Genomic DNA, 57,671 nt, shown 5'->3' with positions numbered 1-57,671 from the left:
GGGAATTATTAAAGACAAATTCAAAGCGAAATCAGAGATTGTTGCTGCGGAAATTAAAGACCTGCTGAAAGAGCATGGCAATAAAAAGATTGGCGAAGTTACATTGAGCCAGATTTACCAGGGCATGCGTGGCATGACCGGCCTTGTAACTGAAACATCTTTATTGGATGCACAGGAAGGTATTCGCTTTCGTGGTTACACTATACCCGAACTGCAACAGAAACTGCCTAAAGCACCAAAAGGTTCAGAGCCTTTGCCGGAAGGATTGTTTCATTTAATGCTGGTGGGGGAATTGCCATCTGAAGAAGATGTGCAGCATATTACCAATGTATGGCAACGCCGCAGCCATGTGCCTAATCATGTGTTTGACACCATTGAAGCATTACCCGTATCTACTCACCCGATGACACAGTTTGTGGTAGCTATTATGGCTTTGCAAACTGAAAGCCAGTTTAGCAAGAACTATGCAGCAGGCATGAACAAGAAAGATTACTGGGATGCCGTGTTTGATGATTCAATGGATCTGATAGCACGACTGCCAAGAGTTGCAGCTTATATCTATCGCAGAAAATATAAAAACGGAGAACATATTCAGCCTAATGGCTTGTTAGATTGGTCCGGTAATTTTGCTCACATGATGGGTTATGATGACGAATCCTTTAAAGAGCTGATGCGTTTATATATGACTATTCATGCTGATCATGAAGGCGGTAATGTATCTGCTCATACCACACACCTTGTAGGTTCTGCATTAAGCGACCCCTATTTAAGTTTTGCTGCAGGTATGAATGGCCTGGCTGGCCCATTGCATGGTTTGGCCAACCAGGAAGTGATCAAGTGGATCTATGAATTGAGAGAAGAAATCGGGAGTGACCTTCCTTCAAAAACACAGATAGAAGAATATGTAAAAAAGACTTTAACCGAAGGAAAAGTTGTACCAGGATACGGCCATGCAGTATTACGCAAAACAGATCCCCGCTTTACTGCTCAAATGGAATTTGGCAAAAAACACATGCCGGATGATGCCTTGGTACAAACCGTTTGGAATATCTATGATGCGGTGCCACCAATCTTACAATCTTTAGGTAAGATAAAAAACCCATGGCCGAATGTAGATGCACATAGCGGCGCCCTGTTAGTGCACTATGGTATGGTGGAATATGAATTTTATACCGTGTTATTTGGTGTTTCAAGAGCACTGGGTGTATTAGCCAGCTTAATTTGGGACAGGGCATTAGCCTTCCCATTAGAAAGGCCAAAATCTGTAACTACCGACCTGGTGAAAAAATGGCTGGATGGTAAGGACGAGATTTGGGGAGATTAAAAAACTTAATTTTTTATAGTAAAGCCCGGCATAATAAAATGCCGGGCTTTTATTTTTGGACACAACTGATAGCCACTATATATTTGCAATCCATTTGGGGGGTTAGCTCAGTTGGCTAGAGCGCTTGCATGGCATGCAAGAGGTCGTCGGTTCGACCCCGATACTCTCCACGAAAAATCATATCCCACTTCGGTGGGATTTTTTGTGCACTATGTTTTTATTTAAATTGAAATATTTGTAACTGAATATTTAGTATTCTCAGACTTTGTGAATTCTAAAAAAAGAAATTAGATATTTATATTAAGGAGATCAATATTACTATGTTGTAAGACAGCTAAAAAAGATGTATTACTGTTTCAAGAACCTTTATAATAATCACATTTGTTCCTCACTCCGCTACCTTCTTAATCCTTGCAAAATAGTAGTAAATTTGTTTTAAACAGAACATCATGATTAAGATTGATTTAAATGAATTGATAGTAAAACATAAAGGCTGGGCTTTTTTTATTGCTGCTGTCATCGTTGCTATTATTGCACTAGAAGTTTATAAGGTTTATAAACCGGTATCAGACAGTAAAGAAAATCAAAATTCTAGCTTGACACCCGACACCAGTAGCACAAAATCATCAATCATTCAAGTTCATTCGGGGAATGGAGATAATGTTGGTGGAAATAAAACCACTAATAAAGAAAAATGAGATATTTATCTTTACTTATTTTATTTGCATTTAATTCTGTTTCTGCACAAAAAACAGTTCAGGTTCATAATGGGAAAGGTGATAATGTTGCAGGCAACAAGAATATTAAAAATGTCAAGAATATCTATAAAACATATCAATCTAAAGGGGACGAAAAGAATGTATTAAATTTTTCAAAGTATATAGATGTTGGTAGGGAAATTAGAATTGTATTTGGTACGAATTCAACAACTGTTGATTATAAATATTTAATTCTGGGCTTTGATTTGGGAGAGTTTCTTGATTTTATAAGCAAGGGTGAGTTTAAATTGAGAGTGAGCGAAAAGAAATTGTATGTGAATGCAAAAATATTTGCTTTTGATGAAAAATATATAGCTGTTATAAAGGACAATGAATTAATTTCTCCTGAAAAATATCACATAACTAAGACAGATAGTTCAATTCAAATATTTGATGAATATTATTATCCCACATTTCAACTTCAATTCTTCAAAAAGTATAATTGTATTTACATTGGAGGGATATTTAATACTTCAAGAGGATATACTATGTTTTCTCCAAAAGGCACTTTTGGAATGACAGGATACAATAAATTGCTCTTAAGCCAAGCTTCAAGAGATAGTATTTTATTGGAATACAAAAAGGATGCTGAAAATATTAAACCTTTAGATGAAATTCAAGAAGAATTAAATAAAGAGTTTAGTAAATTTGGTAATGCACCTCTTAAAAAACAAAATATACTAAATAACATTTCATCGCAGTTATGTAACTGTATTATGAGGTCAAAAGATACTCTTAAAACAAGAGATGATTTTTTTAAATCAATTAAGAATTGTTACAAAGGGATTAGTCCAGAAAATCTTAATAAACTATTTAAAGAACAAGAACTAGACATAAATTCAAACGATGATAATGGTCGGATGAAAGATTTGTTATTATCCAAGCTTCATATAAACTGTGAAGGCTATGAAAAATTATTGTCAAAGCTTAAAAATTGATTTTTTGTTGGTAATATTTTTTTTGATAATGTTTTATTCTTGTTCATGTATATTGACACAATGGTATAAAATTCTGTATTCCCTTCTTTATTATTTTTGTTATCAATAAAAACAACTTTCTATGTTAAACAAAACAGCAATCGTAACAGGCGCCTCAGGCAATATGGGCCAGGCGGTAGTAAAAAAATTTTTAGCAGAAGGATACAATGTGGTGGGAACGATCGTACCCAATGATCCTGCACCATTTGATATTGCAGATGATAAATTGGAGAAAGTAGTGGTTGATCTGATGAGCGAAGACGATGCAGAAAAATTTGTACATAATGTAGTGACTAAGTATGGTACAGTGGATGCAGTAGTGGCAACTGTAGGTGGCTTTGCAATGGGTACTGTTGCCAACACAAAAACATCCGACATTTATAAACAATACAAATTGAATTTTGAAACGGCTTATAATGTTGCCCGACCGGCTTTTGTACAAATGCTGGAACAGAAAAGCGGCAGAATTTTTTTAATTGGTTCCAAACCCGGATTAAGTGCAGTGAATGGTAAAGGAATGATTGCTTATGGTTTGGGTAAATCATTAATTTTTCGTTTGGCAGAATTAATGAATGCAGAAGCAAAAGGAACCGGTGTGGTTACCAGCGTGGTGGTACCCAGTACAATTGATACACCGCAAAACCGCAAAGCCATGCCCGATGCAGATGTAAGTGCCTGGGTAAAACCCGAAGCTATCGCAGCAGCAATTTATTTTTATTGTACTCCTGATGCGGCAGTGTTAAGAGAGCCGGTGATAAAAGTTTATAATAACGGGTAAATCTTCTTCTGCAGAAAAAAATAATTGTGACAGGTTGCCGGATTTTTATCCGGCAATTTATTTTAACTGCTATTGTAATACACTAATAAAAAGAATGACCCTCCTCATATTGCCAACTGATAACTATCACTAAAACCAGCGCTGCCATAACTATCATAAAACTGAAACTTGTTGCATTTTTGTACAGTAAATAAAAATATTGTACTGATGAAAGTTGAACAAATTTATACCGCCTGTATTGCTCATGCTGCATATTATGTGGAGAGTAAAGGCGAGGCTGCCATATTTGATCCCTTAAGAGAAGTGCAACCTTATATTGACAGGGCCGCTAAAGACAATGCCCTGATAAAATATGTTTTTGAAACGCATTTTCATGCAGATTTTGTAAGCGGCCACTTAGACCTGGTGAAAAAGACCGGGGCAAAAATTGTTTTTGGTCCTACAGCAAAGCCGGCTTACGAAGCCATAGTTGCTGAAGATAACCAGGTATTTAAAGTGGGGGATATAAGTATTAAAGTATTGCATACACCGGGCCATACCATGGAGAGCAGTACTTATTTACTCATTGATGAAAATGGAAAAGAACATGGCATCATCACCGGTGATACTTTATTTATTGGAGATGTTGGGAGGCCCGATCTGGCACAACATGTAATTGCAGAATTAACCGAAGAAAAATTAGCAGGTTATTTATTTGATTCTTTGCGAAATAAAATAATGCCTTTGAGTGATGAACTTATTGTTTATCCTAACCACGGAGCAGGTAGTGCCTGCGGTAAAATGATGAGTAAAGAAACCACAGATACATTAGGGCATCAGAAGAAAGTAAATTATGCACTAGATCCTACTTTAACTAAAGAAGAATTTATTAAAGTATTACTTAACGGGTTAACAACACCACCGGTTTATTTTCCACAAAATGTATTGTTGAATATTAAAGGATATGAAAGCCTGGATACTATCATGGAAAGAGGAAAACAGCCTATGAGTGTAACTGGATTTGAAATAGCAGCCGATGAAACCGATACAATAATTCTTGATACAAGAACCGCTGCCGAATTTGCCCGGGGATTTATTCCCGGTAGTATCAACATTGGTATTGATGGTAATTTTGCACAGTGGGTGGGAGAAATGATAAACAATGTGCAACAAAAAATACTTTTAGTTACTGAACCTGGCACAGAAGAAGAATGTATTATACGTTTGGCAAGAGTTGGTAATGATAATACACTGGGATATTTGAAAAATGGTTTTGCCGCATGGAAAAATGCCGGCAAACAATATGAAACCATCAACAGGTTAACAGCTGCGGAATTTGAAAAAAAATATACAGCAGAACAATTGCTGGTATTTGATATAAGAAAGAAAAGTGAATTTGATACACAGCATGTGGTTGACGCTATTAACATACCGCTTAACCAGGTTGAAAAACGTTTGGCAGCATTTCCTGCCAATAAATCGTTTGTTTTATACTGTGCAGGTGGTTACAGAAGTATGATAGCCGCATCAATACTCAAGCTGGCAGGATGGAATGATTTTGCAGATGTAACAGGAGGCTTTGCCGAAATTGTAAAAACAGGTGTGCCTAAAACAGAGTATGTATGCCCCACTACTTTATTATAGAGATCAATATTTTTTATAACAAACAGCCCTGAATTTCCGGGCTGTTTTGGTAAGGTAAGTGGAAGTAAATTTTTTATGCAGCAAGAATTTCTTTTTGTTTTGCTTCCTGCCCGAGGTTAGTAAGCAGTGTTTTTATTTTAGTCATCAGTAATGGCATTGCCTTTTCTATATCGCTTGTTAAAGTTATTCCTTGTTGCTGCAAGCTTTCAATACTCATAACAAATAAATGTATTACCGGCATTTTCCCCATAAACTGCAATGCGCTCACCATATCTTTTAAACCAATATCGTGGGTGCTCATTGCTTTTGGAAAGTCCTGTGCAAAGCGTGGCTTTATTAACCGGATAGTTCCGTTAGGATTATTATCTAATGTGGCATCAATTAAAATAATTGTTTCATAACCTTCAAAATAACCTAGCAAGTGAAAGCCACCGGTGCCACCATCTACAACATCAACATAAGATGGTAAGTTTTCTTGTTGCAATCTTTCAGCTGCATGTACACCTACGCCTTCATCACCCATTAAGTAATTGCCAATACCTAATATCAAAATTTTATTTTGCTGCGGCATCTTTATCTTTTGAAGTTTTCTTTTCGGGGTTTGGTGTTTGATGATGGTTTCTTTCAAAGGTTTCTTCTTCAATAAATTTCCATCCACCGCCCATACTGCTCATTTCTCCACGGCCTTCTACATAATCATGATAGAATACGAGGTACACATGTATTATTACAAACAGAATAAAGAACCACATACTCCAGTGATGAATTTGCCGGGTTAAAATATCGCCGCCAAACATGGCAGGCACCCAGGCAAATAATTTAGGAAACCACCAGGTGCTCATGGCTGCATATAGTCCAAAACCAGTAAGACATTGTATTAAAAATGCGATGAACGTCAAAAAATAAATAAATCCGGCCATTGCATTGTGCCCGATGCTCATGTGTTCTTTTCCTTTCAGCATTAAAATATCCATGCGGAAAACATACCACATCTCTTTAAAAAATTTTTTTGAGATGGGAAGGAATTGGCGCCAGCTGGCATATTTATTTCCTACAAAGCCCCAATAGATGCGAAATAAAAAATTAAAGAAGAATATATAAGCGGCTGCAAAATGAACATAACGTACCCAACCCATGGTGTAGGTATTGGTAGCATCTTTATGGCTTTGCAATGCTAATGGGTTGGCCATATAAAAACCGGTGGCTATCAATACAAGCAAAACCAGTGCATTTAACCAATGATAAATCCTTACCGGTTGTTCCCATACATATACCCTGCGAAGCCGGTGTACCCGTAAATGTTTTTGTAACATAAAAAATATTTTAGCAATTAATCTCCCAAAATACTGATGCGGCTGATGTGTTTACCATCTTCATCATAGATGTGAACGCTGCAGGCCATGCAGGGGTCAAAACTGTGAATGGTTCTGATAATTTCCAGTGGCTGATTTTCATCTGCAACAGGTGTTCCTATCAAAGAAGATTCATAAGCAGACATCTGCCCTTTATTATCTCTTGGTGATGCATTCCATGTGGTAGGTACCACTAACTGATAATTAGCTATCTTTTCATCTGCTATGTTTATCCAGTGTGCCAATGCGCCACGTGGTGCTTCTGTATGCCCTACACCTTTTGCAGTTTTAGGCCAGGTGGCAGGATCAAATTTGCCCATCTCTGCCATACGGGTATCGCCATTTTTAATATTGGTGATCAGCTGATCAAAGAATTCTAATCCCCATTGTGCGGTCAACACACTTTCTAATCCACGGGCTGCTGTTCTTCCTAAGGTAGAGAACAGGGCTGCTATCGGAACATCAAGATCTTTCAAAGCCTTATCTACAACTTCTTTAAAATCTTCTCTTCCTCTTGCATAACCCACAAGCATACGTGCTAATGGGCCTACTTCCATTGCATTACCTTTCCATCTTGGTGTTTTAAGGTAACTGTAATCTTTACTGGTATCTAAATTTTCAAATGGTGGCTTGGGACCGGTATATTTTATTTTACTTTCACCCTCCCATGGATGCAGGCCTTTATCCTTTCCTTCTTTGTATTCGTACCAGCTATGTGTAATAAATTCCTGCACTTCTTCTTCCTTACGCAGGTCAACATCATATACTTTACTTACGTCTTTATTTAAAATGGCTCCACCCGGGAATTTATAAGAGGCAGGATCTCTGTATCCATTTGTTGGCAGATCGCCATACACCAGGTAATTTCCTAAACCTCCACCAATAGCGCCCCAGTCTTTGTAAAAAGAAGCAATGGCCATCAGGTCGGGGATATATACTTGTTCAATAAATTCTTTTCCTTGTTGCAATAACTGTCCCACATAGGCCAAACGTTCTGCATTAATACCACTTACATCATCCATACTGATAGCACAAGCCATTCCTCCAACCAGGTAATTCGGGTGCGGATTTTTTCCACCAAATATGGCATGTATTTTTACAATTTCTTTTTGCCATTCTAATGCTTCAAGGTAATGTGCAAGGCCAATAAGATTTACTTCTGCAGGTAATTTGTAAGCAGGGTGCCCCCAATAACCATTGGCAAAAATGCCCAGCTGCCCGCTCTCTACAAATTTCTTTACCCTTGTTTGAATATCACTGAAATAACCCGGAGAACTTTTTGGCCATTTGGAAATGCTTTGTGCAAGCTCTGATGTTTTTTTAGGATCTGCTTTTAATGCATTCACCACATCCACCCAATCCATAGCATGCAGATGATAAAAATGCACCACATGGTCATGCATGTATTGAGAACAGAACATAATGTTTCTTACCAATTCTGCGTTGGGAGGAATAACAATATCCAGTGCATCTTCTACACAACGCACAGAAGTTAAAGAATGAATAGAAGTACATACACCACAAACCCTTCCTACAAATGCCCAGGCATCTCTGGGGTCCCTGCCCCTTAAAATTTCTTCCAGTAAACGTACCATTGTTCCACTACTGTAAGCATCGGTTATTTTACCGCTTTCAATATCGGCTTCTATTCTTAAGTGACCTTCAATCCTGGTTATGGGGTCAACTACTATTCTTTTACTCATATAGCAATTTTATTTTTTATGAATCAAGATTTTAATTCCTGTTCGCTTTGCTTTCCTTCTTTTTCAAGATTGAAAATGAGGTTGTGCTTACGTACATTAGTGGCAATAGCATGAGCAGCGATAGCAACACCGGTACCTACCAGTGCAACTTTACCTAATGTGTCTGCATTAGCTTCTATACCAAATCCGGCAAAGGCAGATGCTCTCTCATATAGCCTGCCATTATCCCAGTAATTTTCTTCACTGCATCCGATACAAGGATGGCCGGATTGAATCGGGTAGCTGGTGCCGTTATTCCATTTCATTACACCACATGCATTATAAGTTGATGGCCCTTTGCAGCCCACTTTATATAAGCAATAGCCTTTTTTGGCACTATCATCATCAAAGGTTTCTACAAATAAACCGGCATCGTAGAATGGCCTGCGGTAGCAACTGTCGTGGACCCGTTTGCTGTAAAAAGCTTTTGGCCTTCCCAGCCTGTCCAGTTCGGGAATTTTTCCAAAAGTTACCAGGTGTACAATTACACCGGCCATTACTTCACCTATCGGAGGACAACCAGGTACTTTAATTAATGGCACATTACCTTTTAATAATTTATGGATTGGTGTTGCCTTTGTAGGATTTGGTTTTGCAGATTGTACACAACCATTGCTGGCGCAACTGCCCCAGGCAATAATAGCTTTAGCACCAGCTGCAGCTTCTTCCAGGATCTGCATCGATGTTTTACCACCGATCATACAATACACGCCATCTGCACCAGTTGGTACACTACCTTCCACACAAAGAATATATTCGCCTTTATATTTTTCCATGGTGTTTTTCATAGCAGCTTCTGCCTGAAAGCCCGACGCTGCCATCAGCGTTTCGGTATAATCCAATGAAATTTTGTCTAATAAAATATCTGCTACAATAGGATGCGAAGAGCGGATAAAACTTTCGCTGCAACAGGTACATTCCTGGAAGTGTAACCAGATCACCGGTATACGTGGTTTGGTTTCCATTGCTTTTATAACCTGACCGATAGCGGATTGCTCTAAGCCCATAAAGGCTGCCATCATTGTAACAAAGCCAAGAAAGTCACGACGTGTATAACCTTTCCTTTCCACCTCCTGGTAATAAGTGGGTTGTGTTTTTACAGAAGCATTGTTAGTCATGAAGAATATTTTAATGGTGAGAGAGAATCGTTAATAGGTAGTAAAGCTATTTTTCTGCACTTCTAAATTTTATGACTTTTTTCATTTTTAAATATGACATTGGTCATCGCTGTAATTCAGGCTGCTTGTTACTTTTAGTCCATTATCTAAAAATTGCAGTATGAAAAAAATGATTGTTGCTTTAGTGCTTATTGTTTTGTGTATGCCTTTGGTAAGCCTTGCACATCCCGGCCATGGAGAAACTGGCGGATTTACTATTACCCATTATTTTACTGAACCGGTACATGTGATCGTTTCTTTAGTTGCATTGGCCGGCGTGATCCTTTATACCCGTTATTTAAATAAAGCTGAACAGCGCAATAAATAAACTTGCTATGCATGAACTTTCTATTGTGCTGAGCATTGTGGGCATTGCTCAGCAGCAGGCTGCTGCTGCAAATGCAAGAACCATTGAAGAAATTGAAATAGATATCGGTTGCTTGAGTACTATAGAAATGAATGCTTTTGAATTTGCATGGCAACAGGGAGTAAAGCAAACCATATTGGAACAAGCTGCTAAAAAGATCAACCGTATTAAAGGCAAAGCAATATGCCCGGATTGTGATGCGGTTTTTGCAATAGAAAATGTATATGATGCCTGCCCGGTTTGTAGCGGGCATTTAATTAATATCATCGAAGGAAAGGAACTAAGGGTGAGATCTTTAGTAGTTGCAGAAGAATAATTATAAAAAATAAACAGATACTATATGTGTGCAACATGCGGATGCGACAGTAATGGAAATGTAACCATCCACGAACCTGGTCATCAACATCATCACGATGACCATACCCATACTCATCAGAAAAAAGTGGTAGATGTGGAGCAGGATATTTTGCATGAAAATAATTTACTGGCACAAAGGAACAGGGGGTATTTTGATGCAAAGAATATTTTAGCACTAAACTTAGTCAGTTCTCCCGGATCCGGCAAAACATCTTTGTTAGAAAGAACCTTAACTGATTGTAAGGGCCAATTAGAATTTGCTGTGATTGAAGGCGATCAGCAAACGACCAATGATGCCGACCGTATTCATGCTACCGGAACAAAAGTAGTACAAATAAATACCGGCAAAGGTTGCCACCTTGATGCACACATGGTAATGCATGCAGTGCAGGGTATGAAGCCCAAAGAAAATAGTGTGTTGTTTATTGAAAATGTAGGTAACCTTGTTTGCCCTGCTATGTTCGACCTTGGTGAAAAAGAACGTGTGGTGATCATCAGTGTAACAGAAGGGGATGATAAACCGTTGAAGTATCCTGATATGTTTCACTCTTCTACCTTATGCATCATTAATAAAACAGACCTGCTTCCTTATGTGCCATTTGACATTGAGAAAGTAAAGGCCAATGCAAAAAAAGTAAATCATCATTTAGAAATTATTGAATTGAGTTGTACAAGTGGAGAGGGGTTGCAGCTTTGGTATGATTGGTTGAAAACAAAAATATTAATACCCGAAACCATTTAATATACTATGCACACTTACCACATTCATATAAAAGGTATAGTACAAGGCGTCGGTTTTCGGCCCTATGTATGCAGGGTAGCTGAAAAATTTCATATCAATGGTTTTGTAAGTAATGCCAGTGATGGTGTACATGTAGAATGCAATGCTTTGCCCGAAGTGGTTAAAGTGTTTTATCAGCAGATCATCAACGATCCTCCTTCTAACGCAGTAATAACATCTCATCATCTTGAAGAAATACCGGTAAAAATATTTTGTTCATTTGGTATCAGGCAGAGTGTGCATGATACCAAGCCTGATCTGTTGCTGACACCTGATATTGCCTTGTGTGATAATTGCAGGCACGAATTATTAACTGCAGATAATAAAAGATTTCAATATGCCTTTACTACTTGTTTAAATTGCGGTCCACGTTATTCTATTACTACAGCTTTACCTTACGACAGGGAGCATACTACCATGAATGAACTGGTGATGTGCCCTTCTTGCACTACAGAATATAACGATATACACGATCAAAGGCATTACAGCCAAACGAATTCCTGTAAGGATTGTGCAGTGCCGATGCATTGGTACAGCTCTTCTAAAATATGTTTAAGTAGTGATGCAAATACCATACAAGAACATGTGATGGAAGAATTGGGAAAGGGCCGCATTGTTGCCGTTAAAGGAATTGGAGGCTATTTATTATTGTGTGATGCTACTAATGAAACTGCAGTACATTCTTTAAGAACAAGAAAACAAAGGCCTGCAAAACCTTTTGCATTGTTGTATTCCAATATTGAAATGGCTGATGGGGATGTGTGTTTACATTCATTTGAAATAAATGCATTGCATGATAAATCTGCACCAATAGTTTTATGCAGTATGAAAGCAGTTTCAGCTAACCATATTTGCAAAGAAATGATTGCACCGGGTTTGGATAAAATCGGCCTGATGTTACCCTGCTCTCCATTGCTTTTATTAATTGCAACAGCTTTTGGAAAACCGTTAATTGCTACAAGTGGCAATATAAGCGGCTCCCCCATTATTTATAAAGACAAAGATGCTTTACTGAATTTATTTGAAGTAGCAGATTTTGTATTGACCTACGAAAGAGATATTGTAGCACCACAAGATGATAGTGTGATTCAGTTTACTAAAAGCGGGCAAAAAATAGTATTGCGCAGAAGCAGGGGTTTAGCACCTGATTATTTTCCTAACCCATTTGCAGTTAGTGAAAGTGTATTATTAGCCATGGGTAGTGAATTAAAAAGTGCTTTCTCCATTGCAGATCAGAATAATTTATACATCAGCCAATACCTTGGCGACCAGGGTTCGCTGGAATCGCAAATGTCTTATAAAAAAACATTGCAACATTTCACATCATTGATCCAGGCAGCGCCACAACATATTCTTATTGATAAACACCCCGGATATTTTGTTTCGCAATTAGGTAAAGAAATGGCGCACACAAAAAATATTCCATTGACAACAATACAACATCATAAAGCACATTTTGGAGCTGTACTTGCAGAGAATAATTTATTGCAAACTAATGCGCCGGTATTGGGTTTTGTATGGGATGGTACCGGTTACGGAGATGATGGACAGATATGGGGAGGAGAAATATTTATGTATGAAGATGGTGAAATGGAACGTGTGGCACAACTCGATTATTTTCCGCAATTACTGGGCGATAAAATGAGCAAAGAGCCGAGATTATCGGCATTAAGTGTATTAAAAAATCTGCAACATAAACAAGCTGTTATTCAAAAATATTTTTCGGTACAGGAATGGAAATATTACCAGCAACTGATACAACAACATGATTCTTTATTAACCAGTAGCATGGGAAGGTTTTTAGATGGTATCGCTTCAATATTGGGTATCTGTCAACATAATACTTACGAAGGAGAAGCTGCAATGAAATTAGAAGTATTGGCAGCAAGTTGCCTGGAAAAATCAACTTCAGATTATTACCCGGTGCTGTTGCAGAAAAATCGCCTGGACTGGAATCCCTTTTTAACCGCATTGCTTAGCGACCAGGAGCAAGGAAAAGATATCGCTGCCATAGCATGGAAAGTATTTTTCTCTTTGTATAAAATGATTGAACAGGTGATTCATTATTTTGGTGTAGATAATGTCGCATTTAGTGGCGGCGTTTTTCAAAATGCATTGCTGGTACATTTATTAACTGAAAATATTTCTCCTGCAATAAAATTATATTTCCACCGGCAGCTTAGTCCTAATGACGAATGCATAGGCTTTGGACAGATAGCTTGTTTTGAAATGGAAAATAAAAATGAAAAGTCAAAAGTGAAAGCTTCTGAAAAAAATAAAATAGTAGCCAACCAATTTCAGCTCACCGATTAAATCAACGATATGTGCTTAGCTATTCCCGGTAAAATATTGTCCATCACTAATCAACTGGATGAAACATTTCGTTTTGGAAAAGTTTCTTTTGGCGGAATTACTAAAGAAGTGAATTTATGTATGGTGCCGGATGCAAAGATTGATGATTATGTATTGGTGCATGTTGGCGTTGCTATAAGTGTAGTAGATAAGGAAGAAGCGCATAAAGTGTTTAGCTACCTGAAAGAAATGGGAGAGGTGGAAGAGCTTGAACAGGACCGATTGTAAACTTTAATGTATCACTAATGAAATATTTATCAGAATACCGTGATCCTGAATTGGCCGAAGAATTTATAAAAGAAATTCACCGCATCACTACAAAGCCATGGACACTGATGGAAATTTGTGGAGGCCAGACACATAGTTTGGTTAAGAATGGTATTTTAGACATGCTACCCGATAAGATCACCATGGTACATGGCCCTGGTTGCCCGGTTTGTGTTACCAGTGTTAGTGTAATTGATGAAGCTGTTTATTTGGCGCAACAACCCAATGTAATTGTATGTTCTTTTGGTGATATGTTGCGTGTGCCCGGCAGCCATAAAAATTTATTGGAAGTAAAAGCTGAAGGCGCAGATGTGCGTATTTTATATTCTCCTTTAGAAGCTGTTGTAGTAGCAAAAGAAAATCCGGAAAAAGAAATTGTTTTTTTTGCAGTGGGTTTTGAAACCACAGCTCCTGCCAATGCATTAAGTGTGGTGCAGGCAAACAAAATGGGCATTGAAAATTATAGCATTTTAGCATCGCATGTTTTAGTACCACCTGCAATGGAAGCCATCTTAAGTGATGCTGAAAATAAGATTGATGCATTTTTAGCAGCAGGTCATGTGTGTACTATTATGGGTATGGAAGAATACTATCCTGTAGCAGCAAAATATAAAACACCAATTGTTGTAACGGGCTTTGAACCTGTTGATTTATTGCAGGGTATTTTAATGGCAGTACAACAGTTAGAAAAGGGTGAATACAAAGTAGAGAACCAGTATGCCAGGTATGTGCTGCGTGAGGGTAATAAGATGGCGCAGGATACCATTAATGAAGTATTTACTATTAGCGACAGGATATGGCGTGGTATTGGCCCCATTGCACAAAGTGGTTACGAAGTAAATGAACAATATAAAAAATTTAATGCCAGGCTAAAATTCAATATTGATCTGCCTGTAGCATTAGAAAATAAAGAATGCATCAGCGGTGCTATTATGAAAGGATTAAAGAAACCAAAGCAATGCCCCAACTTTGGTACCAGGTGCAAACCCGAACATCCTTTGGGTGCGCCGATGGTAAGCAGTGAAGGCGCCTGCGCTGCATATTATCATTATGCACAGGAAGATGAATTGGTAATGGCAGCTGATAAACAAATACAAGGGGGTTATCTCTAAAAATTATTAATTATTTATTACTCAATTATCCATTATGAATCTCGCCTGCCCCATGCCTAAATTTGATTTTGATGTGATTACATTAGGCCATGGCAGCGGAGGATTATTGACGCACCGCCTATTACAAAGTGGTGTGTTTGATATTTTTAAAAATGAGCTGCTGGATCAGCAACACGATGGCGCTAGTTTTTATTTAGAAGGAAATATTGCATTCAGCACTGATAGTTATGTGATAGCACCCATATTTTTTCCGGGTGGCAATATCGGCGACCTGGCTATTAATGGTACAGTAAACGATTTAGCGATGTGTGGTGCCAAAGCAAAATATTTATCCTTGGCATTTATTATTGAAGAAGGATTTACAATGCAGGAGTTTTGGAAAGTGCTGGTTAGTATTAAAGAGGCTGCCACTAAAGCCAATATACAAATTGTAACAGGCGATACTAAAGTAGTGGAGAAAGGAAAGGGAGATAAAATTTTTATCAACACTTCTGGTATTGGTGTCATTCATCCCAAAGCAAAAATTCATCACAACAATATTGAAGAAGGCGATGTAATAATTGTGAGTGGCAATATTGCTTCGCATGGAATTGCCATTATGAGTTTGCGTAAAGGATTGGAATTTGAAACCACCATTGAAAGTGATACCATTAATCTGAATCATACCATTATTGCACTCATAGAAAAATTTGGAAGCGATATTAAATTTCTCCGTGACCCCACACGTGGTGGCATTGCTTCGGTATTGAATGAGATTGCCGAAATAACAAAACTTGGTTTTTACATTGAACAGAAATTAATTCCCATTGATGAGCAGGTAGATGGTGCCTGTGAAATGCTGGGGCTGGATCCCTTGTATGTTGCCAATGAGGGTTTATTTATTGCAGTTGTAAAAAAAGAAATAGCCAAAGATTTTCTGCAGCAACTGAAACAAGAAAATACAGGAATTAACGCCGCAATCATCGGATCAGTTACAACCGGTTACCCCGGCAAGGTGATTTTAAAAAGCCGTATTGGCGGAACACGTGTAGTAAATTATTTAACCGGGGAGCAGTTACCCAGGATTTGTTAAATAATGTGTTTTGTTACATCTTTTCCTTCTTACATTTCGCAATTATGAAGTAAACTTGTAGATGCTAAAACAAGTTGCACTTTTAAATACCCAAAAGCGAACTTTCAAACTCTAAATCTTACCCACAATAAACTAAATGTGGAAATTACTGTAATTTTTGCGTAAAAATACTTTGCTATTTCAGTATATATACTATATTTGATTATAAATCAAATTCATATATGGTGGATTTAGAGCTTACCGAAATCACTATGGCAGGAGTACAACATTTAGAAAATTGGTTAAAGGAAAATGGATACAGCAGCACCATTGATATCTGGCAGCCCGGAACTGCTGATATTAAGGCAGATGGGAAGGGAGAGAATATCCTTATCCAGGCCAAAACGGTGTTGCATCCAAATGAACAAATACCGTTAAACGGAACCGATAAGTTTGCTTTAAAGGAAATGGCAGCCAGGCTGGATCGTATTCCTTATATTGCTTATGTAGTAATAGATGATGAAAAGAACCTTGTAGGCGAAATTATCTGGGAAAGACTGAATTAGTAGTAATGACAGGATTTATTTAAAACCGAAGGTTGTAAAACAAACGGTCATTATGCAACCTTCGCCGGGCTTAGACAGAATGCTTACTTTACCATTGTTTACCTCTGATCTGCTTATTATATTTTTCAATCCTACCCCATTTCTTTTTTTAGACGTATCGAAGCCGATGCCGTCATCTTCTATACAAACACAGAGTTGTTCTTCTTTTTGTGTTATGTTGATAATGGCATGAGTGGCATGTGCATGTTTAATGATATTGTTTAATTGCTCCTGCACAATTCTGAAAATAGTGAGTTTCAGTTTTTTATTTAATGAGTTTTCATCAAACTCAATCCAGTTGTTTTTTATATGGAGTGTATTTACAGAACGGATATGTTGTACAAGGTCATTTATTGCTTCCTGTAAACCAATTTCTTCCAGCGATGGGGGTAGGAGTGAATTAGATAGCTTTCTTATTTCATACATTGCTTTTTCGGTAAGCATTTTACTTTCCCCGATTAATTTTGCGCTGAATTTTTTTTGTACCTGCGCACACTCCAGGTATAATTTTGCAGTGGCCAGTATCTGGTTGATATTATCGTGTAATTCCTGTCCTATTTCAACACGTTCTTTTTCCTGCCCTGTTATTACTGCATCTGTTATTTGCTTTTGCCTTATTTTTCTTTCTTCAAGTAAACTATTTTCCAGCTGCACTTTTTCAGTAACATTATTACCTAATGCCAGTACCGCTTTTTTTTCATTGTAGATAATGTCGTGAGAAGATACTTCTATTATTATTTTGGTACCTGCTTTTGTAACATGATGCCACCGCATTGATTTTTTTAACAGGTTGTTATTCCTGGCCTGGCTTACTACTTCTGCAAATATGCTTTGTTCTGCTTCAGGATAAATATCCAGGATGGTCAACTGCAAAAACTCTTCTCTTTGATAACCATATAATGCAATAGCAGTATCATTTACTTCAATGATTTTTAAATAGGTAGTATCCCAGATAATAATACTGGAAGGGTTGTTATTAAAAAGATAGCGGTAACTTTCAACTGAATTTTGTAATAGTACTTCGGCCATTTTATGCTCCAGAATTACTGCTAAAATATTTCTTGCCCTTTCTATAGTTTTTTCTTCGTCTGCTGTTGGGGTTTTTATTGTAGTATAATAAATGGCAAATGTGCCCATTACTTCTTTTTTTGAATTGAAGATGGGAAACGACCAGCAGGAGCGTAAGCCTTCCTGCAAAGCATAATTTTTATAATCAACCCACCTGCTATCATTTTCAATATCGGTAACAATCACTTTTTCTTTTTTAAAGGCAGCTGTTCCGCAAGAGCCCGCCGAAGCTCCAATAGATACGCCTTCAATTACGGCACAATATTTTTCAGGTAAAGATGGCGATGCCCAGTTATATAGTTTATTATCTTTTAGTTTAAGTACCGAACATATCATACCCGTATGTATTTGTTCAATAGCTTTAAGATAGTAGCTTAAGTTAGTCTCCAGGTTACTGTTAGTACGGGTATTACTTTCTAAAAATTCTTTTTCTATTCTTTCCAACTCTCTCAGGCGGCGGGTTTCGGTGATGTTTTTAAAGAAAATGGATATGCCGGATGCATGTGGACAGATCGTTATTTCCAGCCAGATATTTTCTTTGGCATAATATTCTTCAAAATTTATGGGTGTTTTTTTACGGAGTGTTTTCTTATACTTGGAGTAAATATTTTTTTTATTGGGACTATTATAAAAAAGCCAGAAATTTTTTCCGATAATGGTCTCATTCGGGATACCTGTTATCTTTTCCAATTGGCTGTTCCAGCATTTTACGGTCCAGTTATTATCAACAGTAAAAAAACCATCGGTAATACTATCCAGCACTTGTTGCAGATCTTTTTCAATTTTCTTTTGCTCAGTTAAGTTATTTACAATGGTGCTTGTTCTTACCTGGCCCAAAGCATTAGTAAAAAATGCAGAAAAGACTGAAACCGGAAAACGGTCTCCATTTTTTTTAATTCCGGTTGCTTCTACACGGGCAAAGCCATTTTTTTCTCTTTGCTTTAAAGCCATTAAAAAACCCGGGTCGCTATGATCGATCAGATCTCTCCTGGTGATTGTTTTAAATTCTTCCGTGCTATACCCAAACATTGTAGTGGCTGCTTCATTAGTTTCTAAGATTGTACCATCAGGAATAGTAAGAAAGAAAGCACTCAAAGATTGCTCAATCAGTACCTCGTATTTATGCCCGGCAGCATTCATTGCAAATAAACTACCTGCAGCGTCAGGGTAACCAGAGTATAAATTTTTCATAATTAGATACACGCCAGGTGTTGCCGGGCTGATTAAGGTTTATGGTATGCTATACCATCAGCTAAAAAATTTACTGTGCTTGTTTGGATTTAAAACAATATTTCTATTGGCAATTACTTACTCTTTTAAAAGCAAACAATCAATGATTTGTAAGTTATATAGATAAAAATTAGTTTTTTGTAGAAATAATTCTATCTTTATAATAACCTTATCACCCTTAAATCCTACTTGACTTGAAAAAATTCCTGATAGTAGACGACCATGTAATTGTTCGTTCCGGAATAAAATTCCTCTTAGCAGAAATTTATCAACTTGCCGAAATACATGAAGCATCTGATGGCGATAGTGCTACAGAAAAATTAAAAGAACACCAGTTTGATCTGATAATGCTTGATATTCAGATGCCTAAGACAGATTCTTTTGGTTTAATGGAATATATACATATAAAGTATCCTCAGGCAAGGGTGTTGGTTTTTTCGGTAAGTGCCGAAAATACCTATGCCAGAAGGTTTATGAAGGCCGGTGCCTATGGCTTTGTATCTAAAGAAGCGCCACTGGAAGAAATCATAAAGGCAATTAACCTGGTACTTAACGATAGAAAATACATCAGCGAATCACTGGCTTATAAAATTGCAGAAGATTCATTTGCAGGAAGGTCCGATAATCCGTTTAATAAACTCTCTCCAAGAGAATTTGAAATAGTATCATTATTACTAAGTGGCCAAACAGTAAGCGATATATCCCAGTCGCTCAATATTCAAACTTCTACCGTAGGTACGCACAAAGCAAGGTTGTTTGAAAAATTAAGTATCACCAACATACTCGAACTTAAAGAGCTGGCTACAGCGTATAATTTGTAATAAAAACAGAGCGGCTTTCATTGTTTCTTTTCAATACTTTCTGCAAAAGCAGGCCCCGTCATGCTATACACTATAGCAATAATAGAATTCTTTCTACAGCAGAATAGCAATTCACGCTACATTTTATTTTTTTTTATTTGATGTATTTTACAATTGCATATTACGGGGTTTATCCAATAGTCCTGTAACAACAATATCCTAACATAAAAAACCAATTATGAGTAAGTCCAAGACTCGTAAGATCTCTATTTATCTGAAGATAGATGAGAACAGCATAGAAGAATACTTCAATCCTCACGACCCTGCCCGGTTAGACCGGAGGCAATTAAGCAATGAGTTTCAGGAATACCTTACTGCATCTGTAGCATGCGCCGGACGGCATACCGCTATTGATTATAAAGTTTTTTGCAGCGAATCAGGTGGCATGCGTTTTATGGTTGAGCCACTGATGAGGACTATCCGCCGCCATTTTCAAATTCAGAAATTATTAAAGGAAACAGAATTCAAAAAATTCAAAAGGAAGAATTATATCCTTTTGATGTTCAGCATTCTTATTGTAATGTTTTGCCAGGGTGTTGTACCCAACTTGTTTGGGCAAGACCACAGGATACATTCCATGTTCAGCAATGCGATAGATGTTTTTAGCTGGGTGGTATTATGGAAGCCGATTGAGAGACTGATCTTTTACTGGAATCCTTATTTAAAAGAGATACTGTTGTTTGACAAGATGCAGAATGGTAAAGTAAATATTATTGAAAGTGAAGAAGAACTTATTAATCATCACCTGGAGCATGTTGATGCAGCTTAATGCAACAGCACAATCTAAAAGTGGTATTGAGAATTATAATTTTCTCAGTAGTAAGGAAGCGTATGTATGGATGCCATTGGTACATCATGTAAGTAAAAAAGGTATTTATACAGAGATGCGGTATAATTACGAGGCAGTTGGAGCAGCATCATTGTACCTGGGAAAGAGCTTTACTAAAAAGGGTACAATTAATTATACGCTTACGCCAATGCTGGGATTAGTGATGGGCCGCTATAACGGTGGTTCGATGGCTTTAAATATGGAACTGGAGCATAAAAAAACTTTTGCGTCGATGCAAACACAATATACAGTGAGTAGTGATGCAGTAAAAGATAATTTCTTTTTTAACTGGACGGAAATAGGGTACCAACCTTTAAAATGGTTGTTTACCGGAGTAAGTACGCAACAAACAATACAATATGGAGGTGATGTGCAGTCGGAATATGGAATACTAACCGGGTTTGTAGTAAAAAAAATTACTATTCCGGTATATGTATTTAACCCTTTAAATAAAAACAGAAATTTTATCATCGGGATCAATACAGAATGGTAATAAAATATTTTTCATCACGCAGGAAGTAAAAAATAACCGCTGCCTGTATATTAATAACTATTGAATCAACCAAATCCAAATCCATAAATCCAGTTTATGAAAAAACCAATCATCACCATCATGGCATTATTATATGCCGCAATCTCTTTCGCCCAGGTTGGCGTTGGAACCATTACACCTAATTCAACGCTAGATGTCCGTGGTTCAATGTCTACCAATTACAGGGCATTTACCGCAAGTACTACTGCGGCTTCCACCGATAACCTTTTGGTGTTTACCGGTACCAGCGCTGCTACAGTAACATTACCTACAGCAGTAGGTTGCGATGGAAGAAGTTACATGATAAAAAATGCAAGCACTACCGGCCCTACACCGGTACTTACCATTGCTACTACTTCGGCGCAAACCATTGACGGTGCTGCTTCGTGGACGCTCACTTCGGCCAACGAAAGTATAACACTGATTAGTAATGGCGCTAACTGGCATATTACTACACAAAGAACGCCAGGTACAGTATCAAACGATTGGACACAAGACGGTAATAGTCTTAGTGCAGTAAAATCATTAGGTACTACCAGTAATCATTCACTGCCGTTTATTACTAATAATACTGAAAAAATGCGTCTTACCAATACCGGTAGTCTTGGTATTGCTACAGCAACGCCTAATTCAACATTTGATGTCAGAGGGTCGGTGTCTACCAATTACAGGGCTTTTACTGCAAATACTGCAGCAGCTGCAACGGATAACCTTTTGGTGTTTACCGGTACCAGCGCTGCTACAGTAACATTGCCCACAGCAGTGGGTTGCGATGGCAGAAGTTATGTGATAAAAAATGCAAGTACAACAGGCCCAACGCCGGTACTTACTATTGCAACCACTTCGGCACAAACTATTGATGGAGCTGCTTCATGGACGCTTACTGCAGCAAATAAAAGTGTTACTATAATCAGTAACGGGAGTAACTGGCATGTTACAACAGAAAGTACACCCGGTGCTGCAAGTACGCAATGGACACAAGATGGAGATAATGTCAGCTCAGTAAAATCACTGGGTACTACCAGTAATTATTCGCTGCCGTTCATTACTAATAATACAGAAAAAATGCGTCTTACCAATGCAGGTAGCCTGGGTATATCTACTGCCACTCCTAATTCAACATTTGATGTTAGAGGATCGGTGTCTACCAATTACAGGGCTTTTACTGCAAATACTGCAGCAGCTTCCACCGATAACCTTTTGGTGTTTACCGGTACCAGCGCTGCTACAGTAACATTGCCCACAGCAGTAGGTTGCGACGGACGTAGTTATATGATAAAGAATGCCAGTGCTACCGGCCCCACGCCGGTGCTTAGCATTGCCACTACCTCGGCAGAAACTATTGATGGTGCTGCTTCATGGTCATTGACTTCGGTTAATGAAACCGTAACACTGATCAGCAATGGTGCAAACTGGATGGTATCGGCACAAAGCCTGCCCGGTGGTTCAGGAACCAACTGGTCGCAAAATGGTAACTCAGTAGCTTCTTTAAAATCCATTGGTACCATCAGTAACTATTCTCTGCCTTTTATAACTAATAATACAGAAAAAATGCGGCTTACCAATACCGGTAGTCTTGGTGTGGGTACATCAACTTTTAACGCAACTAACCCCGAAAAATTATTGGTAGATGCTGGTACTACTACTTCGGTAAATGCCATAGTAGGTAAAGGGTCAATAGACAGTTATTTGCAATTGAATATTCAGAATAATTCTGCCGGCACAAGTTCATCATCAGATGTGGTAGCAACAGCTAACAATGGAGATGAAACCACTAACTATGTTGATATGGGGATTAATGGTGGCAATAATGCCAGTGGTGTAATGGGAGCAGCTAACGATGCGTATTTATATAATATGGGTCAGAACATGTTGATAGGAACAGGAACAGCATCAAAATCATTAGCGTTTTTAACAGGAGGAACCTCTCAATCAGCTAATGAAAGAATGCGTATTGACGGAACAGGTAAAGTAGGTATTGGTACCAACGCTATTCCCAAAGCAGCAATTGGTGCAGCTAAATTTGCCATTGAAGGAACCGGTTCGTCATTAAGTGGCCCGCATTTACAATTCACTACTTCGGCAGATAACTATCCTTTATCACAATATTTACATTGGTCACACGATGCCGTTTACCATACTTATGATGCTTATTTTGATGGCGCCTGGAAAAGCTCTACTACAACAGGTGGTAATTTTGTAGAGGGAAAAGAGAATGGAAGGTATTACTGGCAATATGCAAATACCAACACTCAAGGTGGTGCAATTACATGGAACAATGGTATTGCTTTAACTAACACCGGCACTGTTGGAATTGGAACAGCTACCTTCAACGCCACTAATCCTGAAAAATTAGTAGTTGATGCCGGCACCACTACTTCTGTAAATGCTATTGTAGGTAAAGGAAGTATCAACAACTACCTGCAATTGAATATTCAAAATCAATCAGCTGGTACTGCTTCTTCATCAGATGTTGTGGCCACAGCCAATAATGGTGATGAAACGACTAATTATATCGACATGGGTATAAATGGTAGTGGTAATACCAGTGGTGTGATGGGTAATGCTAATGATGGTTATTTATACAATGTGGGGCAGAACCTTTTAATGGGAACTGCAACTCCATCAAAATCGCTGGTATTTATGACTGGTGGTACTACACAATCCACTAATGAAAGAATGCGTATTGATGGGAACGGAAATGTGGGTATCGGAAATACAAGCCCTGCTTATAAATTACAGGTAACTGCAGCAAGCAACCCATTGTATTTAGGCGGTGTGCAAACAGGCGCAGGTACTGATAGTGTGGTAACTATCAACAATGGTGTTATCAGAAAAATTAGCGCTGCCGCAGCTGCGGCTAATGCCTGGTCTTTAACAGGTAATGCAGGTACAACTCCGGGCACAAACTTTATAGGAACAACAGATGCCCAATCTTTAATTCTAAAAGAAAATGCCACACAGGTAGGAAAATTTGATGCCAACTCCATTGCTTTTGGTAATGGTGCAACAATTAATAACGCTACTAACTCATATGTATTTGGTACTTCAGCCAATGTAGGATTTAATAAAAATCATGCGTATGCTATTGGTAGCAGTGCCACAGTAACTGCCGACAGCTCTTTTGCAATTGGTATTGGTGCAGCCGCCAACGGAGGTAACTCATTGGCAATAGGTAATGGTGCTGCGGCAAACAATACTAATTCGGTAGCGCTTGGTAAAAGTGCAATAACTGCATATAGTATAACCGATGCGTTGGCTCTTGGTACTAATGCCACTGCAAACAATTCCAATTCAATTGCAATAGGCGGAAACAGTACATTGGCAAATAAAACTGTAACAAATGCTACCAGTGCTATTGCTATCGGAACGGGTGCTGTTGCTAACAGTACAAATGCTATTGCTTTCGGTACAGGTTCATCAACCGGTTTTAGTCTTACCAATCCGGTAGCTATTGGTGTTAACAGTTTGGTTAATGGCAGTAATGGAGTGGCTGTTGGTAATGGTGCTTCTATTGGCAATATTGCTAATGCTACGGCATTAGGTGCCGGTGCATCAGTATCCAGCACCGGAACAAACTCTACAGCTATTGGTTACAACGCTTCTGCAACTTTGGCTAATGAAGTAATCATTGGCGACCGTGGTAACAGCAGCTTATCTGTAGGCATTGGTACAGAAACTTTTTCAGGTACCAACCGTGAAAAATTATTGGTAGACGCTGGAACAACTACATCAGTAAATGCAATTGTAGGTAAAGGTTCTATTGATAGTTACCTGCAATTGAATATTCAGAATAATTCTGCCGGTACCAGTGCATCATCTGATGTAGTGGCCACAGCTAATAATGGTAACGAAACAAGCAACTATATTGATATGGGTATTAATGGAGGTAGTTATACAGGTGGTGTAATGGGTGCTGCTAATGACGGCTACCTGTACACTATGGGAAATAATTTTCTGCTTGGTACTGCTAATGCATCAAAATCACTGGTGTTTATGACTGGCGGTACTACTCAATCCACTAATGAAAGGATGCGTATAGATGGTAGTGGTAACGTTGGTATTGGTACTAATACACCCACAGCTAATTTTCATGTAGCCACTACTGCAACAACTTCAAGTACAATTGCACAGTTTTTGGCGCCTGGCTTAACCACTAGCAATGCTACTTATTTAAAATTGGGTAAGTCACTTTCTACCGGCGATCAGGCAGATATTGTTTACAATTGGACGGGTGCCAACAGTAACTCCAATTACCTGGGTTTTGGTTTTTACAGTAAACCTATTTCAATGGCTGTAACCAATGGAGGAAATGTTGGTGTAGGAACTACCACACCAGCTTCTACTTTAGAAGTTAATGGCAGCCTTGCATTGGCAATTACTACTAAAACGGCTACTTATACAGCCACTGCCAGCGATCATACTATAATATGTAATAACACCGGGGCTGCTATCACTATCAACCTTCCTGCAGCAGCAGGTTGTTCAGGAAGGGTATATGTGGTTAAGAAAATTTCAGGAATGTTGCTTAACGTAACTATTGATCCCAATGCTTCAGAAACTGTTGATGGGGTTACTACGAGAGTATTAACAACGCAGTACGAAAGTGTAATGATACAATCGGACGGAGCTAACTGGTTTATATTATCAAAAAACTAAACTGGTATTTATTACTTCACTACTATTTAGTAAAAAAATATAAATACTATGAAAATAATTATAAGAACAGCCTCCGTTTTTGTTTTGCTGTTTGTTATCAATAGCTGTTTAACAGCCCAGGTAACAGTGCAGAACAATGGTATTCTTGGGGTTCCTGCATCGGGTATATTTTATATCAACGGGCCTTTAATAAATGCATCAGGGGCAGCACTTACCAATAACGGCAGCCTTTATGTACAACAGGATATTACCAATAACCAGGTTAGTATGTCAGCAGGTACCGGCACTTTATATTTAAACGGTACCAGCATGCAATCCATTTCAGGATCGCAAATGTTTAAAACCTATAACCTGGTTACCAATAACAGCGCAGGCATTACTATAAACAATAACCTTAGTGTAAGTGGTGTGCATACATACACTGCCGGTTTAATTACCACATCGGCTACACCTAACTATATGGTGTACGAGGCGGGCTCATCCTATACCGGTGACGATGATACCAGGCACGTAGATGGCTGGGTGAAGAAATTTGGGAATACCGATTTCATTTTTCCTGTGGGCAATGCTACTTACGAACGCACTATTGCGTTAACCAATCTTACAGCCAGCAGTGAGTTTAATGTAAAACATTTTGATAACCCAACACCCAACCGTATCAATCTTTTTTCTCCCATTGTATTAATTGATACCAATGAATACTGGAAGATCAATAAGATAAGCGGTGCCAATGCCAAAGTGGTAATGAATTGGGATAATACAAAAATACCTATACCGCAGGTATTGATTACCGGTATAAGGGCAGGGTATTATAATGGAACCTTCTGGACAAATATCGGTGGCACAGGTGTTGGGGCTGTTGCAACAACAGGTACAGTTACGTCGAACAGCGTGTCGGCATTCAATAATAATTTTACCATTGCCAGTACCAGTTGGGTATTGCCTTTGGATATTATCAGTTTTACAGGAGTGCGTAACGGCAATTATAACCGGCTTAACTGGACCATCGGTAATGAAGTAAACGTATTGCATTACGAATTGCAACGCAGTAACGATGCCGTTAGCTTTAATACCATCAATATTCAGCAACCTAAAAATAGCAGCAGTACGGAACAGTACACTTATGATGATGTGGCTGCCATGCTGGGTAAAGTGTACTATCGTTTAAAATGTATTGATGATAACGGGCAGATAAAATATTCTGGTATTGTAATTATTACTGCAACACAGGACGGTCGTAAAGATTTTTATGTATTGAGAAACCCTGTAAGCGACAGGATAGATATTTATGCCAGCGATATCGTTAAAGGCACTTACAATTATACTATTGCCAATACCGCAGGGCAAGTGGTACAAACGGGAATACTGGATATTAAGAACCAGGGTGTGTACACCATCAATTTACAAGCTTATTTATCTAAAGGAATGTATATGCTGATAGTGCGTAATGCCAATAATACTTTGCAAAAAAGTATTTTGAAAGAGTAAACAGGGTGTTGTGATGATACGCTGTGGTTTTTGGTTATAATGGATATATGCAAACGGCGGGGATTTTATAATCCCTGCTTTTTTATTGTATAAACTTATTGCAGCGCTGCCAGCCTTACAAAGGTTGGCAGCGCTTTTTCACTCCCATCTTTGCATGAAAAATCCGTTAAAAAAACTATCTTCATAAAAAATAATATTATGGAATTGCAAGCACAATTTGAAAAAGCAGCAGCTGATAGTAAAAACCTTTCTTCAAAACCAGATAATGAAACCTTACTGCAATTGTATTCCTTATACAAACAAGGTACCGAAGGTGATGTCAATACAGAAGCACCATCAAACCCTTTTGATTTTGTAAGCAAAGCAAAGTACGAAGCCTGGTTAGCTTTAAAAGGTAAGGCAAAAGCAACAGCAATGGAAGAATATGTAGCACTGGTAGAAAAGTTGAAGGCGTAGAATAAAGGTTTATCAATTCATAAAGGTTTTACATGCTGCATAAAGTATGTTTACGCAGGAAAAGTAGAAATAAAAATCTGGTCATAACCGTAAGTATGAAATACATCGTTTTATTCTTAATCCTGATTAATGTACAACAATCAGCACTGGCACAGGATATCCTGATACCCTACAGAAAAGATACGCTTTGGGGTTATGCAGATGAAACTGGTAAGGTAGTGGTAAAACCTCAGTTTTACCGAACTGAATTCTTTGGACGAGGGAAATATAATTTTCCGTTGAAAATGATGGATAACGGAAAGCGTCTGACAGCCATTGTGAAAAATAACGGCACTATTATAAGCGATGCAAAGTTTTATTATGTAAACTACTTAACCAGTTTAAGCGGATACAGTTTTGAAGATACCAAAAGAAACGATGCTGGTTATAAGGCCTATGCAAATGCGTTGCAATACAGGGGCATGCTGGCTGATAATTATTTCCTGGTAAACCCGGGTATGGAGTTAAAGGACCTTCAATTGATAGATAGCAATGCCAACGTGATTTTTGAAGATATGGAATCTATCAGCATTGCAAATTATTATGACGAAGGGTATTTTAATTTTTATTTCAGGCGTAATAAAAAAGATGGCCTGGCCAATTATAAAGGACAGGTTTTAATTGCACCGTTATACGATCATTTAAACTTTCTTGTAAGAAAGAATAAGAAGGATTATGTGGTAGCCTCTAAAAATGGAACACAGGGTCTTATTAATCTGCAGGGCAAAACAATTATTCCCTTTGGTAAGTATCAAATAAAGGAATACGAATTAAAAGAATACCAATCATCTCCTGTTACAATCAACCAGGCATTGTTCAGCGTATGGGCTGGTGATAAACAAGCAATTTACAATGAAAGCGGAAAGAAAATAGTAGACTTTACCGATAAGGATATATATGTTGAAGCAGTACAAAAGAATGGTAAAGAACAATTAAATTTTTCCAGTACAGAAAGACGGACAATTCCCATTGACCAGGCAAAGGCTGTAGAAGACAAATTTACACAGGAGGTAGAAAAAGAAACAAGGGTTTACGCACCGGCTGAAGACAGGTCTTATGCTCCTGTGCAAACTACAAGTAAAACGGATGGCCGGTTGTTTACTATTTTTAAAAAAGGAAAATTCTTTGGCCTGATGGCGAATACGGATTCTGCAATAACCATAAAACCAGTTTATGATAGTTTGTATTGGGTAAACAGTGTCTATGACAGACGTAATAGTGTTTTGTATGCTGTAAAAGATAAACAGGTAGGCGTTGTTACTACCGATAATATTATCACTATTCCTGTCAGGTATAAAAGCCTTCTGGCACTAGCCGGCAGTTCTTATAAATATCCCATGAGAGAATATTTTATGGCAAAGAATAAGAACGATGTTGCTGGTTTGATATCACTGCAAAATGATATCGTCATTCCTTTTAATTATGCATTCATTTATTTTGAAAATAATGGTGCCGATGATTCTACATTGAATTTTATGGTAAAGAATATCAATGGCGGTATGGGCATTGTAAACAATTATAATCAAACCATACTGCCGGAAAAGTACAGCAGTTTATCACTGGTTAATGGCATGTTGTATGATGAAGGAAAAGAAGAAAAGAAAGTACATTATTTAGCAAAACTGCTCGATGGCAATTATGGTATTATATCTCAGGACAACAAAGTGTGGCTGTCTTTTTTATACGATTCCATTTGCGCCATCAGGATATTGAATAATAAAAAGGACTACAACTGGCAATCTTTTTTTACGATAAAAACACAGGGAAAATATGGGATTGTTAATAAAAAAGGGGAGTATATTTTTAAACCTGTTTTTGATCAGGCAATATTCCTCATCAACAGCAAGCTGACTGATAAGGAATATTTTGCCCAGTCAGCTGTTGGAAAAAAAGGTAGTAGCCTGGTATCTAACTTAAAAGGTTTAATAGTGGATGCGGATAAGGGATACAGCTTCAGAGAAAAAGCATCTAATAATGATTATGATAATGGGGTGCTTTTTTTTACAGATAATGCTACTCATCTTTATGGCGCCATATTATTGAATAAAAACAATGAGATCATAAAGCCGGTTTACGTTTCGGTAAATAACCGTACTTTTCTCAATGAGACTCCAAAAGCAAAACAAACCCATACTGTTTATTATATGATGGTGCAGGATAAAGATCGTATCCAGGATATTTTTACTAATACCGGGATAAAGTTTTTTGAGGATTAGAAACTCTACAGAATAAATTTTGTTTAGAACCGGCAATATTTTACCGGTATCGATACTTTAAAATAAAACAAAAGTCAGGATAGTTTTTAGTTGTCCGGCTTTTTACTGTATCAACGCCACATTTCCCTTAAGCGTCAGCACACTGCTGTTATCACAAAGAATATCTATCGTATACACAAATACATCAGGATTCTGTTTCATACCCCTTACTGTTCCATTCCATCCTGCATTGGCGTCATTGGGCATAAAGCCATTTTTCTCATACACCACTTCGCCCCAGCGGTTGAAGATGCGTAAGGTTTTAATGGAGAACAAGCCGGTACCTCTTGGATAAAAAATATCATTTACCCCATCGCCGTTAGGAGAAAAAGTATTGGGTATAAAAACATTGGCACCATTACAAATAACAAATACGGTTACACGATCACGGGTTTTGCAGCCACCTGCATTCCTGGCTTCAACTACGTACTCAGTAGTTTCTCTTGGTTTAACAGTTACGCCGGGATAATGATTTTGTACAATGCTTTGTGTAGGAGTCCATGTTACCGCACTTACATCTGCAGAGATAGTTGGCATCAGGTCAACACTTTGGCCTACATTAATGGTTTTATCATTGCCTGCTTCTACAGTAGGTATAGGATAAACTTTTACTGTAACAAAACCGGTATCTCTGAAACATGCTTTATCATCTGTGCCAATTACTTTATAGGTGGTGGTGTTTTGAGGAGTTGCTAAAGGAGTGGCACTGGTTGTACTGCTTAATCCCGTTGAGGGGCTCCATACATAAGAGAATCCTCCGCTGGCAAATAACCGTACCGAACTTCCTTTGCATAATGTATCACCAAGGCTGTTGAGCATAGTAAAACGCTGTTTTACTTTTACCAATACGCTATCGGTATTGCTGCAACCTTGAAGTGTTGTTCCTTTTACAATATAGTTGGTAGCAGAGTCGGGCCTTGCAGTTGGTTTGGCACAATTGGTACAACTCAATCCTGTAGCAGGAGTCCAGGTATAAGAAGCCGCACCGGTAGCAGTTAATGAAACACTGTTGCCCCTGCACACTAAAGTATCCACGCCTGCATCAATAATGGGTACTAAAAACGCATCAATAGTCTTAGTTATGGTATCTGCACATCCGCTGCTGTTAATAGCAATCAGTTGAGCATTATACGTTCCTGCAGTAGCATAAATTTGTAATGGCGGATTTTGTACAATGGAGGTAATACCGTTTCCAAAATTCCAGTGCCATTGTATAGCCGAAGTGTCTGGCACTAATAATTGTCCCTTAAAGCTAACCGTTAGTGGCGCACAGCCATTGCCAGTGCTGCCAATACTGGCTTGGGGCGATGCCACAATTCTTACCGGCGCAGGATTTTTTAAAGTATCAGCACAACCACTTTGTGTGGTAACAATTAATTGTGGATAATAAAGCCCTGGAGTGCTATAAAAATGCGTTGGGTTTTGCAAAGCAGATGTATTACCATCTCCAAAATCCCATGCATAACTTGCAATAACATCATTGCTCATGGATGAATCAGAAAAACTGATAGAAGCTGCATCACAATAATTATGATTGATAAATCCAAAGTTGGCAGCAACACCATTTACTACAATTGTATCCGGGCCAAGCACAGGAACTACACATCCCCCCGGATCTACCAATATCATTTTAGGTACATAAATACCGGGAATGGTGTAAGTATGAGACATTACAGAATCTAAAGTAGACGTGGTGGTACCATCATTAAAATCCCAGATAAATGAAAGCCTGTCTTGCGTAGTAGCAGCAAAATGTACCGTTAAAGGTTTGCAGCCATTGGTAGGGCCGTAGGTAAAATTACCTAGCGGACCACGTACAGTAATTTTCTTCTGATAAACATCGGTGCAACCGCCGGGGCTGGTAACAGTTAATTTAGCAAAATAAATTCCAGGTACATTATAAAAGTGAGAAGGGTTATCAGATTGTGTGGAAGTACCGTCGCCAAAATCCCAGTTTACTGCCGTAAAGTTTTGCGAATGGTTGGTAAAGCTTACAAATAAAGGTGGGCATGTTCCCAAAGAATCGCTCATGCTGAAATTGGAATGAGGTGATACAATCCTTACATAATCAGGAATGATGAGCGAATCACTGCAACCATACTGGTCGGTAATAAATAATTTTATCGTGTATAACCCATCAGCGGCATAGCTGTGTGTTGGATTGACTGAAGTACTGGTAGTACCATCCCCAAAATGCCAGGTATAATTTAACCCCGGGCCTGTTGATGTATTGGAAAATGTAATGAGTTTGGTGGGGCAGGATAAAGTATCCACCGTAGCAAAATTGGCTACCGGTTTTGAAATAGTAATGATACTGGGATGTACTATAGAATCGATACAACCTTTACTATCTGTAACTTTTAGCGACACCGTATAAACGCCAGGTCCGCTATAAGTATGTTGAAACGGAGGAGTTGTCAACGTATCAATGATACCATCTCCATAACTCCATATCCAGGTAGAAAGAGGGTGTATACCATCCGGTACAGAATTATCAGTGAAGGTTATGGCACTTAACAAACAACTTCCGGGTACACCGGGGGCAAAGCCTGCAGTGGGGCCATCTACCTGTATGTACAAGGGTTTAATTAAAGTGTCTTTACAATTAAAAATATCAGTTACTATTAATTGTACAGTGTATTTGCCTGCAAGCGTATAGGTATGTGAGGTGCTTCCGTTGCCACCTGTGGCGCCATCGCCAAACGACCATTCGTAACTGGCTACATTGGCATTGTTATTACCGGTAGCAGTAAAATTCACCACATTGTTTTTACAGATAACAGAATCAGAAGCTGTAAAACTGGCTCTTTCATCAATAATACGTATCGATGTTGTTTTCGTGTATTCGCAACCTGTAGTATAATTTTTAACCCGTAAAGAAATGGTGTAAGTGCCGGTATCTGCAAAAGTATGCACCGGACTTTGTTGTGTAGAAGTATTGCCATCGCCAAAATTCCAGTTCCATTCATCGGCACCAATAGATTTATCAGTAAACGTACGGGTTTTAGATTTGCACAAAAAATCTACATCAAATGCCGCAATAGGCGGATTGATATGTACATAGTTTAAAAATTTAATAGAGTCGCAGCAACCGGCATTGCAAACAATTAAAGTAATATTAAAATAGCCGGTATCTTCATAAGTATGTGTAGGGTTTTGTTCATTGGATGTAGCGCCATCACCAAAGATCCAAAGCCAGTTAGTAATTGTGCCTGTGGAAAGGTCTGTAAAATTTACGGGCATATGAGCACACACGTCTCTTGGCGTAGCTACTAAATTAGGCACCGGTTTTACGGAAGCAGTAATGCCTCGTATAACCGTTGCGGTGTCTGTACATCCGCCGGCAGTAGTTATAATCAGTTGTATATCATAAACACCTGCAGCAAAAACATGTGTTGGATTTATAGCGGCAGATGTATTGCCGTCACCAAAATCCCAGTGATAACTTACCACGGGATCCACTGAGTTTACAGTAGAAGAAAATGTCCAGGTTAAAGGAGCGCAGGCTGCAACCGGTAAATTATTAATGCTCACTTGCGGTGGTAGAATTTTTACCAGGTCAATTTTTTGTAAAGTATCTGAGCATCCGTTGGCATTGGTTATAATTAAAGTAACGGTAAATGTTCCCGTGCTGTTGTATGTGTGTGTAGGGTTGCGTACAGTGGAAGTACTACCATCGCCAAAATCCCAGTTATAGGTTGCAGCACCTGCACTGGTATTATTGAAGCTAACAGTAAGTGGAGCCTGGCAGGCGCTGGTGTTGGCTGCGGTAAAGGCTGCTGCAGGTTTACTTAAAACCGTAACGGTTTTGTAAGCCGTATCAAGGCAACCACCAAAATCTGCTATTAAACGTATTTGATACACTCCCGGTGTGTTGTATATTTTTATTGGATTTATTTGTGTGGATGTGGTGGCATCACCAAAATCCCATGCGGCGGCAACAGGTGCCGGTGCAGAGGTATTGGTAATGACTAATGGAACATTTACACAAACACTATTAGCGCTGGTAAAAGCAGCATTGATAGTGCCTATATTGATAAGATTGGTTTTTGTAATGGTGTCCGTACAACCGCCACTGTTAGTAGTGATCAGCCTTACGGTATAAACGCCTGCGGTATTGTAAATATGAGAAGGGTTGGCTGTGGTGGCAGTACCGCCATCACCAAAACTCCATTGATAATTTAGTATACCCGTACCTGTAGATAAATTTTGAAAATTAACCGTTACCGGAGGATTACAGGCAGAAGGAATGTTGTTTGAAAAGTCGGCATGTACGCCGCTGCTGATCTTTACATATTGCAGCTTGGTTAAAACTTTGCTGCAACCAAAACTATTGGTTAATCTTAAAGTAACATTGTAATTACCCGATCCGGCATAAGTATGCGACGGGCTTTGAATATTGCTTGAAGCACCATCACCAAAGTCCCATTGCCATGTGCTGATAGTACCACTGCCGGCAGAACTTTGATCTGTAAAATTTACGGGTAAAGGAAAACAGCCTGTTAAAGGAGCACCTGTAAAAGCAACAGTGGGTGAAGCATTTACTGTAATATATTGCGATTTGATGATGACATTAGAATCACCATTTACATCATGTACTACTAATTTGATAGTGTATTGGCCCGGATTAAAATAGGTAACGGAAGGATTTTGAAGAAAAGAGATAGTGCCATTGCCAAGATCCCATTTCCATTGTGTGGGCGAACCTGTAGATTGATCGGTAAAACTTACAACAAGCGGTGCACAACCTGCTAAAGGTGTGGCTGTAAAATTAGCAGTTAGTTGAGCTTTTGTAGAAAAGCTAAAAAAAACTAATAATACAATAATTAAACTGTATTTGACTCCAGAATTGGCAGTCATTGTTAGTGCGTTGTTTTTTATGAATAATTGGACAGTACAACCCAGGGCTGTATGCTGCTATAACTCAAAACCAAATAAAAAATTGTGTTAGAAAGAAAATAACCAGGACGAGTATTTCCGTTGCGGTTTAAGACAATTAGTATAAGGTTGTAAGCTAAAAATTCTGCGAAAGGCTAAGTTAATGGAATTTATCCACATTTACAAGCGTTGCATGTGCAAAACTTTTGGCTCGGTAGTGCCCCAGGGAGCTAATTCCATAACGGGAAGGGCTTTTTTAGTGAATTTCCATTCCCTGTTTAAGAAGCTGAAAGACGTAACTGAGGTAGGCAAGGTGATCACCAGTTTACTATAATCGTCATTAGAACTCCAGGTGCCGGTGAGTACAGTGGTGCCCATTGTTGCAGTCATAGGGCCATCCAATAAGGTATTTTTGGTGAGCTTAAAAGTATAACCATTAAACTGGGCAGTAAGGCTGGTACCATTGTCGGTGGCCTCTTCCACCACAAAATCTTTGTTTAAAATATTATCTTCAAAATATTGTTCCAGTAAACTTCTGTTAGCCGCAATGATGGCGCTTTTACTGCAGCTGCTCAGCAGTAATACTATAGCAAGAATTAATGCAATAAAAAATCTCGACCTGTAAATTATACCGGGCATACCTTCATTTTTAAGTATTGTAAATATCACTGTATTTTTTAGTGGCATAATTAATGAAATGGGTACTGTTTAATGTTTCGCCTGTGGCTTTTTTACACAATTCTTCAGAAGTGTAATACCTGCCGTACGGATAAATATTTTTTTTAAGCCAGTGCAGCAATGTACTGTTATTTCCAGCTGCTATTTCCTTTTCTACAGAGTCATTTTCCCCCGTTATCGCTGCATATAATTGTGCAGCATACAAACTTCCTAAACTGTAAGTAGCAAAATAGCCAAAACTGCCATGGCTCCAATGCACATCCTGCAAACAGCCTCTTTTATCATCCGGTACTTTTACACCTAAATATTGTTCGTAATGTTCGTTCCAGTATGCAGGAATATCTTTTGTTGCGATCGTTCCGTCTATCAGCATTTTTTCTATCTCGTATCGTATCATTACATGAAAATGATAGGTCAGTTCATCAGCTTCTGTTCTTATTAATGAGGGTTGCACTTTATTGATAGCCCTGTAAAATTCTTCTGTGGTAATCTTGCCAAACTGCTTTGAAAAGAACGTTTTTGCCAACGGAAAATTGTGTTGCCAAAAGGGTAAGGCCCGCCCGACATTGTTTTCCCACAGGCGGCTCTGGCTTTCGTGAATGCTCAGGCTGGCGTATTCCCCCAGTGGCAAGCCATATTCGTCACCCGGTAATCCCTGCTCGTATAAAGCATGTCCGCCCTCATGTATACAACTCCAGGTCATGTTACCAAAATCGGTTTCATCAATCCTTGTGGTAACCCTTACGTCGGCATTATTAAAATTAATGGTAAAAGGATGTTCGCTCATATCCTGCCTGCCTGCCTCAAAATCAAATTCCATGCGCTTTAAAATTTCCACCCCAAATTTCCATTGCTGGTCTTTATCAAAATGCTGGTGCAGAAAGGAACTATCTACCTGTGTTTTATTTTTTATAGTGTTTAATAAAACGGATAACTGAGGTTTAAGGTCAGCAAAAACTTTGTCGGTGATAGCTACTGTTAATCCTTTATCATATTCATTCATCAAAGCATCATAAGGATGTTTTTCATACCCTAAAATATCCGCTTCCTGCTTTTTTAGTTTGATCAGGTCATCCAATGGTTGCTGAAAACCGGCAAATGAATTTTCTTTCCGGGCTTGTATCCAGGCATGAAAACTTTTATTGGTGAGTTCGCTCATCTGCCGCACAAAATCACTGGTGAATTTTGTGGCTTTGTTATAATCGACCAGGCTCAGCTCCACATTCTTTTTTTCAGCATCACTCAAATCATTTTTGTCCAATAATTCCTTAAGCAATGCACCGGTTTTTTCATCGGTAAATTGCTGGTGTGCTATTTCACTCAGCGTTGCAATCTGTTTTCCCCGGATACTATTTCCTTTTGGTGGTAAATAAGTCTCCTGGTCCCATTGTAAAACTGCTGATGCGTATTTTACATCGGCTATTTTTTGCATCTTTGTTTTATATTCATTGTACAGTGCTGCTGATTTCATACTTTAATTTTTATACATGATCATTCAGGATATTCTAACTTCTTTAGAAAAAATTGCACCACTTTCATTGCAGGAAAGTTACGATAATGCCGGCCTTATCACAGGTAATGCCGGTTGGCAATGTACGGGAATTATTACAACATTAGATGCAACAGAAGATGTAGTGAAAGAAGCGATTGAAAAAAATTGCAACTTAATTGTGGCGCACCATCCCATTGTATTTGGCGGATTAAAAAAAATAACCGGCAGCAATTATGTAGAGCAAACCATTATCACCGCCATAAAAAATGATATTGCCATCTATGCCATTCATACCAATTTAGATAACGTATTGCAAGGGGTTAATGGAAAAATTGCCGATAAACTCGGACTGGTAAACCGCAAAATATTACAACCCAAAAATAATAGTTTGAAAAAGCTATTCACTTTTGTTCCTCTTGCACACGCCGAAAAAGTACGCAATGCAATTTTTGCTGCAGGTGGCGGACAGATCAGCAATTACAGCGAATGTAGTTTTAACACTTCAGGCTCAGGCACATTTAAAGCCGGCGAAAGCACCCATCCTTTTGTGGGCAAGATAGGAGAGCGTCATACCGAAGATGAAATAAAAATAGAAGTGATTTTCCCGTCATGGCTGGAAAAAGCAGTATACCATGCTATGATAGCAGCACATCCTTACGAAGAAGTGGCTCATGATATTATAGCACTTGAAAACACCAATACTTTAATTGGCAGCGGCATTGTTGGGGAATTGCCAAATTTCACGAACGAACAGGCGTTTCTGCAAAATATTAAAGAAAATTTTTACTTGTCGGTAATAAAGCACACGGCTTTAACTGGTAAACCGGTGCAAAAAGTAGCCCTTTGCGGAGGTGCCGGCAGTTTTTTAATTGGCGCTGCAATAGCGGCCGGGGCCGACTTCTACATCAGTTCCGACATTAAATACCACGAGTTTTTTGATGCCAACGGCCGGCTGGTAATTGCCGATATTGGCCACTATGAGAGCGAACAGTTCACCATCGACCTGTTATTTGAGGTTTTGACAGAAAAATTCCCTAACTTTGCCGTCCTTAAAACTGGCGTAAACACCAATCCAGTCCAGTATTTTTAAGATAGTGAGGAGATTTAAAGACACCTGTTCTAAAGCACGCTTTAAAAATCCGGAATCTAAAATCTAAAATCTAAAATTAAAATATGGCTTCAGTAAAAGATTTCTCCGTTGAAGAAAAATTAAAGTCCCTGGTATTATTGCAAAAAATAGATTGCAAACTGGACGAAATTCAAATTCTTAAAGGTGAATTACCTATGGAGGTTAAAGACCTTGAAGATGAAATTGAAGGATTACATGCAAGACAAACCCGTGTGGAAGAAGAGATAAATGGTATCCAGGAATTTATCGAACAAAAGAAAAATGGTATCAAAGAAGCTGAAGAGCTGATTAAAAAATACGAAAAGCAAAGTGAGAATGTAAAGAATAACCGTGAGTTTGAAGCAATCAATAAAGAGATTGAAATGCAAACCCTGGAAGTGAAACTTTGCGAAAAGCATATTAAAGATGCTACTGAAGAAATTTCTGATAAGGCAAGACAATTGGAAATTGCAAAGAAAGCAGTTGCCACCAAAGAACACAACCTTGCCGGTAAAAAAGGCGAATTAGAAAAGATCATCAGCGAAACTGAAAAAGAAGAAAAGCATTACAATAAAGAAGCAGAAGCAGCAAGAACGCATGTGGATGAAAGATTGGTATTAAGCTACGACCGCATCCGTAAAAATTACCGTAATGGTTTGGCAGTAGTACCGGTAGAAAGAGATAGCTGCGGTGGTTGTTTCCATGCTATTCCTCCGCAAAAACAAAGTGAAATTAAACTGCGTAAAAAAGTAATGGTTTGTGAAAACTGCGGCCGTATTTTAGTAGATGCAGATTTAAATGATACTGTAGAAGTAAAATAAGTACTCTGGATATTCTATCCGGATTTATCACAAAATAATAAGAACATCCCGACTTTCGTCGGGATTTTTTTTTGCCACAGATTACACAGATTACACAAATTTTTTCTTACGGCAAATGGATTGTATTTATCTGTGGAATTTGTGTAATCTGTGGCAAAATAATTTCTTTAGAAATTCCAGGTAATTCATGGCAAAAAAAAACTAATTTGCTCTATCAAATTATGCTTTTAAAATTACACATACAGAACTACGCTATCATTGACGACCTGGTTATCGACTTCAGTGATAACCTTAATATCATCACTGGCGAAACAGGTGCCGGTAAAAGTATTTTAATGGGCGCCCTGGGCTTAATACTGGGCGAAAGAGCCGATAGCAGTGTATTACAACAGAAAGAAAAAAAATGCGTGGTGGAAGGTTATTTCAACAGCGAAAACAAAACTGCAGTAAAACAATTTTTAATCGCCAATGATTTAGATGCCGATGAAGAACTGGTGATAAGAAGAGAGATTGCAGTTAATGGAAAATCGAGGGCCTTTATTAATGATACACCGGTAAATGTAAACCAGCTTAAAGCATTAAGTGCTGCATTGGTTGACTTGCACCAACAGTTTGACACTTTAGAATTAGGTGACGCAGATTTTCAGCGGGAAGTGCTGGACGCATTAGCAGATAATGGAAAATTATTACAGCAGTACACCACACAGTTTAATCAGTACACCAAAACAAAAAAGGAATTACTGGAATTACAACAACAACAAACTGCTGCCAATACCAGCTACGACTATAATAAATTTTTATTCGACGAACTGGAAGAAGCTAATTTTAAAGACAATGAATTAGAAGAACTGGATGCAGAATTAAAGTTGTTAAGTAATGCAGAAAATATAAAACAGCAATTAGGCAGCATTTACTTTGAATTGAAAGAAAGTGAGCAGCCGATAGTGCAACAGTTAAAAGCATTGAATAACCGCTTACATGCTTTAGAGCAATACCACGGTTCTGTTGAAGGATTGAACAAGCGCTTGCTTAGTACACAAATAGAATTACAGGATATAGCAGATGAACTGGAGCAAATTAATGATAGCGTGCAGTACAGCCCTGATCGCATACAGGAAGTAAATGATAAAATTTCGTTGGGCTATAAGTTGCTGAAAAAACATGCTGTAAATTCCACTAACGAATTACTGGCTGTTAAGGAAGCCTTACAGGAAAAATTAAATGATGTGCTGAACATTAGTGAAGCCATTGCACAAAAAGAAAAACTAACCGCAACATTATTGCAGCAATGTGAGCAGCTGGCAAAAACAATATCTGCCAACCGCCATAAAGCCATCAAACCCTTTACCGAAAAAGTAAACGGTTTATTAAAGCAGGTGGGTATGCCCAATGCACAAATTAAAATTGAATTGACTGCTGTTGAATTAAATCATTCCGGCAGTGATGCCATTGAATTTTTATTTGATGCCAACAAAAGCAATCGCTTTGAACCATTACGCAAAGTGGCCAGTGGCGGCGAATTGAGCAGGCTCATGCTTTGCATAAAATCTTTGGTAGCACAAAAATTACAATTACCTACTTTAATATTCGATGAAATTGATACTGGTATCAGCGGTGAAGCCGCCAAACAAGTGGGCAACATCATGAAAGAATTATCAAAAGGCCATCAGTTGATTGCTATCACACATCAACCACAAATAGCTGCAAAAGCCAATGCACATTATTTTGTGTACAAAGCCATCAAAGGCGATAAAATTATTACCTCCGTTAAATTATTGAACAACGACGAACGCATTACCGCTATTGCACAAATGCTGAGCGGCGAAAAGCCCACTGCTGCTGCATTACAGAATGCGAGGGAGATGGTGGGGAATTAAATCTTTCACTATGAAATTTGTATTTACTGTTTTTTTTGCTGCTATCTTTTTTGTTTCTTATTCTCAGATACAAATAATTTCAATAGAAGGTGTAGTTAAAGATTTTGAGGGAGCTCCTATTAACGGAGCTACAGTCAGATCAAAACATACAAGTCCGGGCACTTCAACATCTTCAAATGGAACATTTAGATTAGATGGATTGAAACCTGGAGATACATTGGTTTTTACAAGTGTAGCCTGGCAAAAAGCATATTTTGTTGTTCAAAGAAAATACAATCGTTTAAATTTCCGGTTACTCAGGGATACTTTGCAAATATTTGTAAGGGAGAATAAAAACTCGACTTACTTTCTTGTTAGCGGAGCCGCATCGGATTACTCCAGGCCTTACAGAGTAATTGATTTTGACGAAACCTTAAATCCGGTAACCGAAGTAAAAAAGAAGGATGAAAGCTACATATTTACAAAGGTTGAAGTGAATCCCTATTTTTATACCAGCTATCCGGATTTTGCAGATAGCCTAACTGATGATATCAATAAGTTGAAGATGCGGAACAGGCCGAAAAAGCCTGCAAACATATTGGTTTATCTTTGGGTAAAAGGAGACAATAAGATTGAGGTAAATTCAATTACCGGAAATGTTAAAGATGAGGTTAAGGAAATTATTAAAAAAAGATTTCAAAGTATTCCGAAGATATATTCAGCCATACAAAACGGAAAAACCATTAATGTTTTAGGTTTTGTCAAAATCCAGATTGATATTACAGATGACAAAAAGGTGATGCTGAAAATGGTAAACACCTGATGAACAAATGACTTTTTTAGTGATACCATATTTATTAGCCATTCTTGGTATTCCCGCATTAATGACAATCCCTTTTTATTTTTTCAATAAATATTTACTGCAAAAAATCAATCCCGGGGATAGTGGAAAAAAGCTGCTCCTGTATTTTGTAATAGTCATTACTTGCTTGTTCGTTTACATTTCAATTGGCGTGCTTTTGATAGTAGAAGCAGCAAAACTTTTCAAGTAGCTTTTTTGAATAAATAGTTTTTATCTTTACCGCCATTAAAAGCCAAAACCATTTTATGTCATACAACTTACTAAAAGGAAAACGTGGTATCATCACCGGCGCATTAGACGAAAACTCAATTGCCTGGAAAGTAGCAGAAAAAGCACATGAAGAAGGTGCCACATTTGTTTTAACCAATGCACCCATTGCCATGCGTATGGGAGAGATCAATAAGCTGGCAGAAAAGACCGGCAGCCAGATCATCCCTGCCGATGCCACAAGCGTAGAAGAATTGACTAACCTGTTTACACAAAGCCAGGAAGTACTGGGTGGTAAAATTGATTTTGTATTGCACTCCATTGGTATGAGTGTGAACATCCGTAAAAAAATTCCGTATACAGAAAGCAACTACGATTACTTCATGAAAGGCATTGATGTAAGTGCGATGAGTTTTCATAAGATGCTGGCAGTGGCAAAAAAATTAGATGCCATAAACGAATGGGGTAGCGTGGTAGCATTAACGTATATGGCTGCACAACGTACGTATCCGTTCTATACCGATATGGCAGATATTAAAGCAATGCTGGAAAGTATTGCCCGTAGCTTCGGCTATCATTATGGGGTAGATAAAAAAGTGCGTATCAACACCGTTTCTCAGTCACCCACCAAAACCACGGCAGGCACCGGTATCAAAGGCTTTGGCGATTTCTTTGATTATGCCAATGCCATTGCACCATTAGGTAATGCCAGTGCAGAAGATTGTGCTAATTACTGCATCACTTTATTCAGCGATTTAACCAGGATGGTTACTATGCAGAATTTATTTCACGATGGCGGCTATTCCACAACGGGTGTAAGCAATTATGTAATGGAAAAATTGGGCGTACCGGAAAGTTAAGAGCTTTGTAAAGTATATAAAGAAAATAAAGTAGTAAAAAGTAAGCCTCCTGAATTTCAGGAGGCTCTTTAATATCGCAGAGAACCACTTGTAGCTTGCAGCTCTATACTTGCGGCTTAATATTCTTCTTCATTAAAAAAGAAATCTTCATGACTCGGGTAATCCGGCCAGATATCTTCCAGGCTTTCATATATCTCACCCTCATCTTCCAGTTCCTGTAAATTTTCTACCACTTCAATAGGGGCGCCGCTACGGATAGAGTAATCAATTAACTCATCTTTGGTAGCTGGCCAGGGTGCGTCTTCTAAATGGGAAGCTAATTCTAGTGTCCAAAACATATTATATCTCTTTAATTTTCTTAAATAATTGCAGGGCTGACTATCCCTAATTTTCCGCAAATGTATACGTTCTGTGGAAATAACCAAAAGTGTTTTATTAACGGCTGGTTTTTAAGAAGATTGTGTAAACCCCCTTAAAAGTTGCATAAGCCGTTTTTTATAAATTATTACTTACTTTTAAAGCATGTTATCAGCAAGAAATATTCAGAAGAAATACGGGCAATTACAGGTTTTAAAGGGAGTGGATATCGATATTAAAAAAGGAGAAATTGTGAGTATCGTGGGCAGCTCGGGTGCCGGCAAAAGCACGCTGCTCCACATTTTGGGCACTTTAGATAAGGCTGATAAAGGCGAGATCATCCTCAATAACCAGCGGGTGGATAAACTATCTCCTAAAAAACTGGCTGCCTTCCGCAACAAGGAAATTGGGTTTGTATTCCAGTTTCATCACCTGTTGCCGGAATTTACCGCTTTGGAGAATGTCTGTATTCCTGGCTGGATAGCCGGGGGGAAAAAGAAAGAGATTACTGCCAAAGCAGAAGAATTATTAAAAACACTGGGGCTTTCGGGCCGTTTGGAAAATAAACCACAGCAGCTCTCCGGGGGCGAACAGCAGCGTGTAGCAGTAGCCAGGGCACTGATTAACAATCCGTCTATTGTGATGGCTGATGAGCCCACCGGCAACCTGGATAGTGCTAATGCAAAAGACCTGCATCAACTGTTTATCGATTTGAGAAAGCAGTTCGATCAAACCTTCCTGATTGTTACCCATAACGAAGAATTAGCGCAAATGAGTGACAGAATTGTGATGATGAAGGATGGCAAAATAATAAATTAGGCAATAATCCGTTATCTAGCAGTTATAAGTAAAATTTTTAATTGAAAATATTCCCGAATCATTATTTTTGCACTGCACCCTAAAGGATAACTTATTTTATGAAACCGTCTACCGGCAGAGCTTCCGGCTTGATAATAGCCTTTTTATTTTTTTCTTATTACATAATGGCGCAGCGTCCGCAGTTGTATGCTTACCAGGACCTCTCTAAGTTTTCCTTTGCAAAACAAGACGACTCTTTAAAAAAGAATTGGGTATGCCCCGAATTATATAAAGAGAAAGCCACACAAAAAAAATATAAAGAGATATGGGATGGCAGAACTGATTTTATTACCAGTGCTATTGAAGCCAATAATTATATTAATGACGGAGAAATTTATAATTATATCAACCAGATCATTATCGATCTTACAAAAGGCAATCCCTCATTGATAAAACAGAAGCAACTATTACTCATCGACAGAAGTGCTTCTGTTAACGCCTATGCAGTTGGTGGTAATGTAATTGCTGTTAACCTTGGCCTGATCACTTTTTCGCAAAGCAGGGAAGAAGTGGCATTGGTTGTGGCCCACGAATTATCACATAATATTTTGAACCATCCCGAAAACTCAATGAAGGAAATGGCGGTATGGTTAACTTCTGAAGAATATAAAAATTCACTGAATGCGGTATTGGATTCTAAGTACGAACGCCTGACCAAATTGAAAAAAGTAGTGGAAGGATATACCTTCAGCAGAAATAAGCACCATCGCTATCACGAAAGTGAAGCAGATTCTTTGGCAATAGTGTTGCTGAGAAACAGCAATATCTCTTTTGATCCCAAAGCTTTTTTAAGACTGGATAGTACAGATAATGAATACAAAGAACCTTTAAAGAACGAAACCAAAACTTATTTCGCTTCTTATAATACTACCATCGAAGATTGGTGGTTTTCAAAACGTACAAAAGGATTGTCTTCAAAAAATTATAATTTTAAAGACACTACAAAACTGAATGACTCATTAAAAACACACCCTGATTGTATAGAGCGGTATAACAAAACTAAAAATCTTGTAAACATAAAAGGGGCTTTTACCCCGGTAACAGCTAGTATAAAAGAGAAGGCCAATAAAATGCTGCTCTGGAATATGTACGATAATATGGATCTTACTGCATGTTTGTACCGCATCTTTTTAGAAAAGGATAAAGGTAATGCCGACACCTGGTACGATTTTATGGCGCATAATGTTCTTGCCGGTCTTAATTATTCCAATAAACAACTCAATCGTTTTAATGCCATTGGTATAAGGCCTAAAGAATACATTTCTAAAAACTATTACGAATTGCAAACCATGCTGGAACAAATACCTGCCGATAATTTAGAACAATTATATAAATCGTCTGCTAATCAGAGTTTTTGGGGAAGTATGTCGGCGGAATCAAAAGGATTAAAAGCGCTGATGAGCACACTTAATTTTGATACAGACGATAATGACAAAAAGAAAGCCAGCGCTGCAAAAGAATTTATCAGTAGCAATCCCACAAGTATGTACTGCGAATTTGCAGACCATTTTAAAAAATAGCATTTTAACTTTTACCTGAAACTAAAAAAACATGAGAAAATTAATTGTATGTCTTACCATTTGCCTTTGTGCAACTGTGGTTAACGTAAAGGCACAATCGAAAGTATTTCAAGAAGTGAATGAAGACATTTCCTCTGAGATGAAGATCATTACACAGGATGAGGCCCTGGTAGGCTACCTCGTGTTTACCCAACTGGAAAAAGCCAGCGAAGATTCCTTTAATTACAAAATAACATTGATGGATGAAAACCTCAATGATATTGGTACTGTAAATTTCAGGGAAGAAAAACTTGACCTTGATGCTGTATCTTTTGAGCAGGATATATTATGCCTGGCTTATTTAAAAAGCAATATCAACGGAAAAGTATTTAAAAACAGGAAAGAGTACAATGCCTTTGATGCAAAAAATGCCATCTTCACCCAGTTCTTAACGCTTGATGGAAAAATTATAAAAACCAACACTAATAATATCAGTTTAAAATCTGCCGATTACGAACTATGGGCTTCACCCAGAAGTAAGTTTACTTATTATGGAGGTTTAACCCACCGTATTCAGTTAAAGAATATTTCTCAAAAAGGCTTCGCCTGTTTTTATGGCGATAAAGATGGTTGTAATTTGATCAGCTACGACCTTACAGGAAAAGAGCTATGGAAAAAAAGTATTTCTGAAGAACAGGCCTATAGTTTACTTACTTCTAAAGCAGATATTTATTTGTTGCAGAAGGTAAAAGAAAAATATTACGAAGGTGGTTATTCATTGTTAAGCTATAATGCAGCTGATGGTAAAGCCTACGATAAAATTGCTTTAAATGATAAGGAAGGCAATTCTTTAAAAGTGTTGAGTTTTGCAAATGATCCTGTAACCGGCACACCATATTTAAGCGGAAGTATAATCGACCAGGATAAAGGCAATAATATCAGCAACGGAAAACAACTTGCGAAGGGCCCTTATTCAGGTGTTTTTGTAATGGACGTAAAAGGCCATACTAAAACCGATATCAAACAAACTTTTACTTATTGGGGCGATGGTTCTCAAAAACCTGCTATCTCAAAAAGAGGTTATATCAGCGACGCAAAATCTTATGCCATAATGACTAGTTCGTTCAGGGACTATAATGGGAATACTTATTTTACAGGGTCAGAATTTGTTAAAAAAGCTAAGATCGGATCTATTGTTTCATCAATTATATTTTTACCGCTGGTTACTGTAACGCCAATCATACTGGCAGTATCGGGTACTACTAAATGTAAGGTTACCGATGTGGCTTTAATGAAATTAAATCCCAAAGGCAGCTTATCTTTTGAAACTGAGATTCCATGCGAAGATTCCAAATACCTGAGAGGAGTTTTTCCTTTGAATGGATTTTTAAACCAGAGAAGTTTTTACAGCGTGGATAATGCCAACACCAAGGCCAATTACATGATTGTTGATGATAGTAAGAACATCATGATCTACAATGTAAACCAAAAGAAAATTGTACGTACAGTACCGCATAAAGATGGAAAGATCAGGACCTATATTTTCCCTGCAAAAGAAGGCCATATCATGGTAGTGGAAAATAATAAAAAAGAAAAGTACACCAGGCTGTCTATTGAAGCGCTGAATTAAAATACACGAATGGTTTTTATAAAAATTCCTCCCCAACTAGTTGGGGAGGAATTTTTTTTATGCGGTCAGCTCTGAATAATTTATTACATAAGTTACTTATTTCATGCAACCCAATTCTCGGTTATGTAATCTTTATAACTATTACCAATAATCTAATACTTATAAAAATGAAAAAGAGAATCTTAGTTTGTGTATTTTTCTCGTTTATTATAACTCATATACTGGCGCAGAGTGGATATTATTATTATAAAGGACAACCAAAATCTGTAACTTACTCCACAAGAATTCTTTTTGTTCATTTTGCAGCTAATCTTACAAATACACAAAAACAAGATGTAATTTCAAATGCATCAGTAGATTTGCTGAATGGAAATCTTACAAATATTCCAAATTATGTCAAACTACAATCAAGAATAGTATCAGGCTGGCACTGGGTATATCCTTGTTTAATAGAATCAAAAACTTCAAACAATAACAATAAAAAAGATTCGATTAAACCCGATCCTAACTATATGCCAGTTCCTTGCGAAGGTTGCCCGGATTGTACACCACGCTATGAATATTATGAGTATAATAATTTTGACAATGCATTGTATCAGCTGTCGAATAATTCAAATGTCAGATCGGTGTCTAAAGGTTTTTCATACTTAGGTGGCATTGTAGCATCTACGGGTACAGAAGAAAATTTTTATATAAAAATAAAACCTGCTTTTACAATTAATGATTTTACAGGGTTGCTAACAAACTATAGTTTTGTAACCCAGGATGTAAGTACAGATTTTGGGAGCAGAGTTTATAAAATATCTGTAACCAGGGACAAATCAACGGATTTAATGGGCTGGGCAAACGTATTTTACAATACAGGAATGTGCGAATATTCTACCCCAAATTTTCTTGAAATTGGTAACATTACTTGTAGTAATGATCCCAGATGGCCTGAACAATGGGGATTGTTAAATATCGGACAATATAATGGAATTCCGGGTGCAGATATCAGGGCTGTAAATGCCTGGCAATTTACCAAAGGAAATAATGTAAAAGTTGCAGTAATTGATGACGGGGCTTTACCAAGCCACCCTGATTTGGCGGCTAATTATTTGCCTGGATTTAATTTTGATCCAAACAGTACTTCCATTATTGGATGGCATGGAGCAAAAAGTGCAGGTGCTATAGCCGCAATTGCAGATAATGGTATTGATATTACGGGTATAGCACCGGAATCAAAAATTATACCGGTTAAAGTGTTTAACTCTAATGACGATGCCGTAAGCATTGGCTTGGCAGATCAGTTAACAAAGGGAATTAATTGGGCTGTAGATAATGGTGCTGAAATACTTTATTGTGGCTGGGGGGTAAATTTCGAAAGTGAAATGATAGATAGGGCATTAACAGATGCAGCAATTTCAGGAAGAAATGGGAAGGGATGTTTACTTGTTTTTCCTACCGGAAACGAAAATTCAGCTATTCGCTTTCCAACCGCTACTCATCCAGATATAATTGCCGTTGGGGCAATAACACCTTGTAATTCACGAAAAATACCAATCTCAGGTTGTGATGCATATCCATATGACCCAGCCTTTCCTGAGTTTGGAAAATGGGGTAGTAATTATGGAACAAATTTGGGCTTAATGGCACCAGGTGTGAGAATGCCTGCTATAAACGTTGACCCCTCTTATAGTGCTACAGATTTTAATGGTACCAGTGCAGCTGCTCCACTAGTAGCAGGTACAGGGGCGCTAGTATTGGAAATTAATCCAAATTTGACTCAATCGCAAGTACGAAAAATAATTGAACTTAGCTCCAATAAAGTAGGCAATTATTGCTATAACTGGACACCTGCTCATCCAAATGGAGCATGGAATATAGAAATGGGGTATGGTAGATTAAATGCCTACAATGCTGCTCAACTGGCAAGGCCGGGTGTTACTATTTCAAATACAACTTACAATGTTACCTCGCAAGCGAGTAATGCTGTTACAGGAAATATTGCAATGACTTTTAATAATCTGGCATGTCCAACGACATTGCCATTTGGATTGTTCTTTTTAAAGAGGCATGAAGTTACCGCAACTATTAATTATGCTAATACTCCTAACCCAGTTATAATTTGCTCCAGTAATGGCTTTACGCAAGCTAATCCTAACGATGGCAGGCATTGGGCAGAAGCAATTAATGTTACAAATACATCTGCAACTTTAAGAACTTATGTATATTACGGATACAATAGCATTGGTCAAGAATTAGGATGGATACCTACCTCACCATCAAGCATTACCTTTAGTTACGTAGTTGTTGGAAGTCCGGTGAATATTGATTACCAATCAACACAAAGTAAGGGCAGTATTACAAAAGCAGATTCAATTAAAAAAATTCCTTTTAAATTAGATTTTGCTGATGATATTATTGTAAATGATATTCCATTTGAGTTTTCTAAAAATAGAATAACGCCAAATCCGGTTATCAATTTGCTGACACTGAAAATAAATTCAGAAATAGAGGGAGCCCAAAACATTGAAATAGTAAATTCTTTAGGTGTAAAAGTTAAATCAATTTTGAATAAATCCGTAAGTAAAGGAGTAAATACTTTGTCTATCGACGTTTCTGGTCTATCAAGGGGAATATATTTATTAAAATGCGGGACTAGTACCTATAAATTCATAAAAAGCTAAAATCGTATTACATGAAAAAGTATATCATTATTACCATCTTAATTTTTCTATTTTCTGATTGTACGGCTCAAAAAGACTATCATAATTTTTTTATTGGTTCTAACTACACTACAACAGATTTAAGCATTCCCAATTCTGCAAATAATTATAAAATAGGATTAAATGTTGGGTACAAATATGTACAAACTTTATTTAGCTCAATATCTGTCAGTGCTGGATTGGAATTTAAGATTATACAAAGTAAATTTTTAAGGCAACATTATGATAATTCTGCTATTATTTTAGATCCTCGTTCAGTTTCTGAAAGGATTAAAATTTCACGGCTTATAATACCACTACAAGCCTATTATAATTTTGTAAATAAGAAAAAATCTACTTTTTACATAATGTTCGGTACAGAAATAATTCTTTTAAATAAGGCTGATAGAACTGTAGATTATTACATACCTATATCGCCGGGCGGTTTAGTCAAAGGCACTTATACTGGCAAACAGACTATTAAATTCGGAGAGAATAATAAATCTATCGGGACAACATTTATGAGTGGAATTGGCTCCGCTTTTGAAATTAAAGACAGAAATTTTACAGTTGAACTTTCTTTTTGCAGTGATATTTCTAAAAACAAATTCCTCACTTTACATAATATAGAAAGTGATTCTTATTTTTTTACAAAGTTTAAGAGCTTGCAATTAACAGCGGGAACATCATTCTCATTTCGCAATAAAAAGAAATAATTTTTAAAACTTAATCAAATATCCTTTTGTTAGTAAATCAACAAAAGGATATTTTGTTTATACCCTTGGCTTCCAGGGAATTTCCCCCACACCCAGCAAATGGCCAATATATCTTGCCAGCACAAAAAGATAATCACTCAGGCGGTTGAGGTATTTTATAACTAATGGCTCTACAAACAGATCATGCTGTTGCATATTCACACATAATCTTTCTGCACGGCGGCAAACACAGCGTGTAATATGTGCTGTGGATATTGCTACATGACCTCCTGGTAAAATAAATGATTTCATTGCCGGTAATATTTCATTCATCCTGTCGATCTCATTTTCCAAAAGCACAATATCTTCTTCTTTTAAATCGGGAATCTTCATCAGTGGTTCTTTATCCGGGTCGCAGGCTAAAGAAGAACCGATGGTAAAAAGGCGGTCTTGTATTTCTTTTAAGGTTATCCTGGAAGGTTCATCAGTGATATTGTCAATCACCAAACCGATATAAGAATTTAATTCATCTACGGTGCCATAGCTTTCAATACGGATATGGCTTTTGGCAACTTTTGTACCACCAATGAGAGAGGTCTTACCGAGGTCGCCTGTTTTTGTATATATTTTAAATGCCATAATTGTTGTAATAGTTACAGCACAAAGCAACAAAAAATATCCGTATTAGTTCATTAAAAATATGCAGGAGACGGTCTATGCAGGCTGGGCAATAGTAGCAGGATTAGCATTTAATTTATCTGTTTCAATCAGGCCATCTCTTAAACGTACCACACGGTGTGCAAACATGGAAATATCCTCTTCGTGTGTAACCAGTATAACGGTATTGCCATCCGCATGTATTTTACCCAGTATGTCCATGATCTCATAACTGGTTTTACTATCCAGGTTTCCTGTAGGCTCATCAGCCAGGATAATAGCAGGGTTATTGATCAATGCACGGGCAATGGCCACTCTCTGGCATTGCCCGCCGCTTAGTTCGTTAGGTTTATGATGGCTTCGGTCCTGTAATTTTACTTTAGCCATAACCTCATTGGCTCTTTCGGTTCTTTCTTTTTTACTGATACCGCTGTACACCAATGGCAAGGCTACATTTTCTAATGCAGTTAACCGGGGTAATAAATTAAATTGTTGAAATACAAATCCTATTTCCTGGTTGCGAACTTCGGCAAGGTCATTATCAGGCATGCGGCTTACGTCTTTACCATTTAAAATGTATTTGCCCCCTGTGGGAGAATCGAGGCAGCCCAGGATATTCATTAAAGTAGATTTACCGCTACCGCTCGGCCCCATCAGCGCCACGTATTCATTCTTAAATACATCCAGGCTAATGCCTTTAAGCACCTGCAATTCCTGTTTGCCCAGGTAGTAGCTTTTGCGGATGTTTTCTAAATGAATTATTCCCTGCATAATAAGTTATACGTTTTAAATTATGAGTTATAAGTTAAGCTTTGAAAGTTAGTAGTAAGGTACTTACAACTTTGTACTTATAACTTATTACTTCTTTATCACTTTCGGTACTTTAAAAAATTGTTCATCATGCGCCGGCGCATTCTGTAAGCCTTCTGCACGGCTGATGCTGCCCTGTACTTCGTCTGCTCTCAATACATTTACCTGCTCACTCATGTGCAGCAAAGGTTCCACTCCCGTAGTGTCTACTTCGTTCAGTTTTTCTACAAACTTTATCATCCGCTGCAGGTCGTTTTTAATACCTTCTTTTTCAGCATCGTTAAACTCCAACCTTGCCAGGTTAGCCAGTTTATCTACCATTGCATCATTTACTTCCATACAACAAATATACTTCAGTTTTGGGCTTACCGGTTTCGGTTTTTATTTAAGTGGCACATAATTTTTTTATTGCCCATTGCCTTTTATTATCTTCGCCCACTATGGCAAAGCATAAAGAAATAGTAATGAGTGGCATCCGGCCTACCGGTTTTTTGCATTTGGGTAATTACTTTGGGGCTATCCGCAATTATATAAAAATGCAGGAAGATTTTGAATGTTATTTTATGGTGGCTGATTGGCATTCACTTACCACTCATCCTGATACCAAAGAGCTGAGAGGCAATGTGGAAAGGGTATTGGCAGAAAATATAGCTTGCGGATTAGATCCCGACAAGGCGGCTTTTTTTTGCCAGAGCCATGTACACGAAACGGCAGAATTGTACCTGTACCTGAATATGCTGGCTTATAAAGGTGAGTTGGAAAAGACAGTTACATTTAAAGATAAAGTGCGCCAGCATCCCGAAAATGTAAATGCCGGTTTACTAACCTATCCTGTTTTACAAGCTGCAGATATTATTTTGCACCGTGCCCAATATGTGCCTGTAGGTAAAGACCAGGAGCAACACTTGGAAATGGCCCGCAACTTTGCCAACCGCTTCAACCATCGTTATGGAGAAGTGTTTCCCGAACCTGTAGCCTATAATTACAATGCAGAGCTGGTAAAAGTGCCCAGCCTGGATGGAAAAGGGAAAATGAGTAAAAGTGAAAACCAGATGGCCACTTTATATCTGGCAGATGAGGATGATATGATAAGGAAGAAAGTAGCGAAAGCAAAAACCGATGGAGGACCAACAGAAATGAATTCGATAAAACCTGATTACATCGAAAATATTTTTGCACTGATGAAATTAGTTTGTACAGAAGACGTGATTGCAAAATACGAGGCGGATTATAACAATTGCACCATCCGTTATGGCGACCTGAAAAAGCAACTGGGAGAGGATATGGTGAAATTTATTGCGCCGGTAAGGGAGAAGATCAATACTATTTTACCTGATAAAAATTATTTAAAACAAGTAATGGAACAAGGTGCGGAAAAGGCCAATAAAAGTGCCGGCGAAACCATGAAACTGGTGAGGGAAGCTATGGGATTAAAATATTTCTGATTTTAGATTTTTGATTTCAGAATTTGTTTACTTTAGATGTTCCGCTTGTGAATAAACCTGCAACCGGCAATCGCAAATCGACAATTGAATTATGGCTAAAACAAAAAAACCAAAGCATATTGCTGTGGCCGGAAATATTGGTGCCGGCAAAACCACGCTTACAGAAATGCTGAGCAAGCATTACAAATGGATTCCACAGTTTGAAGATGTGGATCATAATCCTTACCTGAACGATTTTTATGAAGATATGCCGAGGTGGAGTTTTAACCTGCAGATATTTTTCTTAAACAGCCGTCTTAATCAATTGCTGGAAATACATCGTGGTACCGAAACTGTGATACAGGACAGAACAATATATGAGGATGCCAATATTTTTGCACCTAACCTGCACGACATGGGCCTGATGGGCAAACGTGATTTTGATAATTACTATAAATTTTTTGAAACACTCAAAAGCATGGTGCAACCACCCGATCTGTTGATCTATTTAAAAGCATCGGTACCAACATTGGTAGCACAAATTCAAAAAAGGGGAAGAGAATACGAAGAAAATATCAGGCTGGATTATTTAAAAAAACTGAACGAATTCTACAATAATTTTATTGATAATTATAAAGAAGGCCCGTTATTGATCATTGATGCAGATAAAAATAAATTTGCAGAAAACGAAGAACACCTTGGGCAGATCATTACAAGTATTGATAGTAAGTTGTTTGGACTATTTTAAGAAAGCTTCAAGAGGCAAGCTTCAAGGGGGCAAATTTTCTGGATAAAGAGTATTTAGTACTGTTACAATGTTTGAAAGCTGGTATCTATCATCAGGCTTCTCCCTTGCTGCTATTCCCCTTGCAGTTAATCTATAAGCGAATTCTTCATCGCATAAAACACCAGGCCCACAGAGTTCTTCACGCCAAAGCGTTCCATCAACCTGTCTTTAATAGCTTCCACTGTTCTGGAACTGATGTCCATTTTAGACGCAATTTCTGCTGCAGTAAATTCCATACAAACTAAAGTGAGTACTTCTTTTTCCCTTTCGCTTAAAACTACTTCGGTAGTTAAATTGGGATTGAATTTTTGTTTGGAATAATTTTTTTTGATGAGTACCTTATTTACAAAAGGATTCAGGTAAAAACCGGTTCGCATTACATCCATCACCGCTTTTCTTATTTCAGAAGGTTCGGTACTTTTTAAAAGATATCCTGCAGCACCGCAATCCATCAGGTGGCCTACAAATCTTTCATCTTCGTACATGGTAAGAATGATGACACGTATACCCGGAAAATTTTTAGTGATCATCTTGGTGGTATCAATACCATCTTTTACCGGCATTTTTAAATCGCATAAAATTACATCCGGCTGCGATTCAGGAATCTTAGATAAAAGCTCTTCCCCGTTTTCGGCCTCCATCACAAATTTAATATTGGTGTAGGCACGCATGGAAAGAATGACTCCTTTACGGAATATTTTGTGATCGTCTGCTATTGCAACTTTTATTTCATCCATAAGTAAGGTGGTGCGATAAAATTACGGAAAACAATCATTAATTAAAAAAATATCGAATGATGAATTTGTAATACCGGGTTTATCAGCCTTGGTAACTCTAAAAATCAGGAGACACTTTACGTAGATTTAATACCGGTAATTATGAATGTGATATGCTTAAATCAACGCTTCCATCGGCACTTCAATAGTAACTTTGTAGTAGGTATGGCTGGGGTCTATCTCAAAATATATCCTTCCTTTAAGTACTTTAATACGGCTGGCAATATTTTTTAAGCCCAGGCCCAGGGCGCTCTGGTTCAGTTTTTCAAAATCGGCCTGTACAATACCGGTACCATCGTGGTGCAGGCGAAAATACATATTGCTGCCGCTGTTGTTTTGGGTAAGGTGTATAAAACCGGCATTACTGTGTTTAAATACATTATTCACCAGTTCCTGTACAATACGAAACACTAATAATTCCTGCTCCACTTTCAGCCTTACACGGTAATCATGAAACCTGGCGCTGGCATTAATACTGCCGCTACCACTTATTTTTTGAAACAGGTCGTTTACCGCACTCTCCAAGCCAAAGTTTTTAAGGGTAGGCGGCATAAGGCTGTGGCTGATATTACGGATGAGCAAAATAGCATCATCAATAATCTGCTTGGCACTGTAAATGCTTTGTAATTGCTGGGCTTTTTCCTGGTTTACTAAATTCTCGTTAAGGTAAAGACGGGCAGTGGCTAATAAAGGGCCGGCATCATCATGCAGATCGGCGGCTATACGGTTACGTTCTTCTTCCTGAAAACGGATGGAAGCGTTTAGTAGTATCTGTTGTTTTTCTTCTTCTAATTTTTTAAGCTGAGAATTGTAACGCATTATCTTGCGTTGATGAAATATTACAAATGTTATAATACCCATAGTCAATACAAGCATCCCTATTGTACCAAAAAACATAATACTATTTATTCCCTGAGGAGAAGTGGGCGCTTGTAAGAAAAACATGACTTTTTACGTTGTTGGGTTTTATTAGTCTTGAAAAAATGGTATTGACTCTTCCGAAAGGCTTTTATTATTTTGGTTTACATTAGCAAGGGTTGTCTTTAAGTATAGTATAGATAAACAAATAAAAATGTTTTTTAGTATAATTATAGTGCTATAAATATATTTATAGGTTACCATAAAGCCTTCTTCATTTATCATGGTTTTTGAGTAAACAAAAAGAAAGAAGTTGCCGGAAAAATAGATAAGAAGGGCGGTGGCAAGCCAGAATTCCATGATGACATATAGCGGCAACTGGATTATTTCCTGCATTAATTCAAAGAAAAAGTAAATAATAAAAATGATCATTATTATGCATTCAATAGCGGCAGGATAATAACCTACAGAAGGCTGTTTGGAACTGAGGAAGTCGTAGATACAATAACAAATAAAAAGCGGCTGGATAATAATGATAATGCGTTTTGCTGTAGCATTCTTAATATTCAGATAGATAAACCAGGAAATAAAGCCTAATTCAATAACATTGAAGAAACGCAGTAAAACTGTATAAGGGTAGAATTCGCCAAAATACTTGAGCAGTATAGTGGCCATGGTATGCAGGAAGATATAAAGGATATAAACAAAAAAAACCTTTAATCCCGCTGCTCCTAACTTTTTATAGTTAATGGCAAATAGAATTAGAGGTATTAATCCTGAAAAGTTAGATAAGTATAGTAAATTCTCTTGTATTGTCTTTGGTTTTAACCAAAAGTAGTCAACAACAAGTAATTTTACAAATAATATCTATTCTCTATTAGATGATTAAGCAAAAACTTCAGTGATCCAAGGTTCCATGGTAATAAGATTTTTTTGTGGTTTATAATCAGTTTCTTGATGCAAACTTGCTCCAAAACCCTTCCGTGGGCAACTGCCCAGCCGAAATGTTAATATGTGGAAAAGTAATGAAACCCCCTGTGGTTAAGGATTTGCGTACTTGCACCAAGTAAAAAGACGGTAAAAGATGGGGTAAATGTACGAAAATAAAATAGTAAAATTACTATGGAATAAAACGTAGCTTTACCCAGGCAATTTTACTATTTCAAGTAAGTAATTGTCCGAACCTGCGGTTCCAGGCTCTAAGTAGTTTTCCGGGGCGGGGGTAGAAACTGATAAAAAACCAGTTTACAATCACATTTGCCAAAAGGCAGCAATTGTAAACTTAAAAACATTTTGGTTCAGAGGTATTGGATGTAAAACGGGCAATTAATTAGTTGATTAACACTGGCAACACAAGCACAAACAGGTTCTTCTTGGATATCAGGCTACTTAAAGCTTTAGTTTTTTGGATAATTGGATAAAATTTTTTCGTGTGCCAATGTCAATCAACTGCAACAAAAATAGGGCGGTGTGCAGGGGAGAACAAGAGCATTAATGCTCGTTTTTGGGTTTACAGGATTTACTTTATATCAAGTAATAGTGCAAAGGGGTATCGTAAATTAACGATACACAAATAGCGTACCATTACTACGTAATAATGCTAAAAACGAGGTGATAACCAACAGAATGTGGAAAAGTTTTTACTACAGTGGTATACAGTATTGTAGCCTAACTGTTAATGGAAAATCGTAACTTTAAACGGATTTATACTAACCCCTTTTCTTAGACTATGAGTAACGACCACTTGATCAAGATTGCCATTGCTGACGACCACAAGATTTTCAGGGATGGTATTAAGATGGCCCTTTCAGGAAAAACCAACCTAAAAATGCTTTGGGAGGCCGAAGACGGC

The 57,671-nt window shown here is 37.9% G+C and carries 48 protein-coding genes and 1 tRNA gene (2 of these 49 running past the window's edge); 34 read left to right on the top strand and 15 right to left on the bottom strand.

Annotation, left to right across the window (positions count from 1 at the left end; genetic code table 11):
• The 6 genes from ACQ334_RS07025 to ACQ334_RS07000 all read left to right on the top strand — a co-directional run.
• Positions 1–1,324, top strand: the 3' portion of a protein-coding gene (locus tag ACQ334_RS07025) for a citrate (Si)-synthase, eukaryotic (RefSeq protein WP_430987472.1). It extends 2 nt beyond the left edge of the window; only the last 1,324 of its 1,326 coding nucleotides appear in the window; its start codon straddles the left edge of the window (only 1 of its three bases is visible, at position 1); it ends in the stop codon at positions 1,322–1,324.
• A gap of 96 nt (positions 1,325–1,420) precedes the next feature.
• Positions 1,421–1,494 (top strand) — tRNA-Ala (locus ACQ334_RS07020).
• A 279-nt stretch (positions 1,495–1,773) separates the two neighbouring features.
• Positions 1,774–2,022 carry a hypothetical protein gene (locus ACQ334_RS07015; RefSeq protein WP_430987471.1) on the top strand — a complete coding sequence of 83 codons (249 nt, stop codon included), beginning with the start codon at positions 1,774–1,776 and terminating at the stop codon, positions 2,020–2,022.
• Positions 2,019–3,020, top strand: a complete 1,002-nt coding sequence (locus ACQ334_RS07010; protein WP_430987470.1) for a hypothetical protein — start codon at positions 2,019–2,021, stop codon at positions 3,018–3,020. The genes ACQ334_RS07015 and ACQ334_RS07010 overlap by 4 nt, the downstream gene beginning before the upstream one ends.
• Before the next feature lie 121 nt (positions 3,021–3,141).
• Positions 3,142–3,837 carry an SDR family NAD(P)-dependent oxidoreductase gene (locus tag ACQ334_RS07005; protein WP_430987469.1) on the top strand — a complete coding sequence of 232 codons (696 nt, stop codon included), beginning with the start codon at positions 3,142–3,144 and terminating at the stop codon, positions 3,835–3,837.
• 207 nt (positions 3,838–4,044) lie between these two features.
• Positions 4,045–5,460 carry an MBL fold metallo-hydrolase gene (locus ACQ334_RS07000; RefSeq protein ID WP_430987468.1) on the top strand — a complete coding sequence of 472 codons (1,416 nt, stop codon included), beginning with the start codon at positions 4,045–4,047 and terminating at the stop codon, positions 5,458–5,460.
• A gap of 73 nt (positions 5,461–5,533) precedes the next feature.
• Here ACQ334_RS07000 and ACQ334_RS06995 read toward each other — a convergent pair whose 3' ends face one another.
• From ACQ334_RS06995 to ACQ334_RS06980, 4 genes are read right to left on the bottom strand one after another with little or no spacing between them, the layout of a single operon-like run.
• Positions 5,534–6,031 (bottom strand): hydrogenase maturation protease, encoded by a 498-nt coding sequence (locus tag ACQ334_RS06995; protein WP_430987467.1) that lies wholly within the window; start codon positions 6,029–6,031, stop codon positions 5,534–5,536.
• A complete protein-coding gene (cybH, locus tag ACQ334_RS06990) occupies positions 6,015–6,773 on the bottom strand; it encodes a Ni/Fe-hydrogenase, b-type cytochrome subunit (protein ID WP_430987466.1) in 759 nt (252 codons plus the stop codon). The genes ACQ334_RS06995 and cybH overlap by 17 nt, the downstream gene beginning before the upstream one ends.
• A gap of 17 nt (positions 6,774–6,790) precedes the next feature.
• Positions 6,791–8,515 (bottom strand): nickel-dependent hydrogenase large subunit, encoded by a 1,725-nt coding sequence (locus tag ACQ334_RS06985; protein WP_430987465.1) that lies wholly within the window; start codon positions 8,513–8,515, stop codon positions 6,791–6,793.
• Between the two features lie 23 nt (positions 8,516–8,538).
• Positions 8,539–9,672 carry a hydrogenase small subunit gene (locus ACQ334_RS06980; RefSeq protein ID WP_430987464.1) on the bottom strand — a complete coding sequence of 378 codons (1,134 nt, stop codon included), beginning with the start codon at positions 9,670–9,672 and terminating at the stop codon, positions 8,539–8,541.
• A 160-nt stretch (positions 9,673–9,832) separates the two neighbouring features.
• Between ACQ334_RS06980 and ACQ334_RS06975 the strand changes: the two genes are divergently transcribed.
• The 8 genes from ACQ334_RS06975 (at position 9,833) to ACQ334_RS06940 (ending at position 16,564) form a co-directional block, all read left to right on the top strand.
• Entirely contained in the window at positions 9,833–10,039 is a 207-nt protein-coding gene (locus ACQ334_RS06975) for a hypothetical protein (protein ID WP_430987463.1), read from the top strand.
• A gap of 7 nt (positions 10,040–10,046) precedes the next feature.
• Complete coding sequence (locus tag ACQ334_RS06970; RefSeq protein WP_430987462.1) at positions 10,047–10,394, top strand: hydrogenase maturation nickel metallochaperone HypA; 348 nt, start codon at positions 10,047–10,049, stop codon at positions 10,392–10,394.
• Positions 10,395–10,418: 24 nt separating this feature from the next.
• Positions 10,419–11,177, top strand: a complete 759-nt coding sequence (gene hypB / locus ACQ334_RS06965; protein ID WP_430987461.1) for a hydrogenase nickel incorporation protein HypB — start codon at positions 10,419–10,421, stop codon at positions 11,175–11,177.
• A 6-nt stretch (positions 11,178–11,183) separates the two neighbouring features.
• Positions 11,184–13,529, top strand: a complete 2,346-nt coding sequence (gene hypF / locus ACQ334_RS06960) for a carbamoyltransferase HypF (protein WP_430987460.1) — start codon at positions 11,184–11,186, stop codon at positions 13,527–13,529.
• Between the two features lie 9 nt (positions 13,530–13,538).
• On the top strand, positions 13,539–13,796 hold the full coding sequence (locus tag ACQ334_RS06955; RefSeq protein WP_430987459.1) for a HypC/HybG/HupF family hydrogenase formation chaperone: 258 nt from the start codon (positions 13,539–13,541) through the stop codon (positions 13,794–13,796).
• A 17-nt stretch (positions 13,797–13,813) separates the two neighbouring features.
• Complete coding sequence (gene hypD, locus ACQ334_RS06950; protein WP_430987458.1) at positions 13,814–14,947, top strand: hydrogenase formation protein HypD; 1,134 nt, start codon at positions 13,814–13,816, stop codon at positions 14,945–14,947.
• Positions 14,948–14,981: 34 nt separating this feature from the next.
• Positions 14,982–16,019: a hydrogenase expression/formation protein HypE gene (gene hypE / locus ACQ334_RS06945; RefSeq protein ID WP_430987457.1), complete on the top strand. Its 1,038-nt coding sequence runs from the start codon at positions 14,982–14,984 to the stop codon at positions 16,017–16,019.
• 221 nt (positions 16,020–16,240) lie between these two features.
• Entirely contained in the window at positions 16,241–16,564 is a 324-nt protein-coding gene (locus ACQ334_RS06940) for a hypothetical protein (protein WP_430987456.1), read from the top strand.
• A gap of 15 nt (positions 16,565–16,579) precedes the next feature.
• On the opposite strand, the gene ACQ334_RS06935 is transcribed toward ACQ334_RS06940, so the two are convergent.
• On the bottom strand, positions 16,580–18,862 hold the full coding sequence (locus ACQ334_RS06935; protein ID WP_430987455.1) for a PAS domain S-box protein: 2,283 nt from the start codon (positions 18,860–18,862) through the stop codon (positions 16,580–16,582).
• 233 nt (positions 18,863–19,095) lie between these two features.
• On the opposite strand from ACQ334_RS06935, the gene ACQ334_RS06930 reads away from it, so the two are divergent.
• The 7 genes from ACQ334_RS06930 (at position 19,096) to ACQ334_RS06900 (ending at position 29,980) form a co-directional block, all read left to right on the top strand.
• Positions 19,096–19,722 (top strand): response regulator, encoded by a 627-nt coding sequence (locus tag ACQ334_RS06930; protein ID WP_430987454.1) that lies wholly within the window; start codon positions 19,096–19,098, stop codon positions 19,720–19,722.
• A 217-nt stretch (positions 19,723–19,939) separates the two neighbouring features.
• Entirely contained in the window at positions 19,940–20,530 is a 591-nt protein-coding gene (locus ACQ334_RS06925) for a hypothetical protein (protein WP_430987453.1), read from the top strand.
• Positions 20,481–21,083, top strand: a complete 603-nt coding sequence (locus ACQ334_RS06920) for a hypothetical protein (RefSeq protein WP_430987452.1) — start codon at positions 20,481–20,483, stop codon at positions 21,081–21,083. Before ACQ334_RS06925 ends, ACQ334_RS06920 begins: the two co-directional genes overlap by 50 nt.
• Before the next feature lie 96 nt (positions 21,084–21,179).
• Positions 21,180–25,781 (top strand): beta strand repeat-containing protein, encoded by a 4,602-nt coding sequence (locus ACQ334_RS06915; protein WP_430987451.1) that lies wholly within the window; start codon positions 21,180–21,182, stop codon positions 25,779–25,781.
• Between the two features lie 48 nt (positions 25,782–25,829).
• Positions 25,830–27,269, top strand: coding sequence for a T9SS type A sorting domain-containing protein (locus ACQ334_RS06910; RefSeq protein ID WP_430987450.1), 1,440 nt, complete (start codon positions 25,830–25,832; stop codon positions 27,267–27,269).
• Positions 27,270–27,467: 198 nt separating this feature from the next.
• Positions 27,468–27,725 carry an acyl-CoA-binding protein gene (locus tag ACQ334_RS06905; RefSeq protein ID WP_430987449.1) on the top strand — a complete coding sequence of 86 codons (258 nt, stop codon included), beginning with the start codon at positions 27,468–27,470 and terminating at the stop codon, positions 27,723–27,725.
• Between the two features lie 95 nt (positions 27,726–27,820).
• Entirely contained in the window at positions 27,821–29,980 is a 2,160-nt protein-coding gene (locus ACQ334_RS06900) for a WG repeat-containing protein (protein WP_430987448.1), read from the top strand.
• Positions 29,981–30,082: 102 nt separating this feature from the next.
• Here ACQ334_RS06900 and ACQ334_RS06895 read toward each other — a convergent pair whose 3' ends face one another.
• From ACQ334_RS06895 to ACQ334_RS06885, 3 genes are all read right to left on the bottom strand, one after another.
• Positions 30,083–34,879: a PKD domain-containing protein gene (locus ACQ334_RS06895; protein ID WP_430987447.1), complete on the bottom strand. Its 4,797-nt coding sequence runs from the start codon at positions 34,877–34,879 to the stop codon at positions 30,083–30,085.
• A gap of 198 nt (positions 34,880–35,077) precedes the next feature.
• Entirely contained in the window at positions 35,078–35,536 is a 459-nt protein-coding gene (locus tag ACQ334_RS06890; protein WP_430987446.1) for a hypothetical protein, read from the bottom strand.
• A 10-nt stretch (positions 35,537–35,546) separates the two neighbouring features.
• The gene (locus ACQ334_RS06885) at positions 35,547–37,046 is read right to left on the bottom strand and encodes a carboxypeptidase M32 (RefSeq protein WP_430987445.1); all 1,500 of its coding nucleotides are present in this window, start codon (positions 37,044–37,046) and stop codon (positions 35,547–35,549) included.
• A gap of 16 nt (positions 37,047–37,062) precedes the next feature.
• Here ACQ334_RS06885 and ACQ334_RS06880 point away from each other — a divergent pair, with 16 nt between their 5' ends.
• The 5 genes from ACQ334_RS06880 (at position 37,063) to ACQ334_RS06860 (ending at position 42,781) form a co-directional block, all read left to right on the top strand.
• Entirely contained in the window at positions 37,063–38,157 is a 1,095-nt protein-coding gene (locus ACQ334_RS06880) for a Nif3-like dinuclear metal center hexameric protein (protein WP_430987444.1), read from the top strand.
• 83 nt (positions 38,158–38,240) lie between these two features.
• Entirely contained in the window at positions 38,241–38,996 is a 756-nt protein-coding gene (locus ACQ334_RS06875) for a zinc ribbon domain-containing protein (protein ID WP_430987443.1), read from the top strand.
• 221 nt (positions 38,997–39,217) lie between these two features.
• Positions 39,218–40,873, top strand: coding sequence for a DNA repair protein RecN (gene recN / locus ACQ334_RS06870; RefSeq protein ID WP_430987442.1), 1,656 nt, complete (start codon positions 39,218–39,220; stop codon positions 40,871–40,873).
• Positions 40,874–40,883: 10 nt separating this feature from the next.
• On the top strand, positions 40,884–41,675 hold the full coding sequence (locus ACQ334_RS06865; RefSeq protein ID WP_430987441.1) for a carboxypeptidase-like regulatory domain-containing protein: 792 nt from the start codon (positions 40,884–40,886) through the stop codon (positions 41,673–41,675).
• Between the two features lie 284 nt (positions 41,676–41,959).
• Entirely contained in the window at positions 41,960–42,781 is an 822-nt protein-coding gene (locus tag ACQ334_RS06860; RefSeq protein WP_430987440.1) for an enoyl-ACP reductase FabI, read from the top strand.
• Positions 42,782–42,897: 116 nt separating this feature from the next.
• On the opposite strand, the gene ACQ334_RS06855 is transcribed toward ACQ334_RS06860, so the two are convergent.
• Positions 42,898–43,119 (bottom strand): DUF2795 domain-containing protein, encoded by a 222-nt coding sequence (locus tag ACQ334_RS06855; protein ID WP_430987439.1) that lies wholly within the window; start codon positions 43,117–43,119, stop codon positions 42,898–42,900.
• Between the two features lie 184 nt (positions 43,120–43,303).
• On the opposite strand from ACQ334_RS06855, the gene ACQ334_RS06850 reads away from it, so the two are divergent.
• The 5 genes from ACQ334_RS06850 (at position 43,304) to ACQ334_RS06830 (ending at position 50,528) form a co-directional block, all read left to right on the top strand.
• Positions 43,304–43,957, top strand: coding sequence for an ABC transporter ATP-binding protein (locus ACQ334_RS06850; RefSeq protein ID WP_430987438.1), 654 nt, complete (start codon positions 43,304–43,306; stop codon positions 43,955–43,957).
• Between the two features lie 98 nt (positions 43,958–44,055).
• A complete protein-coding gene (locus ACQ334_RS06845) occupies positions 44,056–45,516 on the top strand; it encodes a M48 family metalloprotease (RefSeq protein WP_430987437.1) in 1,461 nt (486 codons plus the stop codon).
• Positions 45,517–45,547: 31 nt separating this feature from the next.
• Positions 45,548–47,125: a DUF6770 family protein gene (locus tag ACQ334_RS06840; protein WP_430987436.1), complete on the top strand. Its 1,578-nt coding sequence runs from the start codon at positions 45,548–45,550 to the stop codon at positions 47,123–47,125.
• Between the two features lie 167 nt (positions 47,126–47,292).
• Positions 47,293–49,794, top strand: coding sequence for a S8 family serine peptidase (locus tag ACQ334_RS06835; RefSeq protein WP_430987435.1), 2,502 nt, complete (start codon positions 47,293–47,295; stop codon positions 49,792–49,794).
• A gap of 11 nt (positions 49,795–49,805) precedes the next feature.
• Positions 49,806–50,528, top strand: a complete 723-nt coding sequence (locus ACQ334_RS06830; protein WP_430987434.1) for an outer membrane beta-barrel protein — start codon at positions 49,806–49,808, stop codon at positions 50,526–50,528.
• A gap of 57 nt (positions 50,529–50,585) precedes the next feature.
• Here ACQ334_RS06830 and ACQ334_RS06825 read toward each other — a convergent pair whose 3' ends face one another.
• From ACQ334_RS06825 to gatC, 3 genes are all read right to left on the bottom strand, one after another.
• On the bottom strand, positions 50,586–51,146 hold the full coding sequence (locus ACQ334_RS06825; protein WP_430987433.1) for a cob(I)yrinic acid a,c-diamide adenosyltransferase: 561 nt from the start codon (positions 51,144–51,146) through the stop codon (positions 50,586–50,588).
• A 75-nt stretch (positions 51,147–51,221) separates the two neighbouring features.
• On the bottom strand, positions 51,222–51,935 hold the full coding sequence (locus tag ACQ334_RS06820) for an ABC transporter ATP-binding protein (protein ID WP_430987432.1): 714 nt from the start codon (positions 51,933–51,935) through the stop codon (positions 51,222–51,224).
• 87 nt (positions 51,936–52,022) lie between these two features.
• Positions 52,023–52,313: an Asp-tRNA(Asn)/Glu-tRNA(Gln) amidotransferase subunit GatC gene (gene gatC, locus ACQ334_RS06815; RefSeq protein ID WP_430987431.1), complete on the bottom strand. Its 291-nt coding sequence runs from the start codon at positions 52,311–52,313 to the stop codon at positions 52,023–52,025.
• 101 nt (positions 52,314–52,414) lie between these two features.
• Between gatC and trpS the strand changes: the two genes are divergently transcribed.
• The gene (trpS, locus tag ACQ334_RS06810; RefSeq protein ID WP_430987430.1) at positions 52,415–53,419 is read left to right on the top strand and encodes a tryptophan--tRNA ligase; all 1,005 of its coding nucleotides are present in this window, start codon (positions 52,415–52,417) and stop codon (positions 53,417–53,419) included.
• Between the two features lie 91 nt (positions 53,420–53,510).
• Positions 53,511–54,146 carry a deoxynucleoside kinase gene (locus tag ACQ334_RS06805; protein ID WP_430987429.1) on the top strand — a complete coding sequence of 212 codons (636 nt, stop codon included), beginning with the start codon at positions 53,511–53,513 and terminating at the stop codon, positions 54,144–54,146.
• Positions 54,147–54,271: 125 nt separating this feature from the next.
• Here ACQ334_RS06805 and ACQ334_RS06800 read toward each other — a convergent pair whose 3' ends face one another.
• The 3 genes from ACQ334_RS06800 to ACQ334_RS06790 form a co-directional block, all read right to left on the bottom strand.
• The gene (locus tag ACQ334_RS06800; RefSeq protein WP_430987428.1) at positions 54,272–54,922 is read right to left on the bottom strand and encodes a response regulator; all 651 of its coding nucleotides are present in this window, start codon (positions 54,920–54,922) and stop codon (positions 54,272–54,274) included.
• A 156-nt stretch (positions 54,923–55,078) separates the two neighbouring features.
• A complete protein-coding gene (locus ACQ334_RS06795) occupies positions 55,079–55,780 on the bottom strand; it encodes a sensor histidine kinase (RefSeq protein WP_430987427.1) in 702 nt (233 codons plus the stop codon).
• 150 nt (positions 55,781–55,930) lie between these two features.
• Positions 55,931–56,494, bottom strand: a complete 564-nt coding sequence (locus ACQ334_RS06790; RefSeq protein ID WP_430987426.1) for a hypothetical protein — start codon at positions 56,492–56,494, stop codon at positions 55,931–55,933.
• A gap of 1,054 nt (positions 56,495–57,548) precedes the next feature.
• Between ACQ334_RS06790 and ACQ334_RS06785 the strand changes: the two genes are divergently transcribed.
• On the top strand, positions 57,549–57,671 hold the start of the coding sequence (locus ACQ334_RS06785) for a response regulator (protein ID WP_430987425.1). It continues 543 nt past the right edge of the window; 123 of the gene's 666 nt are visible here — the first part of the coding sequence; its start codon is at positions 57,549–57,551; its stop codon lies off the right edge, out of view.

Source organism: Ferruginibacter sp. SUN106, from assembly GCF_050611765.1.
In the GTDB taxonomy this organism is placed as follows: domain Bacteria; phylum Bacteroidota; class Bacteroidia; order Chitinophagales; family Chitinophagaceae; genus Ferruginibacter.
The sequence above is the reverse complement of the archived record's forward strand: the minus strand, read 5'-3'. Positions and strand labels throughout refer to the sequence as shown.

What these genes read in the sequence shown, in the direction of transcription:
- ACQ334_RS06940 (WP_430987456.1), top strand. Translation starts at nt 16,241, where the DNA reads ATGGTGGATTTAGAGCTTACCGAAATCACTATGGCAGGAGTACAACAT.
- cybH (WP_430987466.1), bottom strand. Translation starts at nt 6,773, where the DNA reads ATGTTACAAAAACATTTACGGGTACACCGGCTTCGCAGGGTATATGTA.
- ACQ334_RS06845 (WP_430987437.1), top strand. Translation starts at nt 44,056, where the DNA reads ATGAAACCGTCTACCGGCAGAGCTTCCGGCTTGATAATAGCCTTTTTA.
- ACQ334_RS06955 (WP_430987459.1), top strand. Translation starts at nt 13,539, where the DNA reads ATGTGCTTAGCTATTCCCGGTAAAATATTGTCCATCACTAATCAACTG.
- hypB (WP_430987461.1), top strand. Translation starts at nt 10,419, where the DNA reads ATGTGTGCAACATGCGGATGCGACAGTAATGGAAATGTAACCATCCAC.
- ACQ334_RS06900 (WP_430987448.1), top strand. Translation starts at nt 27,821, where the DNA reads ATGAAATACATCGTTTTATTCTTAATCCTGATTAATGTACAACAATCA.
- ACQ334_RS06885 (WP_430987445.1), bottom strand. Translation starts at nt 37,046, where the DNA reads ATGAAATCAGCAGCACTGTACAATGAATATAAAACAAAGATGCAAAAA.
- trpS (WP_430987430.1), top strand. Translation starts at nt 52,415, where the DNA reads ATGGCAAAGCATAAAGAAATAGTAATGAGTGGCATCCGGCCTACCGGT.
- ACQ334_RS06830 (WP_430987434.1), top strand. Translation starts at nt 49,806, where the DNA reads ATGAAAAAGTATATCATTATTACCATCTTAATTTTTCTATTTTCTGAT.
- ACQ334_RS06910 (WP_430987450.1), top strand. Translation starts at nt 25,830, where the DNA reads ATGAAAATAATTATAAGAACAGCCTCCGTTTTTGTTTTGCTGTTTGTT.
- ACQ334_RS06905 (WP_430987449.1), top strand. Translation starts at nt 27,468, where the DNA reads ATGGAATTGCAAGCACAATTTGAAAAAGCAGCAGCTGATAGTAAAAAC.
- ACQ334_RS06875 (WP_430987443.1), top strand. Translation starts at nt 38,241, where the DNA reads ATGGCTTCAGTAAAAGATTTCTCCGTTGAAGAAAAATTAAAGTCCCTG.
- ACQ334_RS07000 (WP_430987468.1), top strand. Translation starts at nt 4,045, where the DNA reads ATGAAAGTTGAACAAATTTATACCGCCTGTATTGCTCATGCTGCATAT.
- ACQ334_RS06915 (WP_430987451.1), top strand. Translation starts at nt 21,180, where the DNA reads ATGAAAAAACCAATCATCACCATCATGGCATTATTATATGCCGCAATC.
- ACQ334_RS06985 (WP_430987465.1), bottom strand. Translation starts at nt 8,515, where the DNA reads ATGAGTAAAAGAATAGTAGTTGACCCCATAACCAGGATTGAAGGTCAC.
- ACQ334_RS06975 (WP_430987463.1), top strand. Translation starts at nt 9,833, where the DNA reads ATGAAAAAAATGATTGTTGCTTTAGTGCTTATTGTTTTGTGTATGCCT.
- ACQ334_RS06825 (WP_430987433.1), bottom strand. Translation starts at nt 51,146, where the DNA reads ATGGCATTTAAAATATATACAAAAACAGGCGACCTCGGTAAGACCTCT.
- ACQ334_RS06840 (WP_430987436.1), top strand. Translation starts at nt 45,548, where the DNA reads ATGAGAAAATTAATTGTATGTCTTACCATTTGCCTTTGTGCAACTGTG.
- ACQ334_RS06835 (WP_430987435.1), top strand. Translation starts at nt 47,293, where the DNA reads ATGAAAAAGAGAATCTTAGTTTGTGTATTTTTCTCGTTTATTATAACT.
- ACQ334_RS07015 (WP_430987471.1), top strand. Translation starts at nt 1,774, where the DNA reads ATGATTAAGATTGATTTAAATGAATTGATAGTAAAACATAAAGGCTGG.
- recN (WP_430987442.1), top strand. Translation starts at nt 39,218, where the DNA reads ATGCTTTTAAAATTACACATACAGAACTACGCTATCATTGACGACCTG.
- ACQ334_RS06880 (WP_430987444.1), top strand. Translation starts at nt 37,063, where the DNA reads ATGATCATTCAGGATATTCTAACTTCTTTAGAAAAAATTGCACCACTT.
- hypF (WP_430987460.1), top strand. Translation starts at nt 11,184, where the DNA reads ATGCACACTTACCACATTCATATAAAAGGTATAGTACAAGGCGTCGGT.
- ACQ334_RS06805 (WP_430987429.1), top strand. Translation starts at nt 53,511, where the DNA reads ATGGCTAAAACAAAAAAACCAAAGCATATTGCTGTGGCCGGAAATATT.
- ACQ334_RS07005 (WP_430987469.1), top strand. Translation starts at nt 3,142, where the DNA reads ATGTTAAACAAAACAGCAATCGTAACAGGCGCCTCAGGCAATATGGGC.
- ACQ334_RS06995 (WP_430987467.1), bottom strand. Translation starts at nt 6,031, where the DNA reads ATGCCGCAGCAAAATAAAATTTTGATATTAGGTATTGGCAATTACTTA.
- ACQ334_RS06820 (WP_430987432.1), bottom strand. Translation starts at nt 51,935, where the DNA reads ATGCAGGGAATAATTCATTTAGAAAACATCCGCAAAAGCTACTACCTG.
- hypD (WP_430987458.1), top strand. Translation starts at nt 13,814, where the DNA reads ATGAAATATTTATCAGAATACCGTGATCCTGAATTGGCCGAAGAATTT.
- ACQ334_RS07010 (WP_430987470.1), top strand. Translation starts at nt 2,019, where the DNA reads ATGAGATATTTATCTTTACTTATTTTATTTGCATTTAATTCTGTTTCT.
- hypE (WP_430987457.1), top strand. Translation starts at nt 14,982, where the DNA reads ATGAATCTCGCCTGCCCCATGCCTAAATTTGATTTTGATGTGATTACA.
- ACQ334_RS06935 (WP_430987455.1), bottom strand. Translation starts at nt 18,862, where the DNA reads ATGAAAAATTTATACTCTGGTTACCCTGACGCTGCAGGTAGTTTATTT.
- gatC (WP_430987431.1), bottom strand. Translation starts at nt 52,313, where the DNA reads ATGGAAGTAAATGATGCAATGGTAGATAAACTGGCTAACCTGGCAAGG.
- ACQ334_RS06855 (WP_430987439.1), bottom strand. Translation starts at nt 43,119, where the DNA reads ATGTTTTGGACACTAGAATTAGCTTCCCATTTAGAAGACGCACCCTGG.
- ACQ334_RS06890 (WP_430987446.1), bottom strand. Translation starts at nt 35,536, where the DNA reads ATGCCCGGTATAATTTACAGGTCGAGATTTTTTATTGCATTAATTCTT.
- ACQ334_RS06925 (WP_430987453.1), top strand. Translation starts at nt 19,940, where the DNA reads ATGAGTAAGTCCAAGACTCGTAAGATCTCTATTTATCTGAAGATAGAT.
- ACQ334_RS06860 (WP_430987440.1), top strand. Translation starts at nt 41,960, where the DNA reads ATGTCATACAACTTACTAAAAGGAAAACGTGGTATCATCACCGGCGCA.
- ACQ334_RS06895 (WP_430987447.1), bottom strand. Translation starts at nt 34,879, where the DNA reads ATGACTGCCAATTCTGGAGTCAAATACAGTTTAATTATTGTATTATTA.
- ACQ334_RS06970 (WP_430987462.1), top strand. Translation starts at nt 10,047, where the DNA reads ATGCATGAACTTTCTATTGTGCTGAGCATTGTGGGCATTGCTCAGCAG.
- ACQ334_RS06980 (WP_430987464.1), bottom strand. Translation starts at nt 9,672, where the DNA reads ATGACTAACAATGCTTCTGTAAAAACACAACCCACTTATTACCAGGAG.
- ACQ334_RS06850 (WP_430987438.1), top strand. Translation starts at nt 43,304, where the DNA reads ATGTTATCAGCAAGAAATATTCAGAAGAAATACGGGCAATTACAGGTT.
- ACQ334_RS06795 (WP_430987427.1), bottom strand. Translation starts at nt 55,780, where the DNA reads ATGCGTTACAATTCTCAGCTTAAAAAATTAGAAGAAGAAAAACAACAG.
- ACQ334_RS06790 (WP_430987426.1), bottom strand. Translation starts at nt 56,494, where the DNA reads ATGGCCACTATACTGCTCAAGTATTTTGGCGAATTCTACCCTTATACA.
- ACQ334_RS06865 (WP_430987441.1), top strand. Translation starts at nt 40,884, where the DNA reads ATGAAATTTGTATTTACTGTTTTTTTTGCTGCTATCTTTTTTGTTTCT.
- ACQ334_RS06800 (WP_430987428.1), bottom strand. Translation starts at nt 54,922, where the DNA reads ATGGATGAAATAAAAGTTGCAATAGCAGACGATCACAAAATATTCCGT.